The sequence below is a fragment of the Marinobacter alexandrii genome, assembly GCA_039984955.1.
Taxonomy (GTDB): Bacteria; Bacteroidota; Bacteroidia; order Cytophagales; family Cyclobacteriaceae; genus Ekhidna.
Window position 1 is genome coordinate 2,677,303 of sequence record JBDWTN010000007.1, and the last position, 57,671, is coordinate 2,734,973.

The 57,671-nt window shown below is 37.9% G+C and carries 60 protein-coding genes and 1 tRNA gene (2 of these 61 only partly in view); 42 read left to right on the top strand and 19 right to left on the bottom strand.

The genetic code is table 11. From position 1 onward, the window contains the following. The 4 genes from obgE to ABJQ32_18290 all read left to right on the top strand — a co-directional run. Nucleotides 1-57, top strand: the end of a protein-coding gene (gene obgE / locus ABJQ32_18275) for a GTPase ObgE (GenBank protein MEP5291609.1). It extends 927 nt beyond the left edge of the window; 57 of the gene's 984 nt are visible here — the last part of the coding sequence; the start codon falls outside the window, past its left edge; its stop codon occupies nucleotides 55-57. A gap of 74 nt (nucleotides 58-131) precedes the next feature. After that, entirely contained in the window at nucleotides 132-692 is a 561-nt protein-coding gene (locus tag ABJQ32_18280; protein ID MEP5291610.1) for a nucleotide exchange factor GrpE, read from the top strand. A gap of 1 nt (nucleotide 693) precedes the next feature. Beyond that, nucleotides 694-1,818 carry a molecular chaperone DnaJ gene (gene dnaJ, locus ABJQ32_18285; protein ID MEP5291611.1) on the top strand — a complete coding sequence of 375 codons (1,125 nt, stop codon included), beginning with the start codon at nucleotides 694-696 and terminating at the stop codon, nucleotides 1,816-1,818. A gap of 69 nt (nucleotides 1,819-1,887) precedes the next feature. Beyond that, nucleotides 1,888-2,751, top strand: coding sequence for a hypothetical protein (locus ABJQ32_18290; protein ID MEP5291612.1), 864 nt, complete (start codon nucleotides 1,888-1,890; stop codon nucleotides 2,749-2,751). 29 nt (nucleotides 2,752-2,780) lie between these two features. On the opposite strand, the gene ABJQ32_18295 is transcribed toward ABJQ32_18290, so the two are convergent. From ABJQ32_18295 to ABJQ32_18320, 6 genes are all read right to left on the bottom strand, one after another. Continuing rightward, complete coding sequence (locus ABJQ32_18295) at nucleotides 2,781-3,434, bottom strand: lysoplasmalogenase (protein MEP5291613.1); 654 nt, start codon at nucleotides 3,432-3,434, stop codon at nucleotides 2,781-2,783. A 1-nt stretch (nucleotide 3,435) separates the two neighbouring features. Then, the gene (locus ABJQ32_18300) at nucleotides 3,436-4,578 is read right to left on the bottom strand and encodes an MFS transporter (protein MEP5291614.1); all 1,143 of its coding nucleotides are present in this window, start codon (nucleotides 4,576-4,578) and stop codon (nucleotides 3,436-3,438) included. Nucleotides 4,579-4,598: 20 nt separating this feature from the next. Beyond that, nucleotides 4,599-5,679, bottom strand: a protein-coding gene (gene prfB / locus ABJQ32_18305) for a peptide chain release factor 2 (protein ID MEP5291615.1) whose coding sequence is annotated in 2 segments (ribosomal slippage) — nucleotides 4,599-5,618 and nucleotides 5,620-5,679 — 1,080 coding nt in all. Because the reading frame shifts where the segments join, the coding sequence is not laid out codon by codon here. A gap of 94 nt (nucleotides 5,680-5,773) precedes the next feature. Beyond that, nucleotides 5,774-6,841, bottom strand: coding sequence for a branched-chain amino acid aminotransferase (locus ABJQ32_18310; GenBank protein MEP5291616.1), 1,068 nt, complete (start codon nucleotides 6,839-6,841; stop codon nucleotides 5,774-5,776). Nucleotides 6,842-6,877: 36 nt separating this feature from the next. Then, entirely contained in the window at nucleotides 6,878-7,435 is a 558-nt protein-coding gene (locus tag ABJQ32_18315; GenBank protein ID MEP5291617.1) for a cob(I)yrinic acid a,c-diamide adenosyltransferase, read from the bottom strand. Next, nucleotides 7,432-8,145, bottom strand: a complete 714-nt coding sequence (locus ABJQ32_18320; GenBank protein ID MEP5291618.1) for an ABC transporter ATP-binding protein — start codon at nucleotides 8,143-8,145, stop codon at nucleotides 7,432-7,434. The genes ABJQ32_18315 and ABJQ32_18320 overlap by 4 nt, the downstream gene beginning before the upstream one ends. A 101-nt stretch (nucleotides 8,146-8,246) precedes the next feature. Between ABJQ32_18320 and ABJQ32_18325 the strand changes: the two genes are divergently transcribed. Both ABJQ32_18325 and ABJQ32_18330 read left to right on the top strand, forming a co-directional pair. After that, nucleotides 8,247-8,663 (top strand): hypothetical protein, encoded by a 417-nt coding sequence (locus tag ABJQ32_18325; protein ID MEP5291619.1) that lies wholly within the window; start codon nucleotides 8,247-8,249, stop codon nucleotides 8,661-8,663. Then, nucleotides 8,663-8,995, top strand: coding sequence for an MGMT family protein (locus ABJQ32_18330; GenBank protein MEP5291620.1), 333 nt, complete (start codon nucleotides 8,663-8,665; stop codon nucleotides 8,993-8,995). Before ABJQ32_18325 ends, ABJQ32_18330 begins: the two co-directional genes overlap by 1 nt. 107 nt (nucleotides 8,996-9,102) lie before the next feature. Here ABJQ32_18330 and ABJQ32_18335 read toward each other — a convergent pair whose 3' ends face one another. Both ABJQ32_18335 and ABJQ32_18340 read right to left on the bottom strand, forming a co-directional pair. Beyond that, on the bottom strand, nucleotides 9,103-9,489 hold the full coding sequence (locus ABJQ32_18335) for a group III truncated hemoglobin (protein MEP5291621.1): 387 nt from the start codon (nucleotides 9,487-9,489) through the stop codon (nucleotides 9,103-9,105). Between the two features lie 11 nt (nucleotides 9,490-9,500). Further along, nucleotides 9,501-10,952 (bottom strand): sodium:solute symporter, encoded by a 1,452-nt coding sequence (locus tag ABJQ32_18340; protein MEP5291622.1) that lies wholly within the window; start codon nucleotides 10,950-10,952, stop codon nucleotides 9,501-9,503. 86 nt (nucleotides 10,953-11,038) lie between these two features. On the opposite strand from ABJQ32_18340, the gene ABJQ32_18345 reads away from it, so the two are divergent. Both ABJQ32_18345 and recR read left to right on the top strand, forming a co-directional pair. After that, entirely contained in the window at nucleotides 11,039-11,320 is a 282-nt protein-coding gene (locus ABJQ32_18345) for an ATP-dependent Clp protease adaptor ClpS (protein ID MEP5291623.1), read from the top strand. Next, nucleotides 11,320-11,928, top strand: a complete 609-nt coding sequence (recR, locus tag ABJQ32_18350; GenBank protein MEP5291624.1) for a recombination mediator RecR — start codon at nucleotides 11,320-11,322, stop codon at nucleotides 11,926-11,928. Before ABJQ32_18345 ends, recR begins: the two co-directional genes overlap by 1 nt. Here the strand turns inward: recR and ABJQ32_18355 are convergent, their stop codons facing one another. Then, nucleotides 11,929-12,114, bottom strand: a complete 186-nt coding sequence (locus ABJQ32_18355; protein MEP5291625.1) for a hypothetical protein — start codon at nucleotides 12,112-12,114, stop codon at nucleotides 11,929-11,931. A 52-nt stretch (nucleotides 12,115-12,166) separates the two neighbouring features. Between ABJQ32_18355 and murF the strand changes: the two genes are divergently transcribed. From murF to ABJQ32_18370, 3 genes are all read left to right on the top strand, one after another. After that, a complete protein-coding gene (gene murF / locus ABJQ32_18360) occupies nucleotides 12,167-13,432 on the top strand; it encodes a UDP-N-acetylmuramoyl-tripeptide--D-alanyl-D-alanine ligase (GenBank protein ID MEP5291626.1) in 1,266 nt (421 codons plus the stop codon). Then, nucleotides 13,429-14,088 (top strand): DUF2461 domain-containing protein, encoded by a 660-nt coding sequence (locus ABJQ32_18365; GenBank protein MEP5291627.1) that lies wholly within the window; start codon nucleotides 13,429-13,431, stop codon nucleotides 14,086-14,088. The genes murF and ABJQ32_18365 overlap by 4 nt, the downstream gene beginning before the upstream one ends. A 98-nt stretch (nucleotides 14,089-14,186) precedes the next feature. After that, a tRNA-Val gene (locus ABJQ32_18370) sits at nucleotides 14,187-14,261 on the top strand. Between the two features lie 210 nt (nucleotides 14,262-14,471). Here ABJQ32_18370 and ABJQ32_18375 read toward each other — a convergent pair. Next, nucleotides 14,472-14,825 carry a hypothetical protein gene (locus ABJQ32_18375; GenBank protein ID MEP5291628.1) on the bottom strand — a complete coding sequence of 118 codons (354 nt, stop codon included), beginning with the start codon at nucleotides 14,823-14,825 and terminating at the stop codon, nucleotides 14,472-14,474. 149 nt (nucleotides 14,826-14,974) lie between these two features. On the opposite strand from ABJQ32_18375, the gene ABJQ32_18380 reads away from it, so the two are divergent. The 13 genes from ABJQ32_18380 (at nucleotide 14,975) to ABJQ32_18440 (ending at nucleotide 26,219) form a co-directional block, all read left to right on the top strand. Then, nucleotides 14,975-15,448 carry a YHS domain-containing (seleno)protein gene (locus ABJQ32_18380; protein MEP5291629.1) on the top strand — a complete coding sequence of 158 codons (474 nt, stop codon included), beginning with the start codon at nucleotides 14,975-14,977 and terminating at the stop codon, nucleotides 15,446-15,448. 108 nt (nucleotides 15,449-15,556) lie between these two features. Beyond that, the gene (locus ABJQ32_18385) at nucleotides 15,557-16,636 is read left to right on the top strand and encodes a metallophosphoesterase (GenBank protein ID MEP5291630.1); all 1,080 of its coding nucleotides are present in this window, start codon (nucleotides 15,557-15,559) and stop codon (nucleotides 16,634-16,636) included. Continuing rightward, the gene (locus ABJQ32_18390; protein MEP5291631.1) at nucleotides 16,633-16,968 is read left to right on the top strand and encodes a glycerophosphodiester phosphodiesterase family protein; all 336 of its coding nucleotides are present in this window, start codon (nucleotides 16,633-16,635) and stop codon (nucleotides 16,966-16,968) included. Before ABJQ32_18385 ends, ABJQ32_18390 begins: the two co-directional genes overlap by 4 nt. Next, nucleotides 16,956-17,516 carry a glycerophosphodiester phosphodiesterase family protein gene (locus ABJQ32_18395; GenBank protein ID MEP5291632.1) on the top strand — a complete coding sequence of 187 codons (561 nt, stop codon included), beginning with the start codon at nucleotides 16,956-16,958 and terminating at the stop codon, nucleotides 17,514-17,516. The genes ABJQ32_18390 and ABJQ32_18395 overlap by 13 nt, the downstream gene beginning before the upstream one ends. After that, nucleotides 17,513-18,511 (top strand): adenosine kinase, encoded by a 999-nt coding sequence (locus tag ABJQ32_18400; GenBank protein MEP5291633.1) that lies wholly within the window; start codon nucleotides 17,513-17,515, stop codon nucleotides 18,509-18,511. Before ABJQ32_18395 ends, ABJQ32_18400 begins: the two co-directional genes overlap by 4 nt. Nucleotides 18,512-18,574: 63 nt before the next feature. After that, on the top strand, nucleotides 18,575-19,921 hold the full coding sequence (locus ABJQ32_18405) for a pitrilysin family protein (protein ID MEP5291634.1): 1,347 nt from the start codon (nucleotides 18,575-18,577) through the stop codon (nucleotides 19,919-19,921). A gap of 20 nt (nucleotides 19,922-19,941) precedes the next feature. Further along, the gene (locus ABJQ32_18410; GenBank protein MEP5291635.1) at nucleotides 19,942-22,017 is read left to right on the top strand and encodes a pitrilysin family protein; all 2,076 of its coding nucleotides are present in this window, start codon (nucleotides 19,942-19,944) and stop codon (nucleotides 22,015-22,017) included. Between the two features lie 145 nt (nucleotides 22,018-22,162). Next, nucleotides 22,163-22,318 carry a 50S ribosomal protein L34 gene (gene rpmH / locus ABJQ32_18415; protein ID MEP5291636.1) on the top strand — a complete coding sequence of 52 codons (156 nt, stop codon included), beginning with the start codon at nucleotides 22,163-22,165 and terminating at the stop codon, nucleotides 22,316-22,318. Nucleotides 22,319-22,328: 10 nt separating this feature from the next. Next, nucleotides 22,329-22,706, top strand: coding sequence for a ribonuclease P protein component (gene rnpA, locus ABJQ32_18420; GenBank protein ID MEP5291637.1), 378 nt, complete (start codon nucleotides 22,329-22,331; stop codon nucleotides 22,704-22,706). Nucleotides 22,707-22,800: 94 nt separating this feature from the next. After that, nucleotides 22,801-24,459, top strand: a complete 1,659-nt coding sequence (locus ABJQ32_18425) for a S41 family peptidase (GenBank protein MEP5291638.1) — start codon at nucleotides 22,801-22,803, stop codon at nucleotides 24,457-24,459. After that, on the top strand, nucleotides 24,460-25,140 hold the full coding sequence (gene tsaB / locus ABJQ32_18430) for a tRNA (adenosine(37)-N6)-threonylcarbamoyltransferase complex dimerization subunit type 1 TsaB (protein ID MEP5291639.1): 681 nt from the start codon (nucleotides 24,460-24,462) through the stop codon (nucleotides 25,138-25,140). A 4-nt stretch (nucleotides 25,141-25,144) separates the two neighbouring features. Beyond that, nucleotides 25,145-25,654 (top strand): DUF2480 family protein, encoded by a 510-nt coding sequence (locus tag ABJQ32_18435; GenBank protein ID MEP5291640.1) that lies wholly within the window; start codon nucleotides 25,145-25,147, stop codon nucleotides 25,652-25,654. A 7-nt stretch (nucleotides 25,655-25,661) separates the two neighbouring features. After that, on the top strand, nucleotides 25,662-26,219 hold the full coding sequence (locus ABJQ32_18440; protein MEP5291641.1) for a YfiT family bacillithiol transferase: 558 nt from the start codon (nucleotides 25,662-25,664) through the stop codon (nucleotides 26,217-26,219). A gap of 46 nt (nucleotides 26,220-26,265) precedes the next feature. Here the strand turns inward: ABJQ32_18440 and floA are convergent, their stop codons facing one another. Genes floA through proS form a run of 3 tightly spaced genes read right to left on the bottom strand, consistent with a single transcriptional unit; the run spans nucleotide 26,266 to nucleotide 29,242 of the window. Then, nucleotides 26,266-27,291 carry a flotillin-like protein FloA gene (floA, locus tag ABJQ32_18445; GenBank protein ID MEP5291642.1) on the bottom strand — a complete coding sequence of 342 codons (1,026 nt, stop codon included), beginning with the start codon at nucleotides 27,289-27,291 and terminating at the stop codon, nucleotides 26,266-26,268. Nucleotides 27,292-27,295: 4 nt separating this feature from the next. Beyond that, nucleotides 27,296-27,766, bottom strand: a complete 471-nt coding sequence (locus tag ABJQ32_18450; protein MEP5291643.1) for a hypothetical protein — start codon at nucleotides 27,764-27,766, stop codon at nucleotides 27,296-27,298. A 6-nt stretch (nucleotides 27,767-27,772) separates the two neighbouring features. Further along, the gene (gene proS / locus ABJQ32_18455) at nucleotides 27,773-29,242 is read right to left on the bottom strand and encodes a proline--tRNA ligase (GenBank protein ID MEP5291644.1); all 1,470 of its coding nucleotides are present in this window, start codon (nucleotides 29,240-29,242) and stop codon (nucleotides 27,773-27,775) included. A gap of 129 nt (nucleotides 29,243-29,371) precedes the next feature. Here proS and ABJQ32_18460 point away from each other — a divergent pair, with 129 nt between their 5' ends. Beyond that, the gene (locus tag ABJQ32_18460) at nucleotides 29,372-30,598 is read left to right on the top strand and encodes a hypothetical protein (GenBank protein ID MEP5291645.1); all 1,227 of its coding nucleotides are present in this window, start codon (nucleotides 29,372-29,374) and stop codon (nucleotides 30,596-30,598) included. 11 nt (nucleotides 30,599-30,609) lie between these two features. Beyond that, on the top strand, nucleotides 30,610-32,151 hold the full coding sequence (locus tag ABJQ32_18465; protein MEP5291646.1) for an outer membrane protein transport protein: 1,542 nt from the start codon (nucleotides 30,610-30,612) through the stop codon (nucleotides 32,149-32,151). A gap of 1 nt (nucleotide 32,152) precedes the next feature. Here ABJQ32_18465 and ABJQ32_18470 read toward each other — a convergent pair whose 3' ends face one another. The 3 genes from ABJQ32_18470 to ABJQ32_18480 are packed head-to-tail and all read right to left on the bottom strand — an operon-like array spanning nucleotide 32,153 to nucleotide 34,250. Beyond that, nucleotides 32,153-32,620 carry a shikimate kinase gene (locus ABJQ32_18470; GenBank protein ID MEP5291647.1) on the bottom strand — a complete coding sequence of 156 codons (468 nt, stop codon included), beginning with the start codon at nucleotides 32,618-32,620 and terminating at the stop codon, nucleotides 32,153-32,155. After that, nucleotides 32,617-33,711 (bottom strand): BT_3928 family protein, encoded by a 1,095-nt coding sequence (locus ABJQ32_18475; protein MEP5291648.1) that lies wholly within the window; start codon nucleotides 33,709-33,711, stop codon nucleotides 32,617-32,619. Before ABJQ32_18475 ends, ABJQ32_18470 begins: the two co-directional genes overlap by 4 nt. Further along, entirely contained in the window at nucleotides 33,708-34,250 is a 543-nt protein-coding gene (locus ABJQ32_18480) for a DUF1599 domain-containing protein (protein ID MEP5291649.1), read from the bottom strand. Before ABJQ32_18480 ends, ABJQ32_18475 begins: the two co-directional genes overlap by 4 nt. A 97-nt stretch (nucleotides 34,251-34,347) precedes the next feature. Here ABJQ32_18480 and folP point away from each other — a divergent pair, with 97 nt between their 5' ends. Further along, entirely contained in the window at nucleotides 34,348-35,181 is an 834-nt protein-coding gene (gene folP, locus ABJQ32_18485) for a dihydropteroate synthase (GenBank protein ID MEP5291650.1), read from the top strand. Continuing rightward, complete coding sequence (cdaA, locus tag ABJQ32_18490; protein ID MEP5291651.1) at nucleotides 35,178-36,023, top strand: diadenylate cyclase CdaA; 846 nt, start codon at nucleotides 35,178-35,180, stop codon at nucleotides 36,021-36,023. Before folP ends, cdaA begins: the two co-directional genes overlap by 4 nt. A 53-nt stretch (nucleotides 36,024-36,076) precedes the next feature. On the opposite strand, the gene kbl is transcribed toward cdaA, so the two are convergent. Then, nucleotides 36,077-37,264, bottom strand: coding sequence for a glycine C-acetyltransferase (kbl, locus tag ABJQ32_18495; GenBank protein MEP5291652.1), 1,188 nt, complete (start codon nucleotides 37,262-37,264; stop codon nucleotides 36,077-36,079). 342 nt (nucleotides 37,265-37,606) lie between these two features. Here kbl and ABJQ32_18500 point away from each other — a divergent pair, with 342 nt between their 5' ends. The 12 genes from ABJQ32_18500 (at nucleotide 37,607) to ABJQ32_18555 (ending at nucleotide 52,115) form a co-directional block, all read left to right on the top strand. Beyond that, complete coding sequence (locus ABJQ32_18500; GenBank protein MEP5291653.1) at nucleotides 37,607-38,557, top strand: NAD-dependent epimerase/dehydratase family protein; 951 nt, start codon at nucleotides 37,607-37,609, stop codon at nucleotides 38,555-38,557. 45 nt (nucleotides 38,558-38,602) lie between these two features. Continuing rightward, complete coding sequence (locus ABJQ32_18505) at nucleotides 38,603-39,391, top strand: enoyl-CoA hydratase-related protein (protein MEP5291654.1); 789 nt, start codon at nucleotides 38,603-38,605, stop codon at nucleotides 39,389-39,391. Between the two features lie 3 nt (nucleotides 39,392-39,394). After that, nucleotides 39,395-40,867, top strand: coding sequence for an oligosaccharide flippase family protein (locus ABJQ32_18510; GenBank protein MEP5291655.1), 1,473 nt, complete (start codon nucleotides 39,395-39,397; stop codon nucleotides 40,865-40,867). A 16-nt stretch (nucleotides 40,868-40,883) separates the two neighbouring features. Then, nucleotides 40,884-41,882, top strand: a complete 999-nt coding sequence (locus tag ABJQ32_18515; GenBank protein ID MEP5291656.1) for a sugar phosphate nucleotidyltransferase — start codon at nucleotides 40,884-40,886, stop codon at nucleotides 41,880-41,882. 5 nt (nucleotides 41,883-41,887) lie between these two features. Next, nucleotides 41,888-43,591 carry a tetratricopeptide repeat protein gene (locus tag ABJQ32_18520; GenBank protein MEP5291657.1) on the top strand — a complete coding sequence of 568 codons (1,704 nt, stop codon included), beginning with the start codon at nucleotides 41,888-41,890 and terminating at the stop codon, nucleotides 43,589-43,591. Then, nucleotides 43,584-44,324 (top strand): DUF4292 domain-containing protein, encoded by a 741-nt coding sequence (locus ABJQ32_18525; GenBank protein MEP5291658.1) that lies wholly within the window; start codon nucleotides 43,584-43,586, stop codon nucleotides 44,322-44,324. The genes ABJQ32_18520 and ABJQ32_18525 overlap by 8 nt, the downstream gene beginning before the upstream one ends. Beyond that, nucleotides 44,311-45,507 carry a peptidoglycan DD-metalloendopeptidase family protein gene (locus ABJQ32_18530; protein MEP5291659.1) on the top strand — a complete coding sequence of 399 codons (1,197 nt, stop codon included), beginning with the start codon at nucleotides 44,311-44,313 and terminating at the stop codon, nucleotides 45,505-45,507. Before ABJQ32_18525 ends, ABJQ32_18530 begins: the two co-directional genes overlap by 14 nt. Nucleotides 45,508-45,573: 66 nt before the next feature. Continuing rightward, nucleotides 45,574-45,774, top strand: coding sequence for a twin-arginine translocase TatA/TatE family subunit (gene tatA / locus ABJQ32_18535; protein ID MEP5291660.1), 201 nt, complete (start codon nucleotides 45,574-45,576; stop codon nucleotides 45,772-45,774). A 2-nt stretch (nucleotides 45,775-45,776) separates the two neighbouring features. After that, entirely contained in the window at nucleotides 45,777-47,210 is a 1,434-nt protein-coding gene (gene gatA / locus ABJQ32_18540; protein MEP5291661.1) for an Asp-tRNA(Asn)/Glu-tRNA(Gln) amidotransferase subunit GatA, read from the top strand. 3 nt (nucleotides 47,211-47,213) lie between these two features. Then, nucleotides 47,214-48,578: a LysM peptidoglycan-binding domain-containing protein gene (locus ABJQ32_18545; protein MEP5291662.1), complete on the top strand. Its 1,365-nt coding sequence runs from the start codon at nucleotides 47,214-47,216 to the stop codon at nucleotides 48,576-48,578. 85 nt (nucleotides 48,579-48,663) lie between these two features. Continuing rightward, nucleotides 48,664-49,749, top strand: coding sequence for a DUF4837 family protein (locus tag ABJQ32_18550; GenBank protein ID MEP5291663.1), 1,086 nt, complete (start codon nucleotides 48,664-48,666; stop codon nucleotides 49,747-49,749). An 83-nt stretch (nucleotides 49,750-49,832) separates the two neighbouring features. Beyond that, nucleotides 49,833-52,115, top strand: coding sequence for an NADP-dependent malic enzyme (locus ABJQ32_18555; GenBank protein MEP5291664.1), 2,283 nt, complete (start codon nucleotides 49,833-49,835; stop codon nucleotides 52,113-52,115). Nucleotide 52,116: 1 nt separating this feature from the next. On the opposite strand, the gene ABJQ32_18560 is transcribed toward ABJQ32_18555, so the two are convergent. After that, a complete protein-coding gene (locus ABJQ32_18560; GenBank protein MEP5291665.1) occupies nucleotides 52,117-52,626 on the bottom strand; it encodes a hypothetical protein in 510 nt (169 codons plus the stop codon). A gap of 34 nt (nucleotides 52,627-52,660) precedes the next feature. After that, nucleotides 52,661-53,194: a carboxypeptidase-like regulatory domain-containing protein gene (locus ABJQ32_18565; GenBank protein MEP5291666.1), complete on the bottom strand. Its 534-nt coding sequence runs from the start codon at nucleotides 53,192-53,194 to the stop codon at nucleotides 52,661-52,663. Between the two features lie 92 nt (nucleotides 53,195-53,286). On the opposite strand from ABJQ32_18565, the gene ruvA reads away from it, so the two are divergent. Together ruvA and sprA are read left to right on the top strand one after the other, a co-directional pair. Continuing rightward, complete coding sequence (ruvA, locus tag ABJQ32_18570; GenBank protein ID MEP5291667.1) at nucleotides 53,287-53,880, top strand: Holliday junction branch migration protein RuvA; 594 nt, start codon at nucleotides 53,287-53,289, stop codon at nucleotides 53,878-53,880. A 26-nt stretch (nucleotides 53,881-53,906) separates the two neighbouring features. Beyond that, a protein-coding gene (gene sprA / locus ABJQ32_18575; GenBank protein ID MEP5291668.1) for a cell surface protein SprA crosses the window boundary here: on the top strand, nucleotides 53,907-57,671 show its 5' portion. The gene runs 3,336 nt beyond the window's last position; only the first 3,765 of its 7,101 coding nucleotides appear in the window; it begins with the start codon at nucleotides 53,907-53,909; its stop codon lies beyond the right edge, outside the window.

Genomic DNA, 57,671 nt, shown 5'->3' on the forward strand with positions numbered 1-57,671 from the left:
GTAACTGGATTTGGGATTCAGGAGTTGAAAGATAAAATCTGGCAAAAAATAATCTAACTGACATATTGACACATCCTGGATCATTGGCAAAGAAATTGTCAATCACAGATCATCTTTAAGCATGTTGGAGAATGAAGGAAACTAAAGAAAAAGTGAACAAAGAGCAGGAAGCACCTGAAGAACAAGAACCTCAAGTGAAAGAGGTTAAAAAAGAAGATGTTGATGCAAAAGAAGAATCTTCTGAACCTACTTTAGAAGAACAGGTAGGTGAAGCGAAAGACAAGTACTTACGTTTGTACTCTGAATTCGAAAATTTCAGAAGAAGAACATCTAAGGAAAAAATTGACTTGATCAGTACGGCTAATAAGGATTTAATGTCTGATTTAATTCCTGTTCTGGATGATTTTACACGAGCAATGACAGCATCGGAAGAAAGCGATGACATCAAAGCGCTTCGAGAAGGTATGATTCTTATTCAAAATAAGTTGAATAAGTCTCTTGAGAACAGAGGGCTTAAGAATATGGAAGTCAAGAAAGGAGATGCATTCGATGATGAAAAACACGAAGCAATAACACAAATTCCAGCAGAGAAAGGTCTAGAAGGAAAAATTGTTGATGTAGTAGAACCAGGTTATATACTTGGGGAAACTGTGGTGCGATTTGCTAAAGTTGTGGTTGGAGCAAAGCAATAATATGGCGAAAAGAGATTTTTACGAGATACTTGGGGTTGATAAGTCCTCTTCCAAAGAGGAACTAAAAAAAGCTTATCGCAAAATTGCAATCAAATACCATCCTGATAAAAATCCGGATGATAAAGAAGCTGAAGAAAAATTTAAGGAAGCTGCAGAAGCATATGAAATCCTTAGCAATGATGAAAAGCGTCAACAATATGATCGTTTTGGACATCAAGGGGTAGGCGGTGCTAGTGGAGGAGGCTTCAGTGGTGGAAGCATGAACATGGAGGATATCTTTTCTCAGTTTGGAGATATTTTCGGAGGTGGAGGAGGTAGTCCATTTGAAAGCTTCTTTGGTGGTGGAGGCGGTGGAGGTCGCCGAACTCGTAAGGGCACTAACCTTCGAATAAAATTGAAACTTACTCTTGAGGAGGTAGCTAATGGTGTTGAGAAAAAAATAAAGGTCAACAGACTAATAGTTGACCCTGACACAAAATTTCAGACTTGTTCCAGTTGTAACGGAGCAGGTCAGGTCCGAAAGGTGATGAATACCATGCTTGGACAGATGATGAGTACATCTACATGTCCATCATGTGGTGGAAGTGGTCAGACGGTTGAAAGTAGAGCATCAGGAGTCGATAGCTCCGGGTTGAAACGTCAAGAAGAAGTTATCCCTATTAAAATACCAGCAGGGGTTACCGATGGTATGCAACTTTCCATGTCTGGTAAAGGAAATGAAGTAGCGGGAGGAATTCCAGGAGACTTATTAATTCTAGTTGAAGAAGTCGAAGATGATACGCTGAAGCGAGATGGAAATAACGTGATCTTTGATTTATACATAAACTTCATAGATGCTGCATTAGGAACATCCATGGAGGTTCCGACAATTGATGGTAAAGTAAAAATCAAGATAGATGCGGGCACACAAAGTGGCAAAATCTTGAGGCTTAGAGGCAAGGGAATTAAGTCAATTGAAGGGTACGGTCAAGGAGATCAGCTTGTTCATGTAAACGTTTGGACACCAAGAAAACTGAGCAGTGATGAGAAAGATGCATTGGAGGCCTTACGTAGTTCTCCAAACTTTCAACCAGATCCTGGAAAGTCTGATAAGAGTTTCTTTGAGCGAATGAAGGAATTTTTCTAATTCCTTTGAGACAAACGTAACCTACTTATAACCATTGCGTATTAACAATCCATGTTGCGGTTGGTATTTATGGCAGGTACATCCTTGCTAATGAGTCTGAGTGCGTTAGCACAACTTTCAAAATTTTATACAATAAAGGAATCTTCGGAGTTCGATACCGTTGACTTTTATCTTAAAGCTACGGCTACTAACTGTCTGTTGAAACAAGCAGATAGTGACAACAACCCCTTGACGATATACGGTAATCCTGATTTGGATAAGATTAATCCAACTTTTGCGAGTAAAGTGAAAAATAATACCTGCTATGCTAAGTTGGCGCTAGATGAGTATAATTCTTCAGGTTTTGGTGACAGCTTTACGATGGCAGTTTCGAGAAGCGATAAAGACAATGATTTTTGGAAGGTTAATTTGAACGGAACGAATACGTATCGGCTCAATTTAATTTATGGTTTTGGGAATGCAGATGTAAATCTTTCTGGTACCTCCGTTAAGCAGATGAAAATTAAATCAGGAAGTGCAGATATTGTCGTTGGCTATGATGATGGAAATATGAATCCAATTCAAATGGATACATTCTATGTGAAGGCCGATTTCGGATCTATTATTGCCAAAAGAATGGATCTGTCGCGTGCTGAAAACGTAATTACCAAGATCGGTTTTGGAAATGTACTATTAGATTTCGCTAATGAGATGAAAGAAAGATGTAGTGTAAATGCATCTGTGGGAGCAGGAAACCTCGAAGTAATCTTACCAAAGGATGGAACTCCTGTAATCATTCATTTAAGAGACTCACCTCTATGTGCCGTTAAAATTGCCGATGGATTTGAAGAGGTTGAAAAGAATGTGTTTGTTAACATGAGCTATTCAGCAAATGCAGAAAACCTCTTATCATTTGATGTAGATGTAGCACTTGGTATGGTGCGATTCAAGTAGCCAACTAAAAATCTTTACTCTTCTCAAGCCTATTCTGCGTGCTTTAAAACCCCAAGTACTAATAGCAATTGTGCTCCGCAATATGTTAGCATGATAAATACTCCAGCATAAGGTATTGTTGACTGGAAGGAATTGAATGCTAGCAATGAATCTGAAAGTAGAAAGAGAATGCTTCCAATAAGTGTGTAGGTATAGCTTCCGTTAGAAGTGTTGCCATCCCTTAGTCTAGCGTAGATAGCCATTATCACGATAACTGATCCATAAACAATAATTGGTATTGAAAAGTGGCCAGCCGGAAGCAGAACATAAAATAGCAAGCCAGCATAAACCAAAAAAGGCAATGCTTTTTTGAAATTGAATAACGGATTTTGATAGGTAGATTTCCTTAGGGTAATAATGTAAAAGACCTGAGCGACTAAAAACAATCCAATACCGGCCATGAAATAGATTTCATTGGACTGATACATCAACACAACATCTCCAAACCAGGAAAACAAAAGAGCCACGCTAAGTAATAAAGTTTTTAAGGTAGTTTTCCCAATACTAGATCTATACACATAGAATATGAGCAAAGGCATCAAGAGAGGCTTAGTGTATTGGTTAAGTTCTTCAGAAGGAATCACTTTAGCAACTAGGTTAGCGATGGATACCGCTACATATATCCATAAAATGTATTTAGTCATTTTATTTGCCCTTAAACAATAGGTAAATAAAAGCTAAAAATGCTAAGCTTCCGCATCCCGTAAATACAATAGGGAAATTATCTGGGTTACCATTATAAATTTGACCGGCAAGCATAGCGCCCATTCCTATACCTATTTCCAATGCCATAAAAAGTGTGGAAAATCCACGACCTCTGAATTGATCAGGAGCAAGATCAGCTGCCCATGCAAATAGAGCTGGCGAGGAAAGCCCATATCCTGCTCCAAAGATCAGTGCTCCAGTGAAAAGTTGAAAAGCTGATGAAGAGAAGCCGATATATACTGATCCTGTAGAAACGATTAACATAGCTGCAATCAATACCTTTCTTCTACCAAATTCATCAGAAAGGCGACCGCCCACCACGCGAGAGACCAGAGATGTCATTGTAAAGTAGGAAAAAAATAGTCCTTTATTAGCAATGCCAAGAGAAACGCTCAAATCTGGTGCGAGCGTTAATGCAGCACCAAATGAAAATGTCACCAGCATCATCACCACCGAAGGAACAATAACCGTAGGTTCATAAATGTCTACAGCCTTTATTTTCAATAGCTGACCAGAAAATTTCTGTTTATTTTCTACTGTTTCCTTCATGCCAGCTATTACAATGACCGAGAGTAGAGCCACAGCTGCACTACTGTAGAATAGTACATTTATATCATTGTGTATAGCAATGACACCACCAACGTAATTGCCAATTCCCATTCCAGTCATCCCGAAAAAGCTTAGGATTCCCATTCCTTCACCACGCCTGTGAGCAGGAACGATATCAGCTACATAAGCTGCAGTACCAGTTGGCTTAAATCCAGTGGAAAACCCATGGAGGAAACGAATGAATAGAAAAGCATAGATGTTTAAAAAGAAAGGATAGAACAGGGAGACTATAGCAGTCACAGCAGCACCAAAAACCATGACTGGAATTCGACCCCAGGTATCTGTGAGCTTACCACTAAATGGTCTTGAGATAAGAGCTGTGATTGTAAAAAAAGTAATGTGAAGGCCTATGTAATCTTCTCCACCCAAGGTTCGCATGAAGTCTGGTAGTTCTGGCAAAACCATATTGAACGAACCAAAAAACAGGAAAGAACTTAAGGAGAGTAACCAAAAGTTCAGTGAGTATTTTTTCATGCAGTTAGGTTAGCGTTTAGCTACTCCTCATGGAGGAGAAAAGCTTTGATATAATCGTTCAAATCTCCATCAAGTACATTTTGCACATCTGTTCGTTCAAAGCCTGTTCTAGCGTCTTTGATGAGTTTGTATGGATGCAACACATAATTCCGTATTTGAGATCCAAAGTCAATGGCTTTTTTTCCAGCTTCAATGTTAGCTCTCTCTTTATTTCGTTTTTCAATCTCCATTTGGTAGAGCTGAGATTTTAGCATTTGCATCGCACGCTCTCTATTGGCCAATTGAGATCTTTCTACCTGACATACCACCACTATGCCTGTGGGCTTGTGAGTAAGCTGCACTTTAGTCTCAACTTTGTTGACATTCTGCCCACCTGCACCACCAGATCGTGAGGTATGTAATTCTACATCAGCTGGATTTATTTCTACGTCTATGGTATCATCAGCAACAGGATAAACATATACAGATGCAAATGAGGTGTGTCTTCGTCCACCACTATCAAAAGGAGAAATTCTTACCAATCTGTGAACTCCATTTTCAGATTTAAGATAGCCATATGCTAAAGGTCCATCAAACTCTAGAGTCACGGACTTAACTCCAGCCACGTCACCAGCTTGATAATCTACCTCACGAACTTTATATCCATTTGCCTCACCCCACATGATATACATCCTCATAAGTATACCTGCCCAGTCGTTACTTTCTGTACCTCCGGCACCAGGAGTGATTTGAAGCATAGCAGAAAGTTGATCTTCTTCTTCGCCCAGCATCTTTTTGAGTTCAAGCTCTTCAAGTTGCTTTAAAGCATTGTCATAAGCTTCTTGAACTTCAGCATCATCAGCTTCTCCTTCTTGATTAAACTCATGGAGAGTTTCTACATCACCGAGGGATGTCTCAATTTCTTCGAAACTATCCGTCCAGCCCTTAAGCCCACGGATTTTTTTCATGGTTTTCTCAGCGTCTTCCGGGTTATTCCAGAAATCCGGCTGAGCAGTGACAAGTTCTAATTCCTCCAGGTTTTTCTTTCGACCATCATAGTCAAAGATACCCCCTCAAGGCATTAACACGAGCCTTTAAATTTTTCAATTCTTCGTTTGTCATGGAATGTTAAAATTGAAGTGGCGAAGATAATAATACATTGATCTCTTCCAAGATTTCTCTTAAAATCAATGCTACTTAATAGTGAACAAAATTTTTAACCGACCTTATGCATCCATCCAAATCTATCCTCTTCCTGACCTAACTTAATTTTAGTCAATGAGTCTAGTATTTTGTTTGAAACAGCTCGTGTTTCAATGGCAGGAAGCTCATAATCAGTACCCTCATAGCCGACCACAGCAATGTGAGAAACAGTGGCAGCTGTACCAATTCCAAATGCTTCAGTCAATGAGCCGTTTTCAATAGCTTCAATTACCTCATCTACTTTGATGGGTCTTTCTTCAACATTAAGGCCCCAATCTTTGGCTAATGTCAATGCACTTTCTCTGGTAATTCCAGGTAAGATTGAATCGCTAGTAGGTGGAGTTATTAGTGTGTCATTAATCACAAACATGATGTTCATTGTACCTGATTCTTCTATGAATTCATGGGTGCTTCCATCGGTCCATACCAGCTGATGATAACCTTGTGCTTGTGCTTGCTTTGCTGGATAAAGGGATGCAGCATAGTTACCTGCGGTCTTTGCCGCGCCAACACCGCCTTTGGCTGCTCTGGTGAAATGTTTTTCAATCTTTACTCGTACAGGTTCAGAATAGTATCCTCCAACCGGTCCGGTAATAACCATAAACTTATAAGTTTCGGATGGTCTAACACCAATAAATGGATCATCTGCAAATTGAAAAGGTCTAATGTATAAGGAAGTTCCAGGTGCATTTGGAACCCAATCTTTATCCAGATTTATGAGACTTTCAATGGCCTCCATAAAAAGCTCTTCTGGAACAGGTGGCATGCACATCCTTTCTGCACTTCGAATTAATCTTTGAGCGTTGGCTTCAGGACGGAATATGAGGATTTCTCCGTTTTCGTTTTTGTGTGCTTTTAGACCCTCAAAAATACTTTGAGCATAATGGAGTGTCGCATTAGCGGGGCTCACTGAAAGATTTTGATAAGGGGTAATTCTTAGATTAGTCCATTCGCCGTTTTTATAATCAGCGACAAACATGTGATCAGAAAAAGTCTTTCCAAAAGCGAGGTTATCGAAATCGATTTCAGGAAGCTTCGATGTTTGCGTTTCTGTGATTTGAATGTCCAACGTCTCAGTCATTTTCTACAATCTATGGGTTGAAAAAAAGGATTTTAATCAGGGCTTTGGTGCCCAAGGAATCTCCTTCACACCCAGAATGTGCCCGATTGCGCGCGCAAAGATGAACAAATAATCAGACAATCTATTTATGAATTGTAATATTGACTCATCTACAAGCTCGTGATCATTTAACGAAATGATGCTTCTTTCGGTTCGCCTGCAAACGGTTCTACAGATGTGAGATAAAGAAACAGCCGGATGGCCTCCTGGTAATATGAAGTTCCTTAGTGGCGGTACTTCTTTATCAAACTTATCAATCCAAACCTCGAGTTGTTGAACCTCAGTTTGCGAAACTTTTGGCAATTCAAATCCTTTGAAATCTGATTCTGTGGCTAGAATACTTCCTATGGAGAACAGATGCTCTTGTATCCAGTAAAGTTGCTGTTTAAGTCTATTCTCTACACCTTCATGATCTTTTAGGTGGCCGATAAAAGAATTTAGCTCATCCACATTTCCATAAGCTTCTATCCTAAAATCTGCCTTGGAAACTTTCTTGCCTCCTAAGAGAGATGTTTTCCCTTTATCGCCAGTTTTTGTGTAGAGCTTAGCACTCATGCGTGCACTTTCGAAGTTCGAATATTTTTATTTACCTCATCAGTTTCAATGAGACCATCTCTCATTCTTACGATTCTGTGCGAATATTCAGCAATATCTTCTTCATGAGTCACCATGATGATAGTGTTACCCTTGTCATGAAGCTCTTGAAAAAGATCCATAATGTCGTAAGATGTTTTCGAGTCGAGGTTACCAGTAGGCTCATCAGCTAGAATAATACTCGGATCATTTACTAAAGCACGAGCAATAGCAACTCTTTGCCGTTGACCTCCTGAGAGCTCGTTGGGTTTGTGATATGCTCGATCATCTAAACCTACACCGGCTAAAGCAGCTAAAGCCTTCTCTTCTCTATCTGCTGAGTTATACCCTGCATAAACCAATGGTAGTGATACGTTTTCTAATGCGGAAGCTCTTGGTAGTAGATTAAATGTCTGGAATACAAATCCAATTTCCTTATTTCTAATTTCAGCAAGCTCATTCTCAGTCAAATCACTTACATCATTATCATTCAATACGTAGGTGCCATCCGTAGGTGTATCTAGGCACCCAATTATATTCATAAGGGTAGATTTACCAGAACCTGAAGGCCCCATAAAGGCTACATATTCACCTCGATCAATATTGATTGAGATAGATTTTAGGGCCATGATAATTTCACTGCCCATGACATATTTCTTTGAAACTTCTGAAGTGGTGATGATGCTGCTCATACTTATTTTATGTTCTGCTAAGGTAAAAAAATTATGCGCTTGCCTTTGCAAGACACTAACACGTTTTTTAGATAGTTTTGGTTCTAATAATGTTACACACTATGATGACAATTTTTCTAGCCCTTTTGTTTCACCCTCAATCTTCAGGATGGGAATTACTATCCTCAGTGGAGATTGTGATGGGTTATGATGACTTTATGGGAACCGAAATTGAACAACCTAAATTTTCTGAGCAACTAAAATTACGGGAAGGGAAGGAGTTGACCCTTGAGGGGTTTATAATACCACTTCAGCAGGAGAGCGATCAGGACTATTTTGTACTTTCTCGCTTTCCATACCAATCATGCTTCTTTTGTGGAGCGGCTGGCCCAGAGACAGTTGTTGAAGTGTATTCAGATAGAGAATTTAGGTTCACTGATGAGCGTGTTAAAGTCACTGGTACGCTCAGATTAAACGATGATAACCCCTTACATCTATTCTACATCCTTGAAAAATGTGAGGTTAAAAAACTTGACTAATGGATAAGGATAGTTTTTTTAAAGATGTATACGAAGTTGCTAAACTTATACCTGAAGGAAGAGTGACAAGTTATGGGGCAATTGCTGCATACCTAGGTGTAAAGAGATCGGCTAGAGTAGTGGGCTGGGCGATGAATGGAGCTATAACAGAACATGATGTTCCTGCTCATCGAGTTGTTAATAGAATTGGCGTTCTATCCGGTAAGAATCACTTTCAGAGCCCAACATTGATGGAAGAAATGCTAGCAGCAGAAGGTGTAAAGGTTAAAAATGATCAAATAGTGAACTTTGAAAAGCATTTTTGGGATCCAATGATTGAATTAGGATTGTAGCAACAATGTTGTTTGGTTAAGTGCCTAATCATCTCTCCCTCGAGGAGGGAGGTAGAGGGAGGACACAAGAAAAATACTTAACTAAACGAAATTGATTGTAGCAATTGTTAATTGCGTGCCTGATAGAGTCTAATAAACATAATATTTGCGATGTTGCTGGCTCGCTGCTTAGCCATCTCTGCCTTTTCCCCCTCAAACATTGATTCTATCGTTTGATGCCATAAGTTGACCCACTCATCAAAATGGTTTTGAGTTAAAGAGTACTCAATATTTTTATCTACATCCATGTGAATGGCCATTGGGTTGCCTTTGTATGAATTTGAAGAAAAAAGGGTGGACTCCCAGAAATTTGTAATGACCTGTATATGTGGATCCCAGTCAGTAATGAACTTCAGGAAAATAGGTGCGAGCATTTCATTCTCTTGAACTTTTTGATAAAAAGAGCGGACGAGAATTAAAACATCGTCTCTATTTTTTAGGTCACCTGATTTCATATGTTGTAAACTTATCTCAAACTAACACTTGATTTCCTGATAAAAATCAGCCCTAAAAACATGATCAACCCATTCAGGATCAAAATTTCAAAGCCAAACTTATAACCACCTAAAAGGGTCTCGGAATTAAGGTTGATGATGCAGCTCAAAAGAGGAGAAAGAATAGATACCAAAGGGACCAGATTGTCCCTCACGTCCCACTTAGTAAAAATACCAAAGGTGAATAGTCCTAGTAATGGGCCATATGTATAACCAGCAGCAATAAAAACAGAGTTGATGATGCTTTGGTCATTGATAGCTTGGAATAGTAGGATTACAAAAAACAGAATGATAGAAAACCCAAAGTGAACACCAATACGCAGTTTTTTTCTCCTCTCATAGTTTTCTTTTTTGAAACCAAGAAAGTCTATACAAAAGGATGTAGTAAGTGCCGTTAGGGCAGAATCTGCACTGGAATATGCTGCTGCCGTGATGCCTAATAAGAATGTAATGGAGCCAATAGTAGAAAAGTTATTGACAGCAAGCATTGGAAAAAGACTATCTGACTTTTCTGGTATTGCAATGTTTCCAATTTCTGCATACTGGTAGAGCAGTACACCAAGGCTTAAGAACAGGAAATTAACAATGACAAGTATTACGCAAAACCAAAAGATATTTTTTTGAGCATCCCCAATATTCTTACAGGTGAGATTTTTTTGCATCATATCCTGATCTAGCCCCGTCATAACGATGGCGATGAATGCACCACTGAAAAATTGCTTGAAAAAATTGCGGCCACTCTTCCAATCCCAATTAAAAACAGTAGATCTTTCATCTTGAAAAAGATTTGAAGTAAGCTCTGTCCAGGTCCACGAGAGTTCATTTTTGATAAACAGGATACTAACAACTACCGCAATCAACATGAAGGTTGTCTGGAGCGCATCTGTCCAAACAATTGTTTTTATCCCACCTCTAAAGGTGTAAAGCCAAATCAGCAGAATGGTCACTAATACAGATATCCAGAATGGAAGATCAAACGCATCAAAAAAGGCTATTTGTAATACGCCCGCTACAAGAAATAGACGAAAACTTGCACCAATTATTCGGCTGATCAAAAAGAAGAAGGCCCCCGACTTATAAGACCAGAATCCAAAGCGTTGTTCCAAGTAGGTGTAAATCGATACCAGATTCAGTCTGTAATAAAGAGGAAGTAAAACTTTAGCAATCACAAAATAACCGACCAAGTAACCCAACACAACCTGAAAGTAGTAGAAGTTGGAATTTGCAACTTCTCCCGGGACAGAAATAAATGTCACTCCTGAAAGTGATGCTCCGATCATTCCAAATGCCACTAAATACCATTTTGATTCTCTATTAGCGGTATAAAAATCTGTAGCTTTTGCATTTTTGGAGGTTAGCCATGAAATAGATATAAGCAAAATGAAATATCCGAGAATGATCGCTCCAACGAAAAGTGGATTCATGGTGTTTAATAATTAAATGATATTGCAAATTACAAATCAAGTTGGGTTGTTGAGCAATTATTAATTTTGCAATTAAATCGATAGTGATGAGTACTGATTTTGATATAGAAGAAGAAATCCAGGTTGGAGAAGACATTGGAAATGAAAATGTGCGAGATCTCATGGTATTCAATGATGATTTCAACACATTTGATCATGTGATTAATACACTAGTGAAAGTTTGTAAACATGATGTTCATCAAGCAGAGCAATGTACATTTCTAATTCACTACAAAGGCAAGTGTTCTGTTAAAAAAGGCGATTATGAAGAGTTGAAGCCGATGCGTGAGGGGATAACTTCAAAAGGTATAAAAGCCTCCATTATTTGATGGATTACCCCTCTCAATTAGTTGAAAGAGCAGTTGAAGAAATCTCTCGTTTACCAGGAATAGGAAAGAAAACCGCCTTAAGATTAGCACTTCACCTTCTGAAGCAGCCACAAAACACAACACTCGAACTATCATCCTCGCTTAAGGAACTTCGCGAAAATATCAAGTACTGCAAAACCTGCCATATTATAGCAGATACTGAAGATTGCACCTGTCAAAGTGCATATAGAGATACCTCAGTCATTTGTGTAGTGGAGGATACTCCGGATGTTCTTGCAATTAGAAACACGGGTCAATATAACGGGCTATTCCACGTTCTTGGAGGTCGTATTTCTCCAATGGATGGAATTGGACCAGAAAATGTAAAAATTGATTCATTAGTGAATCGTATTAAAAGTGATGATCAAATTAAAGAAGTGATTTTAGCCCTAAGCGCTACTATGGAGGGAGACACTACATCTTTCTACATAACTAAACTTTTGAAAGAGTTTGGCATCACTGTTACCACTATAGCCAGAGGAATACCCGTAGGGAGTGAACTTGAATTTGCAGATGAAGTAACTCTAGGAAGAAGTATTGCGACTAGAACGCTATTTAATCAAGATTAATCAATCCTTACGACGAGCACCACTCCTAAGATTCTGAGAAAGCAAAACAGCTATTCCTAAAGCCATGATTAGATATATCCATCTTGGATTACCTTCCTCATAAGTTTTCATTAAATACCATACACTTAAGAATAGAGCTAAGATGACCCCAGCGAAAGCAAGTACTCTAAGCGATTTTAAATTCATTGTGTAAATATACAGATCGCATTATTCCTTCCTAAGAGATACTTTTGTTCCAATGGGTGACTTTATTGAATTTTTATACGCTAGATTCCTTCTTAGCGATGGAGTTTCTATTGATACGAGAACCATCAAAAAGGATAATCTTTTTTTTGCTATTAGTGGACCTAATTTTAATGCCAATCAATTTGCTGAAGAAGCACTTGAGAAAGGGGCAGCTTACGCAGTTGTAGATGATGAAAGCTATACAACTAGTGAAAAGATCATCCTGGTTGATGATTGTTTAACGGCACTACAACAGTTAGCTGTTTTCCACAGAGATAGGTTTAAAAGACCTGTCATTGGAATTACAGGATCCAATGGAAAAACCACTACCAAGGAATTGATTTCAAAAGTTCTATCTGAGAAATATATCGTTCATGCCACCAAAGGAAACTACAATAATCATATAGGAGTCCCGCTAACCTTACTCCACATTCATCCACAGGTGGAAATTGCCATTATTGAGATGGGAGCAAATCATGTAGGGGAAATAGCTCAGCTATGCAGTTTTTCTAAACCAACGCATGGACTTATTACAAATATTGGACGCGCACATACCGAAACTTTTGGAGGGATTGAAGGCGTTATCAGAGGAAAGAGTGAATTATTTGATTATCTAAGAAAGACTGAGAGTGTTTCTTTTATCAATATGAACGACTCAGTTTTATCAAATATGTCGAAGAGATTTGAGGCACCCATTCAATACCCACAAAAAGACTTTAAACTATTGGCCTCAACACCACTGCTTAAGGTCGCCCTTAATGGCATAGAAAAAGTGACCAATGTTGTAGGGCGATATAATTATGTGAACATGGCGGCAGCTGTTGCTATCGGAAGGTTTTTTGAGGTTCCAGATGAAAATATCCTCAACGCTCTCACTTCCTATGAAGCGGATAATGCAAGATCTCAAATCATTAGAAAAGGCAGCATCACTATTATATTAGATGCTTACAATGCTAATCCTGACTCCATGAAAGCAGCTTTAGATAACCTAGCGGAACAAAATGATTCAAAATTGGCAATTTTGGGCGATATGAACGAATTAGAGAATTCAGATAATCAACATGCAGAAGTATTAGAGCATGCAAGAAAACTTGGTATTAATCGCGTTTTAACTGTGGGTGAAAAAATTGGAAAAGTAGCTAACCCAAACCAGCACTTTGAATCGAAGGATCAGCTTGTTGCGGAGCTAAAAAAAATGGATTTATCAAATTCAATTGTCCTTTTAAAAGCGTCTCGTTCGATCAAATTAGAAAGTATTTTAAATAGTATTTCAGAATGAATTTACAATTGGCATTAGACTTTCTCACTGATCTATCTAAACATAACAATAAAGCTTGGATGGATGATAATAAAAAAAGATACCTAGAAGCTAAATCTCAGGTAATTGAATTGGTTTCTGAAGTAATTAAAAAATCAATTATTTTCTCTCCTGGTTTATCAGGAATTGATCCTAAGAAAACACTGTTTAGAATCAATAGGGATATTAGATTTAGTAAAAATAAAGACCCCTATAAAACCAATTTTGGAGCTTCTATTGTTGAAGGAGGTAAGAAATCGGGGAACCCTGGCTTTTACCTACATCTAATGTCTGGGAATAGCTTTGTTGGAGGAGGCGTTTATCAACCTTCCTCTGAAATGCTCCAAAAGGTTCGTCAGGAAATTGATTACAACGGGAAAGATCTTTTGGCGATTATAGAAAACAAAGATTTTCAGAAGATATATAGTGAGCCATATGGGGAAGACAGATTAAAGACTGCACCAAAGGGTTACCCAAAAGATCATGAACATATTGAGCTTCTTCAATTAAAGCATTACGTATTTATGAGGAATGCAACTGACAAGGAGGTTACCTCAAATGACTTTGTGAATAAGATTGTAGAGTCTTTTCAAGCTTTACATCCATTCAATCAGTTTCTCTCGCGAGCATTAGACTAAAATAATTTCCCTAGTAATCTTGCATGGAAAGCAAAGCGTACTAAATTTGCACTCCTTTTGATCACCAAAGCTTTTGCAAAGGTGATTTTTTATTGAAAGGGCGCTTAGCTCAGTTGGTTCAGAGCATCTGGTTTACACCCAGAGGGTCGGGGGTTCGAATCCCTCAGCGCCCACATCGAAACCCTGATTCAGGAATGAGTCAGGGTTTTTTGATTTAGCACAAAACTATGTTGAGGGATGAGAACCTGGTTCGAAACCGTAGCACAGCGGAGGTTCACGAGGGGTTAGAGCGGTATGGTCGTGTGTATGAGTAATCCCTCAGCGCCCACATCGAAACCCTGATTCAGGAATGAGTCAGGGTTTTTGTTTTCTATTCGAAGGTCTTAACTGATTAAGTATTCTTTAGCAGTTTCTTCATCATCAAATGGCCGCATAGATCCGCCTAGGAGTCTATTGTATCCAGAAAGTAAAACTTTCTTAGCGCCGGTAATTCCAACCACTGCGCCTTTGACAGGGATATCCTTGATCTCTTTGCCCAGTTCACGAATATAGGCTGTGAACTTTCGTGTGGCAGGAGTGTCAGAAATATTGACCAAGCGTAGGTGTTCTTCAGGTGTTGAAAGAAGAAAATTCCGTAGAGATGCTGCTGTCTCTAGCATTTCATCTTCTGATTGCCCTCGATAATCAACATAAATAATTTGTTTGCCTTTATAGCTAATTTTTTCAATTCCTGGCATTTATGACAGTTGGGTAGGTGCGAATCACGAAAATAGTGAGAAACACAAAAATCTTAATGTCTTGGGTAAGACTAGGTTATTTTTTAGTGATTGTTTTTAGAAACAAAAACAATCTATGTTGTAAGCTTGCATAATAAATAACCAAGACTATGAGAAAATTTGCATTTTTTGCCATCCCAACACTCTTCTTGTTGGGAGCGTGTTCTTCAGAATCGCCAGAAGAAAAAGATCCAGTATTCAATGAGGAAGGCATAGCTCTAGCTGGTTATGATCCAGTCGCATATTTTGAACAATCTGAAGCAAAAAAAGGAACGGATCAAGAAGTTGTAAACTATGAAGGGCTGAAATATTACTTTTCGAGTACAAAAAATAAGTTACTATTTGAGGAAAATCCGGAAAAATATCTCCCTGAGTATGGTGGATGGTGTGCTTTTGCCATCGCTGAGTCATCCACTAAGATGGAACCAGATCCAACCATGTGGCAAATACAAGATGGTAAGCTTCAGCTATTTTATGATGATTGGATGACTAACCTAACAGGAAACCTTAAGGAAGCCTGGAATGAAGATTCTATAGCATCTAAGATTAAGGCAGACGAAAATTGGCAAAAATTCGGCAACTAAAAATTGGTCACGAAACCTGCAGTATTAATTTTTCTTCTTATTGAATAAAATAGGACTTAATATTTTGCATAATTTCTAACTTGGCTGCTAGGTTTTTGAAATATTTTGATGGCCAAAAAAAACCAAATCAATACCAAGACTCTTTATAGGAAACTTGATAAAATTTACGATTCAAGTCCTACTCTTGATCTTAACTCAAGAGGAAAATGGGTTATTTTCTCAGATCTCCATATGGGAGATGGAGGATCCACTGATGACTTCAAAAGGAATTCCAAACTCTTTCAGAATGCGTTGGAAGGTTATTATCTTAAAAATAGACACACATTAATTCTCAATGGTGATGTAGAGGAATTGCAGCGTTTTCAAGTTAGTAAGATCGCGAAACAATGGGCATCAGTTTATAAGTTGTTCAATGAATTCAATGAAAGGGATGCTTTTTTCAAAACAATTGGTAATCATGATCTAGAGTTACAATTGATGAAAAATCTGCCTTTTAGCTATAAACATTATGAGTCGCTAAAGTTAAAATTTGAGGATGATTTTCTTTTTGTTTTTCATGGACATCAAGCCAGTAAGAAGTATCAACAGCATAATGAATTAATTGGCTTTACACTGAAGTATTTCGCTAATCCTTTAGGCATAAAGAGCTATTCCGTTTCGCACAGTAGTAGAAAGCAGTACAAAATAGAAAAGAACGTTTACGGTTTTTCTGCCTTCAATAAAGTCGTTTCGATTATTGGACATACACATAGGCCATTATTTGAATCATTGCATAAGGTTGATAGGCTAAAGTATAAAATAGAGCAACTCTGCAGAGATTTTTCAGAAGCTGAAAAAGATGATTTGAGTGAAATCAAACAGGAAATTAAGACACATAAAAAAGAACTGAAAAGATATTACAAGGAGAATAAAGACCACAGCTTTCAGAATTATGTCTACAATACACTATTTCATATACCATGTGTTTTTAATTCTGGTTGTGTAGTCGGTAAGCGTGGGATGACATGTTTAGAAATCGAGGATGACAAAATCAGGCTGGTACATTGGTTTGATAAAAAAATTAGTAAGAAGTATTTAAAGCAAAGTGGATATAAAACAGAAAGACTTGGCGATACAGATTTCTACAGATTGATTATGAATGAAGAGTCACTGCACTACATTTTCACACGGATTAAATTTTTATCATGAGTAAATGGCTCTTAGCATTTATCATTCTTTCGTATTCCTGTTCACAAAAAAAGAACTTATTGAATATCGAAATTCAAGGACATAGAGGAGCAAGAGGATTGGCTCCAGAAAACAGTATTCCAGGTTTTATTCTTGCGGTTGATCTTGGTGTAAATACATTGGAATTAGATCTTGTAGTATCTAAAGATAAAAAGCTAATTGTAAGTCATGAATCGTTCTTTTCATCGGATTTTTGTCTTGATACAATGAGCCGCCCTATTGAAGAGGATTCAATCATTAATATTTATCAGTTATCCTACTGCGATATCAAAAAGTTTGATTGGGGTCAGTAAGAAATCCAAGGTTCCCTGAGCAAAGACAAATATCAGTTTACAAACCCCTCTTACTTGATGTCATTGATAGCATAGAATCTTTTATAAGAGAGAATAGCTTACAGCCGGTTAATTATAACATTGAACTAAAGACCAAAGCAAGTACAGATACTTTATTTCATCCCGTACCCGCAGAATTTTCAGAGTTAGTATATGATTTGATAAGCGAAAAACAACTTTGGAATCGGGTGACTATTCAATCTTTCGATTTTAGAACGCTCCAGTATTTTCATGCCAAACACCCGGAAGTGAAACTCGCCTTGCTGATAGAGAATGAATTGTCATGGCGAAGTAATATTGATTCTTTGGGTTTCATTCCAGACATATACTCATCATATTATAGGTTACTTTCGCAAAAAAAAGTAGAAGAAATCCAAGGCAGTGGTATGAAAGTCATACCATGGACGGTCAATGAAATCTCTGAAATAAACAAAGTGTTAGCTTGGGAAGTTGATGGGATCATAACAGACTATCCTGATAGAGCCTTAAATGCAACAAATAGGAAATGAGTAAAAAGTATGATGTATGTGCCATTGGTAATGCTTTGGTGGATTATGAAATTGAAGTAGAAGATCAATTTTTCACTGAAAATGAAGTTGAAAAGGGATTGATGACACTCGTAGATGAGGATAGACAAAGAGTTTTACTCGGTGAGGTTGAAGGAAAAATAAAGAAGAAGCAAGGAGGAGGGTCAGCTGCCAACACTATTTTTGGATTAGCCGAATTTGGTGGAAAAGGGTTTTATACGTGCAAAGTAGCTGATGATTCTGATGGTGAGCTTTACGTCAATGATTTAGAGAAGGCAGGCATAGACTCGAATTTAGATTCAGAAACCCTATACAAAGGAACAACAGGCAAGTGTTTGGTTATGATCACTCCTGACGCAGAAAGAACCATGAATACCTATTTAGGTATTACTACGGATTTCTCAACAAAAGAATTAAGTGAGGAAGCCATAAAAGATTCAGAATATTTATTTATTGAGGGATTTCTAGTTTCATCTCCAACAGGCTTGGAAGCGATGAAGAAGGCCAAAAATGTAGCTAAAGAAAACAATGTGAAGGTTAGTCTAACTTTTTCAGATCCTTCAATGGTCAAGTACTTTAACGACCAAATGAAGGAAGTTGTAGGAGAAGGTGTTGATTTACTTTTCTGCAATATTGAAGAAGCTGAATTGTTTGCAGGAGTTAAAGGAATGGAGGCTGCTAAAGATGCAATTGGAAAGATTGCAAAAGAGTTTGTGATCACAAAAGGTAAGGAGGGTGCTCTTGTCTTTGACGGCACAGCTTACCATGAAATTGAGCCGTTCCCAACAAAGGCCGTAGACGCTACAGGAGCCGGTGATATGTTTGCGGGCGCTTATTTATATGGAATAAATAATGGTTTGTCGCATGCTCAAGCTGGAAGGTTAGCCAGTGCAGCAAGCTCAGCAGTAGTAAGCAAGTTTGGACCTAGATTGAATAGCAATCATATAAAAGAAGTTCTATCAAAAGTTGATCTGTAATTTTTTGATACTCAAGCAACTAATACTTTGACCTTAATAATTGTAAAACCCTAATATTTAAATATGCGAAACATACTAGTTTTAATCTGCCTGTTCGCGACACTTGGTGTATTTGCCCAGGAAAAGCGGATTGAATTTGTAGAGTATGATCTGGATAATGGATTACATGTGATTCTTCATCAAGACAATTCTACACCAATTGCTAACGTCTCTGTTCTCTATCATGTCGGTTCTAAAAACGAGCCAGAAGGTAGAACAGGCTTTGCCCATTTTTTTGAGCACTTAATGTTTGAAGGATCTCCCAACATACCTCGAGGAGAATTTTTCAAGATCATAGAAAGTGCAGGAGGTCAATTGAACGCGAATACTTCAAATGATAGAACATTCTATTTTGAGACCCTTCCGTCACATCAGTTGGAGTTAGGTCTTTACATGGAGTCGGAAAGAATGCTTCATGCAACAATTGATTCAACAGGTGTGGCGACACAAAAAGAGGTTGTGAAAGAGGAGAAAAGATTGAGAGTAGATAATCAACCATATGGCTCTATACTGCAAGAGACATTTTCAAGAGTATTTGAAGGTACTGCGTATGAGTGGACTCCAATTGGGTCTTTCGATGACATTGATGCTGCTACTGATGCTGATTTTAAAGATTTCTTTGAAACATTCTATGTGCCAAACAATGCAACACTTTCAATAGCGGGAGATATTGACATAGAACGAACTAAGAAGTTGGTAGCAAAGTACTTTGCTGAAATTCCTAAGGGGACTAAAAGTATCCCACGTCCAAATGTGGAAATGAAAAAGCTTGGTGATGTTCAGGCTGAAGTATTTGATAACATTCAATTGCCAGCTGTTATTCAGGCTTATCAAATGGCTGAGCAAGGATCAGAAGATTACTATGCGATGCAGATGTTAACAACATTACTTTCAGGTGGCCAGAGTTCTAGATTTCAAAAGGAGATTGTTGACAACCAGCAGCTAGCAGTTGCAGCTGGATCATTCCCATTTGCTTTAGAAGATGCAGGTGTATTTATTTCATTTGGTATCTTAAATATGGGGAACACTCCAGAAGATCTTCAGGCTGCAATGGATAAAGAAATTGAAAGGGTAAAAAATGAACCAATAGATGATAAGGAATTCCAGAAACTTAGAAATCAGGTTGAAAATTCATTCGTGTCTTCAAACGGTACCGTAAGAGGCATAGCCGAAAGCTTAGCAGATTATCATGTGTATTTTGGAGATGCAAGCCTTATCAATAGTGAAATTGATCGGTTTATGGCTGTAACCAAAGAAGATCTGCAAAGAGTGGCAAAAAAATACCTTGATCCTAGCAATAGAGTTCAACTGGTGTATCTACCTAAGTCTGCTCAGCAGAAGCCAGAGGATGAGAAGTTGGAAGATCAATAACCTTTTAAAGAGTAATAATTATGAAATTAAGAAATATATTAACTCTCATTCTGACCATTGGGATGATAGGCGCTTTTGCACAGGTGGATAGGAGTAAGTTACCAGAGCCGTCAACTCCACGACCGATTAGCATAGGTGATTACGAATCATTTGAGCTTAAAAATGGACTTAAAGTCTTCATTATTGAAAACCATAAACTTCCAAGAGTAAGTTATAACCTCATTCTGGATAGAGAGCCTATCATGGAAGGCGATAAGGTTGGATACCTGTCAATGGTTGGACAAATGATGAGAAGAGGTACGGAGACAAGAACTAAGGAGCAAATCGATGAAGAAATTGACTTCATTGGAGCTTCATTGGGTGCAGGATCTACCAGTGTGTTTGCCTCCGGGTTATCGAAATATAATGAGAAGATTCTTGAACTAATGACCGATGTTGCTTTCAATCCTACTTTTCCTGAAGAAGAATTGGAGAAGATCAGAAAACAGACAATATCTAATCTGGCTTCTAACAAAGAAGATCCAGGCGCAATTGCTGCTAACTTAAATTCAGTTTTGCTCTACGGGAAAGATCATCCATATGGAGAAATTCAAACGGAAGAAACAACGAATAACATCTCTATTGACGATCTAAAAGCATATCATCAGAAATACTTCAGACCGAATATTGCTTATTTGGCAATTGTGGGAGATGTAAATCCGAAAGCGATCAAAAAATTAGTGAAGACTTATTTTGGTAGTTGGGAGAAAGGTGACGTTGATATGCCGAAATATGATATGCCTAAGGCACCAGAAAAGAATATGGTTGGAATTGTAAACAGATCCAACGCGGTTCAATCGAACATTAATGTTACCTATCCAGTAGCTCTAGGAATTGGGTCAGAAGATCAAATCAAAGCCCGTGTAATGAATCAAATCCTTGGCGGATCAGGTTCTGCGAAACTATTCATGAACTTGAGAGAAGATAAAGGATACACTTATGGTAGTTATTCTTCTCTTTCTGCCGATGAATTGGTAGGGAGGTTTAATGCTAGCGCTGAAGTAAGAAATGAAGTTACAGACAGCTCTGTGGTTCAAATTTTTTACGAAATGGATCAAGTAAAAAATGGAAGTATCACAGAAGAGGAGATGAATCTTGCTAAGAATTCTATTTCAGGAAGATTTTCTCGTTCATTAGAACAACCCCAGACAGTTGCCAACTTCGCTTTAAATACTGCCCGTTATAATCTTCCAGAAGATTATTATGCGACTTATCTTCAAAAGGTACAAGCAGTAAGCAAAGACGATATTCAAGCAATGGCGAATAAATATCTGAAGACAGGTAGTGCTTACATTAATGTCGTCGGAAAAGCTGGCGAAGTAGCCGAGAGTCTAAAGCAATTTGGAGAAGTTACTTACTATGATACCTATGGAAATGAGGTTGATCCATCATTGGCAAAACTTCCTGCTGGATTGACAGCAAAGAAAGTAATTGATAACTATATCGAGGCTATTGGAGGAAAGGAAAAACTCTCTCAAGTCAAAAATGTAAAGATGGCTATGGAAGGTTCTGTTATGGGACAGTCTATGAATATGAGTATCTCTAAAATGTCTCCGAATATGTCATACACTGAGGTATCAATGGGGGGTAACGTGATGCAAAAAGTGGTGTTCGATGGTGAGAAAGGTAAATCTTCTGGAATGCAAGGAAATCAAGAAATGACTGGAGATGTCGCTTTAGATATGGCTATTTCTAATGCGATTGTTCCAGAGCTTTTAATGATCGAGAAAGAGATAAAGATGGAGCTATCATCAGTTGAACAGATAAATGGTAAAGATGCTTACGGTGTTGAGATTACAATGCCTTCAGGAAAAAAAGCAGTTAGATACTATGATGCAGAATCAGGCCTTTTTCTAAAAGAATCGAATACAATTGAAACACCTCAAGGGGCGATGACACTTTCAACAGACGTGACTGAGTACGGCGAATTTGGAGGTATTAAATTTCCTACAGCAATAAAACAACCAATCAATGCCCAAATAAAAATGGATGTAAAGGTTAAAGATGTTATTGTAAATGGAGAAATGGATCAGGCAGTATTCAAAATAACAGACTAAGAACTAAATAAAATAGTTTATCAAAATTTGCAGAGGGCAAGGATTTATCTATCTTTGCCCTCCGTTTTTAATGACGAAAGATTAATAGCATGAAATGAGGCCTTTTGGCTGAATTCTATGTGACCGCTGAAAAATAACTATACACATGAAAAGGACGTTTCAACCTTCAGTTAGAAAGAAGAAAAACAAGCACGGATTCAGGAAGAGAATGGAGAGTGTGAATGGGCAATCTGTAATTGCTAGAAGAAGAGCAAAAGGACGTAAGAGACTCACCGTTTCTGACGAAATCCATAAGAAGTAAATAGCGGCCTATGGGCCTTTCAAAATATAGTTTTCCCAAAAAGGAAAAACTTACCGGTAAGAAAAAAATTGAGGAACTATTTAAGAACGGTTCCTCTTTTTATTTAAATGACTTTCAAGTTCGCCATCTCCGTTCCGATCAAGAAGGACTGAATCAAATTCTTATTTCCGTTCCCAAAAGAAATTTTAAAAGAGCGGTTGATAGAAATCTTCTAAAAAGAAGAATCAGAGAAGCTTATCGTTTAAATAAAGATTTGGCAATCCGTAAGCATTCTCAAAGATCGTATTATATCGGTTTCATTTATCTTTCAAAAGAAATATTGACCTTTCATGATATTCAGACCCAACTAATAAAGTGTCTGGAACGTTTGGGTACTATCAACAAATGATTATTGTGTCAACAACTTAAGCAACAGAGAGCTTAAATTAGCGTTATTGACATCTTTGTGTCCTGATTAAGAAAGGGCTTTAACCCTGAATGATATGAGTAGAAAAATAAAGATTATCCTTCCCTCACTGGCAGTCTTAGTTTTATTGACAGCAGCTATAAAACCACCTACAGATAGATACTTCGAGATACTTAAAAATCTAGATATTTTCGCCACCCTTTTCAAAGAGGTAAATACACATTATGTAGATGAAATTAATCCAACAACTCTGATAAAGTCTGGAATAGATGAAATGTTGGAAACACTAGACCCTTACACAAACTATATAGCGGCAGATGATATTGAAACATATCGTATGATGACTACAGGGGAATATTCTGGTATTGGTGCGGTAGTAGAGCGTAAAAACGGGATAAGTACAGTCATTATGCCATACGAAGGATTTGCTGCATATGATGCAGGATTGAGAGGTGGGGATGAAATTCATGCAATAAACGGCATTTCGCTCGAAGGAAAATCTCAGGAAGAAGTTCGATTTCTAATGAAAGGACAGTCAAACTCAGAGATTACACTAACAGTCAAACGATTTGGGCAGACTAAAATGTTTGAAGTTCAAGTAAAACGAGAAAAAATTGCAGTGGATAGTGTTCCTTATGCCGGAATGGTCACTGACGATATTGGATACGTTCGCTTGACAAGTTTTACACAAAATGTTGGACGCTCGATTGGCATTAAAACCCTTGATTTAATAGAAGAAGGAGCACAAAGTATCATACTTGATCTTAGAGGAAATCCAGGTGGATTGCTTCATGAGGCGGTTAATGTATCTAATGTTTTTGTAGAGAAAGGCCGAAAGATTGTAACGCAAAAAGGAAAGGTCAGAGCCAATGATTGGACTTATAACACATTAAACGATCCTGTCGATCCCAATATCCCAGTTATTGTTCTTACAGATAATGGAAGTGCGTCTGCATCTGAAATAGTATCTGGACTTATGCAAGATTATGATCGTGGTGTTTTGATAGGAAGAAAAACATTTGGTAAAGGTCTTGTTCAAATTGAACGCCCCCTTTCATATGATGCCGTGGTGAAAATAACAACCGCTAAATATTATACACCAACCGGTAGGTGTATTCAGGCTATTGATTATAGTAATAGGAACGAGGATGGGAGCGTTGGAAAAATTCCAGACTCGTTGAAAACTGAATTTTATACACTTAATGGAAGAAGAGTTTTTGATGGAGGAGGGATAGACCCAGACGTAGAAGTGGAGAAACTTGAATTTGCCCCAATTACTAAAAGTCTTCTAAGGAGTGATCATATTTTCTATTACGCCACGGAATACTACTATCAAAATGAAGAATTAAATCCTACTAGTCCAAATGATGTGAGATTGAGTGATTCAGAATATACTGGTTTTGTAAAGTGGATGTCTGGAAGAGATTTTGATTACGTTACCAAGGTTGAGCAAGAAACGAAAAACCTGATCGAAATTGCGAAGCAAGAAAAGAAGTACAAACAGCTTAAAAGCTATTTTGATAACCTTGAAAAAGCTACAAAGCATAATAAAGATCAAGATCTAATCACTTTTAAAGAGGAGATTATAATGCTCTTGGAGCAAGAGATCGCTGGTCGCTACTTCTTTGAACGTGGTATTATAGAGTCTACTTTCGGCAAAGATCCAGATGTCCAGGCAGCAATTACTGTTCTCAATGATCCTCAGAGATATCAATCTATTTTAAACCCTAATTAATTGGCATTAATCCTAAGCATCGAAACATCGACAAAGGTGTGCTCGGTCGCTTTGCACCGTGACGGAGAGCTGCTCGCTAATCAGACTCACCAGATTGAGAAATCACATTCTTCTCTCCTGCCTGGGATTGGACTGAATATTTGCCAAGAAGTAGATATTAAATTCGCTGACCTAGATGCTGTGGCTATCTCATCAGGGCCTGGGTCATATACAGGCCTGAGAATCGGAGTTTCAACAGCCAAAGGGATTTGCTATTCACTCAATAAGAAACTCATTTCAGTCCCGTCTCTGAGCATCATGAGGGAGGCACTTCGAGGAAAGTTTGCAGGAGACCATCTACTTTGCCCAATGATGGATGCAAGACGAATGGAAGTCTATACGCAATTAGAGGATCAAAATGGTGAAATTGTGTGGGGTCTTCAACCAAAGATTTTGGAAGAATCGTCATTTGAAAAATTCACCCTACCTCTTTATATGTTTGGTGATGGGATGCCTAAGTTCAGAGAAATTGCTAGGCAGGATAACTTGATTTTCATTGATGATATTTTTCCAGATGCTATGAATATGGGACGGTTAGCATTGGATAAGTTTTTAAATAATGATTTTGAAGATGTGGCTTACTTTGAGCCGAATTACTTGAAAGAATGGCGAACTACAACACCAAAAAAGCAGTTGCTCTAGTTCAATGGATGAAATAATAAATAGAGTTGCTAAAAGCCCTTTGATCTCTTTAGATTTAGAAGAATATCTCCACAAAGGGGAATACGCGATTTTTGATATGAAAGAGACTTTGTATGAAGGCCTTGTTCTTCGAGAAAAAGATTTTCGCGCCTTCCTAAAAGAAAAAGATTGGGTTGGATATCAAGGTAAAAATGTTGGTTTGATCTGTTCAGCAGAAGCAATTGTGCCAACATGGGCATATATGCTTCTAGTTACTAAAATTAAAGAATTTGCTAATTCAGTAACCTATGGCGATAATGATTCAATCGAAAGAGCTTTGATTGATAATGCTATTGAGAAATGCGTATCAGAGAATGATTTTCGCGATAAAAAGGTAGTAATCAAAGGGTGTGGAAATGTGCGAAATGTAGAATACGCTTATACCGCAATCACTGAAAATTTATTTCCGCTAGTTAGTAGCCTTATGTATGGTGAACCATGTAGTACTGTGCCTATCTTTAAGCGAAAAAAATAATCACCCAGTGGATTTAGAATTGTTAAAATACCCTGTTGGAAAATATGAAGCTCCATCAGAAATCTCTGAAGATATATTCAATGAATGGATTGAGGTATTAGAGAGGCTACCCGAAAAAGTAAAAAAGCTTGTCGGGAATCTTTCATATGAAGACCTTGAACTTCAGTATCGGCCAGGAAGCTGGAATATCAAACAGGTAGTTCATCATTTGGCTGATAGTCATATAAATAGCTTTATCCGATTTAAATGGATTCTTACGGAAGAGAACCCAACCATAAAGACTTACAACGAATCAGAATGGGCAAAAACTCCTGATGCTGATAATGAAGAGATCATGGAGTCAATTAATATCCTCGAAGGCCTGCACAATCGAATGGTGATGATGCTGAAATCTTTAAAAGAAGAGCAAAAAAAGCGTACGTTCATTCACCCTGAATACAATAAACAATTTACGCTGGAGTGGATGCTTGGTTTATATGCTTGGCATAGTAACCATCACGTTGCTCATATAAAGCAGGCGATTGAAATGGAAGGTGAATTCACGCCTGAAAAAGTAAACGAATAAAAAAAGCCCTGAGAGATCAGGGCTTTCCTTTTAGGTTAGTTATAGTTTAGTCTTTTTTCTTGCCTGCTCCTTTTTTACTTCCAGATCCGGCAATAGAGCTTCTCATATCTGTATCAGCTTCAATATTCTGGAACTTATAGTAATCCATAATTCCTAAATTACCGCTTCGAAATGCTTCCGCGATTGCTTTAGGTACTTCTGCTTCTGCTAGAATTACTTTAGCCCTTGCTTCTTGTGCTTTTGCTAGCATCTCCTGTTCTTCTGCTACCGCCATTGCTCTTCTTTCCTCAGCTTTCGCTTCAGCTACTTTAAGGTCAGCAGAAGCTTGATCTGTTTGAAGTTTTGCTCCAATATTTGCTCCAACATCCACATCAGCAATATCGATCGAAAGAATCTCAAATGCAGTTCCCGCATCCAATCCTCTTTGCAGAACTAGTTTTGATATTTTATCAGGATTTTCAAGTACTTCTTTGTGTGAGGCAGCAGAACCTACGGAAGTAACAATACCTTCACCAACTCGGGCAAGGATCGTTTCCTCACCTGCACCTCCAACCAATTGTTTAATATTTGCTCGAATAGTCACTCTTGCTTTAGCAACTAGTTGAATACCATCGGCAGCAACAGCAGCTACTGATGGCGTGTTAATCACTTTTGGATTTACAGAAACCTGAACAGCTTCAAATACATCTCGTCCGGCAAGGTCAATAGCAGTTGCTTGCTTAAAGGTTAGGTCGATATTTGCCTTATCAGCTGAAATTAATGCTCGAATAACCTGAGGGACATTACCACCTGCTAGGTAGTGAGCTTCCAATTCTTGAGTTTTTAGTTGTCTTTTAGTTCCACCTTCATCATCCTGAGTCATTAGACCAGCTTTGGTTGCAGTAATAAGTGAGTTTACTACAATAGAAGGAGGTACTTTTCGGATTCGCATGAAAACCAACTCAAGTAGACCTACGCGTACACCTGAGAAGATGGCCGTAATCCAGAGGTTGACCGGAACAAAGTAGAGGAAAATAAAAAAGAGGATGATACATCCAACAACGATTAAGACTAGCATTACACTGCCACCCATGATTTTAATTTTTTACAGGTTGTACAAAGATTTTTGATGACTCAATTCTTAAAACTTGAATTTCCACATTTTCACCGACAAAACCACCATTGGATCGCACTTCTATTTCATGGTCATCAAACATTGCTTTGCCTACTGGCTTAAGCGAAGAAATAGTCATGCCTTTATCATTAACTTTTACATCAACTTTAAAGTCGTCATTATACTTTCCAGAAACAGATCCTTTAAGAGAAAATCGCTCCCAAGACTTACCTTTAAAAGCGATGACCAATGCAATTACGTTAACAATTAAGACAGCTAGGAGGATAATCGTTCCAGTCGCTGCACCATAGGATTCATATCCAAGATAGATGCCATAGCCGGAAAAAATAAATCCAAGTATTCCGACAACTGTGGTGCCGGGCACAAAAATTACTTCAGCAATAATTAAAAAGGTGCCAAGTAAAATAAGTCCAGTAATTGTCATCCACTCCATAATCTTCTAGTAGGCTTTAGCAAATAAAACTCGACCACTCGATGGTTTACCTGTAAAGATACAAGTTCCTTCTTCCTTTTGCTGATCAAGAGGAATGCATCTGATAGTAGCCTTCGTTTCTTCCTTGATTTTATCCTCAGTCTCAGAAGTACCATCCCAATGAGCATAAACAAACCCCTCATCTACTAGCTTTTTGAATTCATCATAGGTGTTAGCTTCCTTAGAATTCTTCTCTCTAAAAGTTTTAGCCTTATCGTAAATGCTTGTTTGAATATCCTCTAGTAAATCCATCACCTGATCCACAACATTATCAATGGGATGGAAAGATTTTTCTTTCGTATCTCTTCGAGCTATTTCAACAGTACCTTTTTCAAGATCTTTTGGCCCAATTGCTAATCGAACAGGAACTCCCTTCAATTCATATTCAGCAAACTTCCATCCTGGTTTATGAGTATCTCTGGTGTCGAACTTTACTGCAACACCCTTATTTTTCAATTCTATTACAATAGGAGCAACTACCTTTTCTATTTCTTCTAATTGCTCATCTTTGAAATAAATAGGTACAATAACTACCTGTATTGGGGCAAGTTTTGGAGGCAATACCAATCCATCATCATCTGAATGAGCCATAATTAATGCACCCATTAATCGAGTGCTTACACCCCAGGATGTCCCCCAAACTAATTCTTCTTTACCCTCTTTGGTTGCAAATTTTACATCAAACGCCTTCGCAAAATTTTGTCCAAGAAAGTGAGACGTTCCTGCTTGCAATGCTTTTCCATCTTGCATCATAGCCTCAATACAGTAAGTGTCTACAGCACCAGCAAAACGTTCGCTCTCTGTTTTTACTCCCTTAATAACAGGCATTGCCATAAAATCTTCAGCAAAAGTTGCATAGACATTCAGCATTTGATTGGTCTCGTCTACAGCTTCTTGTTTAGTAGCGTGAGCAGTATGTCCTTCCTGCCAAAGAAACTCAGCAGTTCGAAGAAATAATCGGGTACGCATCTCCCAGCGCATCACATTTGCCCATTGATTAATTAAAAGTGGTAAGTCTCTATATGACTGAATCCAATTTTTATACGAATCCCAAATTACAGTTTCAGAGGTAGGTCTGATAATTAGTTCTTCTTCAAGCTTAGCTTCTGGGTCTACTACGACTCCCTTGCCGTCTTCATCGTTTTTCAATCGATAATGGGTAACTACAGCGCATTCCTTAGCAAACCCTTCGACATGATCCGCCTCTTTACTGAGAAATGATTTGGGAATAAGCAGAGGGAAATAAGCATTTTCGTGACCTGTGTCTTTGAACATTTGATCAAGGGTCTGCTGCATTTTTTCCCAAATAGCAAAACCATAAGGTTTAATCACCATGCACCCTCTGACGGGTGAATTTTCTGCTAATCCTGCCTTTTTTACAAGTTCATTATACCATAATGAATAATCTTCCGAACGAGATGGAATTGCTTTAGCCATTTACTATTAGTTCTTTTGGTATGGAGTTTGCTATTTACAGACTATAAATTCTGTAAGGATCGCAAATATAGCGGAGCAATCGAACAGACACCCTTAGAGAATCGTTTAATTAAAAAAAGGAGGATCGTCATGAAACATTATCTTAAAAATTTTCTAGTTCTAGTACTCGGATTCATTGCGTTAGGAGCTTTTGGTCAAGAGTATGATGATTTATACTTCACCAAAGAGGATCGAGTAAAAGAGAAAAAGAAGCAGGGTGAAGTGACTAATCAAAGCTTCTCTAAAGTAGCGAAGAAGAGCAATGATGAAGAGTTGAGCTTTTTAGGGAGACAATATCAATATGATGCTGAAGGTGATGTAACTGAGGAATCTCTAGATTACTATGCGCCTGATAAGACTCAGGAAGATTACATATCTGACACGCAAAGTGCTTATATAAATGGAACGGAGCGAAATCCAAATTTCAGTAATCCTCAAACAACTGTTTATGATAATCCAAATGACCAACCTGTTGTCATAAATAACTATTACAATAATGGTGGGAATAACTTTGATAGATGGAATCAGCCAAGATGGCGATTCGGTTTAGGGTGGAATAATTGGGGAGGAAATTTCTGGTCTGTTTCTTACGGAAACAACTTTGGCAACCCGTGGTATGATCCTTTTTGGGACCCTTGGGCTAATCAATGGGGCACAGGATGGGGAGCAGGATTCGGTTGGAATAATTGGGGTTGGAATTCTTGGGGTCGAAATGCTTGGGGATGGGGAGGTGGTTTTTATTGCCCACCAGTCTATAATGGAAATTATTATGGAAGACCAGGATATATAGCTAGAAATAGAGAAGTTAGAGGAAGAAACGTAATAAGAGGATCAAGATCATCTAGGGGATCAGTTTCTTCTCGTGAAAGCAGATCTTCTTCGGGAAGAAGGTCTGGAGTGGCGAATGAAGTAAGCTCTAGAAGTAGTAGACGAGCAGATGCAAACAGACAACAAGCAAGTTACTTGAATAGATCGCGTAGCAGTAGATACAATTCTGGAACTTCTTCCAGAGGATCAAGTACGGTGAATTCCAGATCTAGAAATAGTAATGGTAATTCAGGTACAATCAATAATTCTGGGAGACGATCAAGTTCGAACTCAAACTTTAATAGATCTAGTAATAGTTCAAATAGATCTAGATCATATTCGCCACCTGCGTCAAGTAGGAGTAGAAGTTCTTCGGTTAGGTCTTCAGGTTCTTCCAGAAGCTCAGGTTCGGTTAGATCAAGGAGTTCATCTAGTAGGTCTTCAGGTAGTAGATCTTCGGGTTCAAGGTCGTCTTCAGGGAGATCCAGTTCAGGAAGAAGAGGTAACTAATCTGATGTTGAATGAAAATTAAACTAAGAATATTTCTACTTTCTTTTCTAGGCTATTCGGTTATATCCAGTGCGCAATACTTCCAGGATGCATACAGATTTAGCCAAACGAACTACGGTATCGGAAGTACGGCTAGAATGCAGGGGATAGGGGGTGCTCAGATCGCTCTTGGAGGAGACATCAGTTCCGCGATTTCAAACCCAGCGGGTTTAGGGTTTTTTAATAAGAGTGTTTTTGTCGTAACTCCCTCGATAGATTTTATTGATGCGAATACAGAATACGATATCTTTTCGTCTGATGATATTCTTAATCAAGGTTCTGAAGAAACGTTTAAGAATAACTTCAACTTTGCTAATATCGGTACAGTTATAAATTTTGGTAAAGGCCGTTTTACAAATGATAAATTCAAAGGCGGCTCTTTAGCGCTTTCGCTTAGCAGAAATAACACTTATCATCTTACCAGAAGTTATGAAGGTCCAAATGGATTCAATTCCATAGTAGATAATATTTTATTGGAAGCAGGTTCTCAGAATTCAGATGACTTAAGTGAGCTTGGATTTGCGGCTTTTGATCAATTTATTGTCACGCCAATAACCGACGGGAATGGAAATGTTCAATCTTACGATGCTTTTGTAGGTGGTTTTCCTGTTCAAAGTGAGACAATAAAAGAAACAGGCTCTCACTACCAGTTTAATCTGGCTTGGGGTGGCAACTATGATGATAAGCTCTATTTCGGAGGAGGAATGGGCGTACAAGTCTTAAATTATAAACAACAAAGAAATTATCGAGAATTCGACTTTTTGTTGGATGGTAATGATGTGGATTCTCTTAATGCAATTAACATCGACGATCAAGTTAGTGTAAGAGGGACAGGAGTTAATTTCAATTTTGGCGCTATTTACAGACCTGTAAGTTTTCTAACTATTGGCGCTAGCTATACTTCACCTTCATTTTTATCGCTAGACGAAGAAAGCTTCATTGATTTAGAGGCAGATTGGGATGCAGGAAGTACATATACAGAAACTGTGGATGGAGAAACTGTAACGTACGATTTAGCGAATATTGATCCATATCAAAGTAATCTATTTGTTAATAATTATAAATTAAAAACTCCTGCCAAAATTGGAGTAGGAGCTGCTTTATTTATTGGGAAAAGTGGCTTTTTAACTGGCGATCTTGAATTTATTGATTATGGAAGTGCAAATCTTAATTCTGATGATTTCTCTACGACTGAAGACAATGATGTGATTAATGATACCTATGAATCTGTCATGAATTTAAGATTCGGGGGTGAATATCGCTTTGATAGCTTTAGACTTAGAGCTGGCTATGCTTTTTTCCCTGATCCAATAAAGGACTCAAACCTTCAAGATAGAACAAGTATAAGTTTTGGGTTTGGTTACAGAACTTTCGATTATTTCTTAGATTTTGCAATAGCTTCTAGCACTACTCAACAACAGGCTGTTCCTTATTTTATTCTAAACGATCAGCCAGTAGCAACTACAGATATTAGAAACACATCCGTGTCGATAACATTCGGACTAAACTTCTAATCTAAAAAAGCTTAATAATTTCTTTGTATTCCTGGATGGTATGATCTGCCTGATTGTACCATCCTTTCCTTCTTTGAAGTAGATCGGAGAGTGTGATAGACTTCATCAATGGTCGTGAAGTATCAAGTTTAACGCGGCTTTCAATTTGTTCAATTGGAGTATTTATGAAAATCGTGACTCCTGCCTTTTGCATTGATTCTAAGTTGTTAAAAAAGCAAGGAGTACCACCTCCTGTTGCCATCACAAACGAATCCAATCCCGCTATGATTTTTTCTAAATTTAACTTCTCAAGCTGTCTAAAATAAGCTTCGCCCTTTTGCTCAAAGATCTCATTGATAGATTGCTTAGTATCCTTTTCAATGTCCTGATCAAGATCAACAAATTGAAGTCCTAAATGAACCGCAAGATCCAATCCCATAGTGGTTTTTCCTGCGCCTGGTAAACCTATTAAAAAGACTTTTTGACTCACTGACGGTTCAATATTTCTATAACATCATCGGCTAAAGGAGTGTCATTATAATGCCACTTAGCTAAAACAACTCCATCTTTTAAAAGTAAAACGCCAGGATTCGATCGTACCATGGTTTTGAGGACGGTCGCATCAGCAAAAAAGTAAGGAGCGGCTAGCTGATTGGCATGTCTAAATGCTTCAAACTTCTCGTAACCTGAAGATGTCAAAATCCAGGGATCAAATCTTGGATTGTTATAGGTGAGGTTTCTTAACCGGTCTATTTCGTCCAGCGATGTTTTTTCAATTTGATGAATAATGATAACCAATTTTATTCCGGAAAGGAGTTGATCGGTATAATCATCATCTCCTTGCCATACATTCAGGTCCGTAATCTTTGCTGCTGCATCAGGATTAACCAACCTAGCGTCAACATACTCATATCCTTCCTCTGATGGGTAGACTTCAAATTCAAATTTTTCACCATCCTTCTTCATGATGTAGATGTACTTCAGTGGCTCTGAATTCTGCATCAATGTAGGTAAGTGATTACCAATTTTATAAGCTCTGAAATCAATGAAAGGTAAGTGTTGAATAGCGTAGATAGCCAACACAATCATAACTATTGTAGTACCTGCTACTTTGATTTCACTCATCTTGGTACTTAGCAATAACTTGTAATCACCCCTCTTCCAGAAAATCACAGCTATTAGAACTAGTAGAATAATATCTTTATAAAATGATTGCCATGGTGTTAGCTTGATAGCATCACCAAAGCACCCACAGTCTGTTACTTTATTGAAGTAAGCCGAATAAAAAGTAAGAAACGTGAAGAACACGATCATGGCTAGAAGCACCCATGCTGTTAGCCTCATTCTATAGCCAATTATTAGAGCTACCCCAAGAACAACTTCCAAAACACTAAGAACAACACTTAAGAAAAGCGCAGCTGGTACAAACCATTCAAAGAATGGAGCAATATCTGACGCGAAAACTTGAAAATATTCTTCAAGCTTAATTGCTGTACCTACAGGGTCATTTACTTTGATGATACCTGAAAAAATGAAAAGAGCACCTACTATATAGCGCGCAAATTCCTTGATTATCTTCATTGTTCGTTTAGTTTTATTAAACAAAAAACCGAATAGTTGATCATATCCTGATAATTAGCATCAATGCCCTCCGAAATCAACGTTTTACCTGAGTTGTCCTCTATCTGTTTCACTCTCATCAGTTTCATCAGAATAATGTCTGTCATTGAACTTACTCGCATTTCTCTCCATGCCTCACCATAGTCATGATTTTTGGCGGATAGCAAATGCATAGTATCACTTGCAACCTTATCATATTTTGGTTCCAGTTTATTGAATGGAATTTCCATCTCCTCTGTTTCATCCAGATCTATTTGAATGATGGCGATGATGCAATAGTTAATGATTCCGATAAACTCATTACCAATATCTTCGCCTACTTTGTTTTCACCTTTTTCTTGTATGGATCGAATTCGCTGTGCTTTGATAAAGATTTGATCAGTAATGGAAGGCAGTCTTAATATTCTCCATGCGGTACCATAATCTTTTGTCTTTTTAGCAAAAATCTCTTTGCATTCAGAAATGATTTCCTTGTATTGCTGCTCAGTTTCAATTTTCATAGTCAACAGTCGTCAGTACTAAGTCCACAGCTTAGATTTGTATTGACAGTCGGCTATCGACTGTCAACCATGGACTTGAAATGACAAAACTAATCCATTGAACATCAAACATACTATCAACGTAAGAGGAGAAATTATTGACCTTTCATCACCCAAGGTGATGGGTATCATCAACCTGACACCAGATTCATTCTTTTCCGGAAGTAGGAAAATGAAAATGGACGAGATTTTGAAAAGTGCTGAGAAGATGCAGAACGATGGGGCCACTTTCTTGGACATAGGAGGATATTCATCAAGACCTGGCGCTGAAGATATCTCAATAGAAGAGGAGGTGAAACGAGTCACTGGACCAATTGAGGAAATCATGAAAAGATTTCCAAAGGCCATTATTTCCATAGATACTTTTCGTTCTGAAGTAGCTAGAAAAGCTGTTGATGCTGGAGCGATTATTGTAAATGATATTTCAGCCGGATATTTAGACAAGAAAATGTTAGCATCTGTGGCAGAGATGAAGGTTTCATTCATTGCCATGCATATGCGAGGAACAGCTCAGACTATGAAGGATTTAACTGATTATAATGACTTGTTGAAGGAAGTGATGAAATATTTTTCATTGTTGATTAAGAATTGCAACCAGTTGGGGATAAAGGATGTCATAATAGATCCAGGGTTTGGATTTGCAAAAACCGCCGAACAGAGTTTTGACCTGCTGAATAAGTTGGATCAGTTTCACCGCCTCAATCGGCCGATTCTTGTTGGTGTTTCACGTAAGTCCATGATCTACCGAACACTTAATTCGACCGCTGAAGAAGCTTTGAATGGAACTTCGGTGTTAAATACCGTAGCTTTGATTAAAGGTGCTGGTATTCTTCGAGTACATGATGTAAAAGAGGCCGTAGAAGCCATAAAACTTGTAAGTCGACTAAATTGATTTTAGGATTTCAAATAGGATTTTTAGATATAAGCTGGAAGGATGCCTTAGATATTCTTTTGGTCACTATTCTTTTGAGTCAGGTCTACAAGTTGATGAAAGGGAGTGTAGCTATTAAGGTATTTATGGGCTTCCTTTCTATCTATCTTATCTACCTTGTAGTAAATGCTCTTCAAATGGAACTTCTTAGTACAATACTAGGACAATTCATGGGGGTAGGAGTTCTTGCTGTGATTATCTTGTTTCAGCAGGAAATAAGAAAGTTTTTATTGCTTGTCGGCAGAACCAATATTTTTGAAGAGGGTAAGTTTTTCAAGAATGTACGTTTCTGGTCTCAGAATGGGAACGCAAAACGAGCAAACATCACACCTATAGTAGAGGCAGTTAAATCGCTTGCTGGATCTAATACAGGAGCGTTAATAGTTATATCATCAGACTCACCACTAAAGTTTTATGCAGAATCCGGAGATGCGATGGATTCATTGTTGTCCAAAAGGTTACTGCTGGCGATTTTTAATAAATATAGCCCTCTTCATGATGGGGCAGTTATTGTACACAAGGACAGAATAGTAGCAGCTAGATGTATATTACCAGTCACTGAACAAGATGTTCCTGCACAATATGGATTGAGACACAGAGCTGGACTTGGAATGTCGGAGAATACGGAAACTTTTATCATTGCAGTTTCGGAAGAAACTGGACAGATTTCAGCCATGCAGAATGGTGAAATAACACACAACATCTCTGCTCAGGAGCTAAGACGCCAAATCAATAAATACCTTAACGAGCCGAAGGAACTGAAGAAAGAAAAAGAGAAGAAAGACCTTGAGGAGGTAGCTTAAAAAATGTACATTTCTCACCAATTTGATGAGAAATGTACCTGGTATCGAGGAAACTAAATAACCCCTAATTCCTTACCCACTTCAGTAAACGCCTTGATCGCTTTATCCAGGTGTTCACGATCGTGAACCGCAGAAATTTGTACGCGAATCCTTGCTTGATCTTTTGGAACTACAGGGAAGTAGAAGCCAATCACATATATACCTTTTTCAAGAAGTTTAGCCGCCATTTCTTGAGAAAGTTTAGCATCATATAGCATGATTGGTACGATAGGATGCTCTCCTGGTTTGATATCAAACCCAGCTTCTGTCATTTGCTCTCTGAAATACTTAGTATTGGCTTCCAGTTTGTCTCTAAGCTCTGTGGTCTCGCTTAGCATATCAATCACAGCAATTGATGCTCCGGTGATAGATGGTGCCAAGGTATTGGAAAACAAATAGGGTCTGGATCGTTGACGAAGGATGTCTACAATTTCTTTTTTCGCAGAGGTAAAACCTCCAGAGGCTCCCCCAAGAGCTTTACCCAGTGTTCCTGTAATGATATCCACTCGATCCATACAATTTCGATATTCATGTACCCCACGTCCTGTTTTTCCTATAAACCCAGTGGAATGACACTCGTCAGTCATAACTAAGGCATCATATTTATCAGCCAGATCACAGATTTTATCTAGCTGTGCTATTGTGCCATCCATGGAGAAGACACCATCTGTGACAATGATTTTCACTTTCGCTCCTGAAGCGGCTTTTAATTGTTCCTCTAGGTCAGCCATATCATTATTTTTATATCGGTAACGTTGTGCCTTACACAATCTTACACCATCAATGATTGATGCATGATTCAATGAATCAGAGATAATTGCATCCTCGGGACCCAAAAGAGGCTCAAATACACCGCCGTTTGCGTCAAAAGCTGCAGCATATAAAATGGTATCTTCCATTCCAAGAAATTCCGAAATTTTTTGCTCAAGCTCTTTATGAATATCCTGCGTTCCACAGATAAAGCGAACTGACGACATTCCAAAACCATGGGAGTCTATAGATGTCTTTGCAGATTCAATCACTTTAGGATGTGAAGATAGACCTAGGTAGTTATTCGCACAGAAATTGATTACTTCAGATCCATTCTGAAGCACAATATCCGCAGATTGAGGTGATGCAATTACTCGTTCTTGCTTATAGAGACCAGCCTCTTTTATTTCTTCAATTTCTTTCTCTAGTCTTGGCTTTAATGATTTGTACATATCAGCTTGTTTTCGGTTTTAAGGGTTTTACTTTAGGTCGCATCGCTTTAGGTGCAGTAGCGGGTTTTTTAGTTTCTGCTTTCACCTCGAGCTTATAAGCTCTGCGTATTTTATTGATCAAAAAAAGTTTTTGTTGTGTGAAGCTTTCCGGGTGCATTTGATCAAAAATTTTCTGAAACTCCAAATATTGAGCGGGTTCAGCTTGTTGAAATTTTTTAGGATCAATTTTTTTTTCGGTTAGGTATTCATTAAACATCATTGCAACAAATTTAATGGAAGCTAGTTTTCCATTGACGTGTAAATTTGCAATCCTAAAACCTGAATAAACAACTTTATACCCCAATGGATAAAATCCTGATAATAGGTGCTTGTGGACAGCTTGGAACCGAACTTACATTGAAGCTCAGAGAGCTAAAGGGAACTGAGAGTATTATTGCTTCAGATCTTTTGGATGATCCAATCGATTTGTTGAGTGATGGTCCGTATGAAAAGCTCAATATTATGAACAAGGAGTCATTTCATATTATTCTAGAAAAACACAACATAACCCAAGTATACCATTTAGCGGCAGTGCTTTCAGCTAAAGGAGAGCAAAATCCACATTTTGCCTGGCAATTAAATATGGAAAGCCTTTTGACGGTTCTCGAGGCTGGAAAGGACAAGTTGAAAAAGATTTATTGGCCAAGCTCCATTGCTGTATTTGGACCGGATACCCCAAAGGAAAATACACCACAGAATACAGTCATGGCTCCAAATACGGTTTACGGAATTTCCAAGTTGGCTGGCGAGCGATGGTGCGAATATTATTTTGAAAACTATGGAGTCGATGTTAGGAGCTTAAGATACCCAGGACTTATAGGGTATAAAGCTTTGCCTGGTGGAGGTACTACAGACTATGCAGTAGATATTTTTCATAAAGCAATAGTTGGAGAAAAATATGAGTGCTTCTTGTCTGAAGATACTATACTTCCTATGATGTATATGGATGATGCAGTGAAAGCCACTATTGATCTTATGGAGACAGATGCTGAGAATGTAAAGATTCGAAGCTCACATAATCTTGGAGCGATGAGTTTTAGTCCAAAAGAAATCACAATAGAAATCCAGAAGCATTATCCTGATTTTGAGGTTACTTACAATCCTGATTTTCGTCAAAAAATAGCTGATAGCTGGCCTGGAAGTATAGATGATAGTGCGGCAAGAAATGACTGGAACTGGCAACATTCCTTTGGGTTGAAAGAGCTAACAGAGACGATGATCACCAACCTCAAAGACACAATTGTTTTTGATTAAGATATTTTTCCTTTTTCTTTCAAGCTTGAAAAAATCAATCAACCAATGGAATCGTACGAAAATTTGGCATTAGACTTAGTTGATGGCATTCTTACCATTACCATCAACAGAGAAAGTAAAATGAATGCACTTAATCGAGCAACAATGCTCGAAATTCGTGATGCATTTCAATATATACAGGATAACCCAAAAGATATTAGAGGGGTAGTGCTAACGGGTGCAGGAGAAAAGGCTTTCGTAGCAGGTGCGGATATCAGTGAATTTGCAGGTCTAAGTGAAATGCATGCTAGAAAATTTGCAGAAGAAGGGCAGGAAATTTTTCAATCCATAGAAAACTGCCATACCCCAGTGGTTGCTGTAGTCAATGGATTTGCTCTGGGCGGTGGTTGTGAGCTTGCAATGTCTGCTCACATGCGAATTGCGGTGAGCACTGCAAAGTTCGGTCAACCCGAAGTGAACCTGGGACTGATTCCAGGCTATGGAGGAACCCAAAGATTGACTCAACTTATAGGAAAGGCTAGAGCTTTTGAATTCTTAATGAGCGCAGATATGATCTTAGCAGAAAGAGCAGAACAACTCGGACTTGCTAATTATGTGGAGTCAGACAAAGCGGCAGCTCATAGTAAAGCAGTTGAGCTTCTGGGAAAGATTACCTCGAAAGCCCCTATAGCAATAGGGTTAGTGATAGATTCAGTTAATGCATATTATGAGACTGGAGTGAATGGTTATCAAACAGAAGCGAATGCGTTTGCGGGATGCTTTGGTACTGAAGATTTCAAAGAAGGCGTGGCAGCTTTTTCAGAAAAACGAAAAGCTGATTTTAAAGGCGAATAATCCTTGTCGATACTTAAAAAATTAGCAAGCCAAACTGCTATTTACGGTTTGAGTAGTGTATTGGGGCGGATGCTCAATTACTTACTTGTCCCACTTTACACCTCTGTTTTTGTTCCTTCAGAATATGGCATAGTTACTGAATTATATGCCTATGTAGCTTTTTTGAATATCCTCTATATCTACGGGCTGGAGACTGCTTATTTTCGATTTTCGACAAAGGAAAAGGGAAATCATTACTTCAATTTAGCTTTTAGTAGCATCTTAATTTCATCATTGCTCTTTTCTGGAAGTATTTGGGTTTTCTCAGGGACTATTGCTGCTCTTTTAGAGTATCCCGATAAAGCCTATCTTATCCAATGGTTAGGGATGATTCTAGCTATTGATGCAATTGTCGCTATTCCTTTTGCAAGATTGAGACAAGCAGGAAAAGCGAGTCGTTTTGCGATTTTCAAGCTGACTAATATTTGCGTCAATATTTTTTTGAATGTCTTTTTTATCATAATCTGTCCACAGATTCTTGCGGCTGACCTGAACAGTACAGTGAGAAACATATACAACCCTGAATTAGGAGTTGGGTATGTGTTTCTATCTAATCTTATCGCCAACGCTTTGTATTTGCTATTTTTTATTCCGGATTGGCTAAAAATTAAACTTTCATTTAATTCAAAAGAATGGAAAAGCATGATGAAATATGCTTGGCCTGTATTGATTATTGGTTTTGCTGGTGTAATCAACGAAATGCTCAGCAGAGCTATATTAAAATATAGACTTCCATCAGAGTTTTACGAAGGCTATTCAAACCTAGAAATTTTAGGAATATTTGGAGCTTGTTATAAGCTATCTGTCTTCATGGCACTTGCTGTTCAGGCATTTCGCTATTCTTTTGAGCCATTCTTCTTTACTCAAGCGAAAGAGAAAAACTCTCCACAAGTATTTAGTCAAGTAATGACCTATTTTGTTTTATTTGGAGCATTTTCCTGGTTGGTTCTCTGCACATTCATGCCATACTATGCTCCGCTATTTCTAAGGCAAGAAAGCTACCTGATGGCTTTGGATGCAGTGCCATGGTTGCTAGGGGGTGGATTGTTTCTTGGCATATTCTACAATCTGTCACTTTGGTATAAGCTGACAGATAAAACACTTTATGGAGCTTATATTGGAATGATTGGAGCTTTTACGACCTTTATACTTAACTGGCTCTTAATTCCAATTATTGGGTATCTAGGTAGTGCAATAGCAACTTTTGCATCTTACCTTTTAATGGTGATAGTGTCATACACTTGGGGTATGAAACATTACCCAATTCCTTATCAGACAATTAAGGTCGTTGGGTACATTATTTTAGCTGGATTGGGAATAGTCATCGATCAATTCACACAAAAATCAATTTGGAAGTCCGTTCTCATCGTCTTAATCTTTCTAACTTTGTCAATCATACTAGAAAGAAAATCTTTCACGAGACTCAGAAATAGCTAAAAATCAGTAAGATTTTATGAACCTAATCATTCCAATGGCCGGAAAAGGAAAAAGACTTAGGCCGCACACATTAACTATTCCTAAACCTCTCATTCCTATAGCAGGTAAGCCAATAGTACAGCGATTAGTAGAAGACATTGCTGATGTCACCCCAGAACAAATTGAAAAAATTGGATTTGTTATAGGAGGTTTTGATGAAGAAATTAAGGAAAAGCTTATTGCAATAGCAAAAGAAGTAGGCGCAGAAGCGCATTTTTATGTTCAAGAGACTGCTGAAGGAACGGCTCACGCTATTGCATGCGCAAATGAAATTTTAGAAGGAAAAGTCACAGTGGCATTTTCTGACACCCTTTTCAGAGCCGATTTTGAGTTAAATCCAGAGGATGATGGAATTATTTGGACAAAGCAAATTGAGGACCCTAGTTCTTTTGGAGTAGTGAAAACAAATGATCAAGGTGTAATTACCGATTTTGTAGAGAAGCCAAAAGAATTCATTTCTGATCAAGCAATTATAGGAATATATTATTTCAAACAAGGAGAAGATTTAAGAGAGGAGATCAATTATCTAATCAAAAATAATATTCGAGGTGGGGGTGAATTTCAATTGACAATGGCCCTAGAAAACTTGAAAAATAAAGGGACTAACTTCACTATTGGTACGGTAAATGAGTGGTTAGATTGTGGAAACAAAGCAATTACAGTAGAGTCTAATTCTAGATATTTAGGTTTTATAAAGGATCAGAATTTAATCTCATCAGAAGCGAAGATTGAAAATTGTGAAATCATCGAGCCAGTCCTTATTGGTTCGGGGAGTAAGATTTTGAACTGCACAATTGGACCAAATGTTTCTATAGGAATGAATTGCAAGATTAGCAATTCACAACTCTCTGAGTCGTTGATTCAAAATGATACAACTTTAGATGACATTGATTTAACTAACTCTATGATTGGAAACTTCGTTAATTTGAAAGGTTCCCCAAAATCGGTGAGTTTGGGGGACTACAGTGAATGGTAAAACCGATGAGAATAATTCTTTTTTCAATAACCTTATTGATTTGCTTCATTTCTTTTTCTCAAAAGAAAAAAAGAGATGTGGCGATTCCTCAAACACAGGAAGATTCACTGAAGTTAGAAGGCATTCTTGTAGAAGCTGAAAAACAACTAATTCTTGAGAATTATGCGAAGGCACTTGAGAATTTTCATGTAGCTCTTGAAATGAATACTGAAAGTGCCGCGACTCATTTTAAGATTGCACAAGTTCTTTCAAAGAGTGATGAAGGTCAAAAAGGACTACCCTATGGTTTGAAAGCAATCCAGCTGGATCCGAATAATAAGTACTACAGATTGGGATTGGCGAGAATTTACCAGTCAGTTGGTTTTTATATAGATGCAGCGAAGACATATGAAGAAATGTTGGAACTTTTTCCATCCGATGAGAATGCTCTTTACGAATTAGCAGAACTGTACCAATTGACCGGGAGAAGAGATGATATGTTTAAGGTCTTTGATCAGATTGAAGCCCAGCTAGGAGTTAAGGAAGAAATCGTTCGCGAAAAGCAACGTATTTACATGAAAGAAGGTAAGATTGATGAGGTGATAGTTGAGTATGGAAAGCTGATTGATACATATCCAAATGAGCCTTCTTATAAAGTTGAGTTAATCAATTTTTTGATTCAGAATAAGAAATTGGATAAAGCCGAACAAGCTATTGCTGAATATGAAGCAACAGAATCCGCCTCTTCCAGAATGACATTAATGAAAAGTGAATTGGCATGGATGAAAGGAGATCGTGACAAATCATTAGAACTTATTAGCAAAGCTTTTGAAACCAATTCAATCGATTTTGAATCAAAATTCCAGATAGTTTCTAACTACTTGATCATGTCTCCAAAGCAAGAAGATAGAAAAAAATTGACAACAGTTGTAGTTCAATTAGCAGAGCAATACCCTGATGAATTTAAGGCTCAAGCTTTCGTGGGAGATATGCTATATCAGGATGGAGATAGTGAAGAAGCTGTAAAATATTATCTAAAAGCTGTAACTCTAAGCCCTGCCAATTACTCTGTATGGCAAAATATCCTGAATGTAGAATCTGACCTGAATCAATATGACAGTGTAGTTGTACACGCTGAAAGAGCACTTGAGTACTTTCCTAATCAAGCTTTGCTATACTATTTTGCCGGGGCAGGATACCTAATACAGAATAATTATAAGAAATCAGTGAGAATGCTAGAACAAGGAAGAAAATATACAGTAGACCCCAATCTATTAACGATTTTCTACGGCCAACTTGGAGACGCTTATAATGGACTAAAGGAGCAAGAAAAGTCATTTATCGCTTATGATAAGGCATTGGAAAATAGTCCAAATAATGATCATGTTCTTAATAATTACAGTTACTTTTTATCACTAGCAAATAAAGACTTAGAAAAAGCCTTAGAAATGTCCGCTAAACTTGTCGAACTTCATCCTGAAAATCCTACATATCTTGACACACACGGTTGGGTACTCTATACAAATGGAAAATTCAAAGAATCGAAGAGATTTCTCGAAAAAGCAGTTTCACTTGAAGAAGATGGCACAGTGATTGAACATTATGGTGATGTACTATTCCAATTGGGAGATGTCCAGGGAGCAATCTTACAGTGGGAAAAAGCCCGTGATGTAGGAGGAGCTTCAGAGTTAATAGAAAAGAAAATTGCAGATCGTAAGCTTTATGAATAAGCTAGTTTTTGTTTGTTTGATATTAATGATTGCACTTTCATCTTGCAATAGAAAAGTGGGAGCAATCTTTGGGAAGAAAACGAATAATCTAGAAGTAGTTGACCCGCAATTTGAATATATGTCTGCAAAGGCAAAATTCAAATTTAACCATGATGGAAAAAAAATTTCTGCAACAGCTAACTTTCGAATTAAGAAAGACAGTGTAATATGGATTTCCATTTCTGGTTTTGGATTAGAAGGAGCAAGAGTCTTGATCAATACTGAGAATGTTCGAATTCTTGATAAACTGAAAAAACAATACTACGAATACACTTTTGAAGAACTCTCTAACGTATATGATTTTGATTTCAATTTTCAGATGATACAATCTGTAATCCTTGGAAACCTCATCGAACCTTATAAAAAACAGAGAGTAGAAAAAAGAGATAATTATTTTACTTACACAGCATCCAAAGGAGTTTATCTTTTTGAGAACTACATTGGAGCTAAAAGTATGAAGCTTGAGAAAGTTCAAGTATTTGATGAAGATACAAAAAATTCAATTTCAGTAAATTACAGCGACTTTATCTTAGTAGATAGCCAGGTATTTCCGAATGAAATTTTGGCAATTATAGACTATGAAGCTGCAAAAAAACCGAATACGGAGATCAGCATTTCCTACAATAAAATGGCTATCGAAAATGGCCCAATCAGCTTTCCATTCTCTGTTCCAAACAAGTATGAAAGGAAATAATCTCAATTTTTCACTATTTGTGATTTTCCTTTCATGTCTAGTCTTCACAGGTTTTTGCCAGCAGACTAAAAATCAGCTTGAACAAGAAAAGAAAGAAAATCTTCGAAAAATCGCTGAAGCGGAGAGGATACTCAATGAAACAGCAGATGAAAAGAAAGTCACTCTTGGACAGTTGCAGGCTCTTAATCAGCAGATTAATGCAAGAGAATCTTTAATAAGATCGATCGGGTCTGAAATTAGAATCTTAGACAATGAAATTTCTGACTTAAAAACTGTCGCATCCTCGCTGCAAAATGATCTTAAGGATTTAAAAGAAGAATATGCTGAGCAGATTTATTCTTCATATAAAGCGAATAGAGGGAATAGTAAATTAATGTTTCTTTTCTCTGCCAGTAGTTTTAATCAACTTTTGCAGCGCTTAAAGTATTTGGAGCAGTATGCGGATGCAAGGCGTTTACAAGCAGAGCAGATCGAAGTAGTCACAAAAGAACTAAATGAACAAAGAAGTAAGGTTGAGACAAAACGGGTTCAGCAGCAAACTCTGCTCAATCAGCAAGTACGAGAGAGCCGGAAGTTGGCTCGCTCAAAAAAGAAGCAGTCTGAGTTAGTAGCTCAATTAACAAAAAAAGAGAGGCAACTGCGTAAAGAAGTTGAAGCTCGAAAAACGGCGAATAGAAGGTTGAACACCTTAATCGCAAAGACTATTGAGGATGAGGCTAGAAAGTCTTCAGTTGCTTCAACTGCCGAAGCAGCGAGTACAGCAGAGCTGACACGTCTATTCGAATCTAAGAAAAACAACCTTACATGGCCAGTGGGATCTGGCTTCATAGCCTCTAAGTTTGGGAAACAACCTCACCCTGTTTTGAAACGGATTACCATTATTAATGATGGTGTAGGAATTCAGACAGAAAAAGGCTCGTCTGTAAAAGCAGTTTTTGATGGGGAGGTGACTTTAATTGGAACCATCCAAGGTAAAAATAATATTGTAGTTATAAGGCATGGAAATTACCTAACTGTTTATGCTCGCTTAAAAACTATCAATGTGAAAAAAGGTCAACGAGTACGCGCAAACGATATTATAGGTGAAGTGTATACTGATAGAGATGGAATTTCTGAAATAGAATTTCAGGTTTATAAAGGAACTACCAAGCTAAATCCCGAAAATTGGTTAGCGTATAAGTAATTTGTCAGGTATCCATAAATACTCCATTTGTAAATACATATCTTTGTAATCTAAAATTTTAAAGCAATGCATACATCATTATTATTTGCAATGCCAGGATGGACTGAGATGATTATCATCGCTCTTTTCATTATTATTTTTTTCGGAGCGAAAAAAATACCTGAGATAGCAAGAGGCATGGGAAAAGGCATCAGAGAATTCAAGGATGCAACCAAGGAAATTAAGAACGAAATTAACGAAGGAGCAAGCGACGATAAAAAGGCGTAACCTTGAAAAATTTCCAATCACTCTCTGAAATTAAATCAGAGATTAGTGCTGGTAAACTCACCGTTTGCCAACTTGTTAAGCACTATTTGCAGAATATAGAAAAGAAAAACGGAAGGCTTAATGCCTTTCTTTCTATTTACAGTAGTGAAGTGCTAACCCAGGCACAAATCATTGACAAAAAAATAGAGAAAGGAACTGTCGGAAAGTTAGGAGGAATGGTTGTAGGCATCAAAGATGTTTTTGCATATGAAAATCATCGACTCCAATGTGCTAGCAATATCCTGGAAGGGTTTGAATCTCAGTACACTGCCACATGTATTCAGAGACTTATTGATGAAGATGCAATTGTAATTGGTCATCAAAATTGTGATGAATTTGCTATGGGGTCTTCCAATGAAAACTCTGGATTTGGAGTTTCACGCAACCCGGTAGATGAGGAAAGGGTGCCTGGAGGTTCCTCTGGGGGGTCAGCAGTTGCTGTTGCATCAGATATGTGTCAAGTCTCAATTGGATCAGATACCGGTGGTTCGGTTCGCCAACCCGCTGCATTTTGTGGTGTCATTGGTCTAAAACCTACTTATTCAAGAGTCTCAAGATATGGGCTTGCTGCATATGCGAGCTCATTTGATACCGTTGGCATTATCTCAAAGAGCCTTGAAGATGCAGCACTGGTTCTGGAAGTTATGGCTGGAGCAGATGAATTTGATAGTACAATATCCAATGAAAAAGTACCACCGTTCTCAGCATTTATGTCCGGTAAGGAATATAAAATTGCATACCTGAAAGATTCAATAGATCATAAAGGCCTAAATGAAGTTGTACGAGCAGAAACATATAGAGTAATTGAATCGCTCAAAGAAGAAGGTCACCAGGTTGATGAGGTTAATATTTCACTACAAGAGTATACACTTCCAGTATATTACGTCTTGACTGCTGCAGAAGCTAGCTCAAACTTATCGCGTTATGATGGAGTAAGGTTTGGGATACGAGCTGAAAATCAAAACTTGGAAGAAATGTACAAGGTTACACGTTCGGAAGGTCTAGGAGTGGAGGTTAAGCGAAGAATTATGACCGGAACCTTCGTATTAAGTGCCAGTTATTACGATGCATATTATACAAAGGCTCAAAAGGTGAGAAGACTTATTAGAGATGAAACTAATAGACTTTTAGAAGAATATGATTTTATTGTTTCCCCAACAACCCCAACAACAGCATTCAAGATTGGAGAAATGAGTGACGACCCAATGAAAATGTATTTAGAGGATTTGTACACTGTGCAAGCCAATGTAGCAGGTATACCTGCAATTTCTATTCCAGTTGGAGTCGACAACAAAGGGTTACCCATCGGCGTTCAATTGATGTCAAAATGCTTTAATGAGTTAGAATTGCTTGATATTTCAAATCAAATCATTACTTTCAAAGATCAAAATAGATAGGATATGACACGAAAATGGTTCCTTTTAGGAATTATGTTCATTTCATTGGCAGGGGAAAGTCAGGAATTTCACCTCACTGAAGTGATGCCTGATAATTCGTATGATGAGATTGCTGATCGGATGAGCTGCATTGAAAATGAAGTTCCCTTAGTCTTCAATGAACGAGTAAAAGCTTTTGTTGACTATTTCTCTATAAAAGACCGGGAATACACCAAAAACATTATTCAAAAGAAAGAGCTTTACTTTCCTCTGTTTTCCGAAACACTAGCTCTACATGGCATGCCGGATGAGTTAAAATATCTTGCAATAGTTGAGTCTGGGCTAAGGCCAAATGCAATTTCCAGAGCCAATGCAGTCGGTTTATGGCAATTCATTTCCTCAACTGGTAGGTCATACGGACTTCATAGTAATTGGTATGTTGATGATCGAATGGATCCGGTAGAAGCAACTGATGCCGCAGCTAGATATTTGAAAGATCTTTATCGGATGTTTGGTCGATGGGATCTGGCACTTGCAGCATACAATTGTGGACCAGGCAATGTGAGAAAAGCAATTAGGAGAAGTGGGTACAAAAAAGACTTTTGGGAGGTCTACCGCTACCTACCTAGAGAAACAAGATCATATGTTCCGCAATTTGTAGCTATTACCTACCTATTCAATCATTTAGGAGAACATGGTTTCAGGGAAGAGCCAGAATACTTTAATCCTGAGCTGGATACAATCATGATTTCACAATATTTTCACTTGGAAACATTCTGTAACCAAATTGGCCAGTGCGTTGATGATGTGTTGAAATGGAACCCACAAATAAAGCGAGGTGCTTTACCAGAGGGAACCAAAAATTTCGCTTTAAAAATACCATCTGATTGGAAAGAGTCCATTGTCACAAATAGGGTAACACTTTACGATACCGCATCGAAAGTCGGTCAGAAACACTTAGATTATTTAGCTCGCAATACTCCTGGAAGTACATATGGAAGAGAGAGACTTTATTACAGGGTGAGAAGCGGTGATGTATTAGGTACAATCGCTCGTCAATATGGAGTTAGAGTGTCAGATATTAGATCATGGAATAGATTGAGAGGAAATTTGATAAGGGTAGGCCAAAGGCTAAGCATTTGGGTTTTACCAACATATAGTGCCAGTACTAAAAAATTATATGTGTCATCTTCAACGTCTGCTAAGAAAACTCCGTCCCCGATCAAGCCATTAAACACGGATTCAGGAAAGCTGTACACGGTAAAGTCAGGAGATTCTCTTTGGAGTATTAGCAGGAGTCAAAATACAAGTATTGAGAAGTTAAAGAAAGTAAATCAACTGCGATCCAATACAATCAAACCTGGTCAATCGCTTGTCATTCCTAACTAAGTAGCAAACTTTCCTTACAAAGTTCTAAGTTTGAGTTGATCGGAATAGTTTTTGCTTAATTCGATTCAATAGAATTAGAAATCTTATGTATAAATATGTACTTCTTTTTATAGCCATATGCTTTGGATGTAGCGAAGCAGCCAAAGAGAGTAGAAGAAAGGATATGCTACCTACAGCAAGAGGAGAGGCCGATGAAATCATTTTAGTGGTTGACTCCACTTTATGGGCTGACACAGTAGGTCTAAGTGTGGAATTAAGAAAGACCTTCATGGCACCAATGTTAGGATTGCCCCAAGATGAGTCATTGTTTAATGTAAGCAAAGTCAACCCTCGACGTTTGAATTCAGTTCTTAAGTCCGCAAAAAATATGGTTTTTGTAATGACATTGGATAGTAAGACTTCCGATAGTCGCGTATTACAACAGTTTTTCACCGATCAATCTCTTAATCAGATTAAAAGAGATACTTCCATTTTCATGAGAACACAAAGAGACCTATTTGCCAAAGGTCAAACTGTGATGTTTCTTTTTTCTTCCTCGGAAGATTTACTAGCTCAAAAAATCAATTACAATAGATCAAAAATTCGTGAATTTTTTGAATCATCTGCACGTGAGACGATAAAAGGACAACTATTTAATAGCGCCCAAAAACAACTTTCGCAACGCATGAAAGAAAATCATAATGTATCCCTTACTATACCATATGGATGGGAGAAAGCAAGAGATTTGAAAAATTTTGTCTGGTTAAGGAAGATGGATGCAGAAACAGAGCAAAGCATATTTATCTATTACGAACCATATACTGATCAAGGTATTTTCAATGAGATTGGAAAATTCCGAGATAAAATAACACGTAGAAACTTATACGATGGAGAAAATTCGGATGTGTATATCAAAAGACAAGAAATAATTCCAGTATTTACAGAACGTGTAAACTTTGACGGTCACTTTGCTGTGGAGGCGAGAGGCCTTTGGAAGATCAGTGATAATTCTAGAGGCGGTCCTTTTGTTAGTTACACCATGGTTGATGAAGATACTGGGTTAGTTTACTATATCGAAGGGTATGTAGATTCTCCCGGAACTAGGAAGAAGAAATTCGTAAGGGAATTAGAAACCATCCTTTCTACTTTTAAGACCAAAGGAGGTCTAGTTGAATCGAAGGACCCATCTTAATCCTTTCGAATAATTGCTTATTCCTTTTTAGTTGGTGACCTTTGACGGTCGGTTATTTACCGATCCAACTTTAACCAATAAGGATGAGCACAACGAAGATTAGACCCAAGGAAGCATTAGAATACCACTCAAACAAACCAGCAGGAAAAATCGAAGTGAATTCTACCAAATCGGTGAGTTCACAGCATGATTTAGCATTGGCTTATTCACCAGGGGTTGCAGAGCCTTGTAAGGAGATCGCAGAAAATCCTGAGGATGTTTATAAGTATACAGCGAAAGGAAATCTGGTAGGAGTAATATCTAATGGAACAGCGGTTCTTGGGCTTGGAAATATTGGCCCTGCAGCTTCTAAGCCTGTAATGGAAGGAAAAGGCGTGCTCTTCAAGAAATTCGCAGGTATAGACGTTTTTGATATTGAGGTCAATGAAGAAGATCCGGATAAGTTTATCGAAATTGTCAAATCCTTAGAACCAACTTTTGGCGGAATAAATCTTGAAGACATCAAAGCCCCAGAGAGCTTCAAGATAGAGCAAACACTTCGCGAACAAATGAATATTCCGATCATGCATGACGATCAGCATGGGACGGCAATCATTTCTAGTGCTGCACTACTAAACGCACTTGAGGTGGTCAATAAGAAAATTGAAAATTTGAAGATCGTTGTGAGCGGAGCTGGAGCGGCAGCTATCGCCTGTACAGACCTTTATGTATCACTAGGGGCAAAGAAGGAAAACATCCTTATGTCGGATAGTAAAGGAATCTTGAATGAGAGTAGAAAAGGACTGGACGAAATAAAATCTAAGTATGCTACAAAGCAGAAAATAGATACTCTGGAAGAGGCATTTAAAGGAGCAGATATGTTTCTAGGTCTATCCATTGCAGATGTAGTTACACCGGATATGCTGAAGTCAATGGCAGATGATCCAATAGTTTTTGCATTGGCTAATCCCGATCCTGAGATTCCTTATGACTTAGCGATGAATACTAGAAAAGATGTATTGATGGCGACAGGGCGCTCAGATCATCCTAATCAAGTGAATAACGTGCTTGGGTTTCCGTATATTTTTAGAGGAGCTTTAGATGTGAGATCCACCGCTATAAACGAGGAAATGAAGCTTGCAGCTGTAAAGGCAATTGCAGAATTGGCTAAAGATCAAGTTCCAGATATTGTACTTAAAGCTTATGGAAAATCAAGTATCAAATTCGGAAGTGAATACTTGATTCCAAAGCCAATGGATCCAAGATTGATTACGACCATTTCTCCCGCAGTGGCAAAGGCAGCAATTGATTCTGGTGTCGCAAGAATCGAAATTAAGGATTGGAAAAAATATGAAGATGAATTGCTCGAAAGGGTAGGTCTTGATCAGCGATTGATCTCAAGATTTATCTATAGAGCTCGTCAGAATCCAAAGAAAGTAGTTTTTGCAGAAGCAGATCATATCAATATTCTGAAAGCTGCTCAAATGACGTTAGACTCAGGTATTGGAACCCCCATTCTGATAGGTAAGCAAAAGATCATTAAGGATCTTATCGAGGAGCATGAGTTAGAAGCGATCAAGGACTGTGATATAATCGATCCAAACGAGCATCCCAATAAAGTAGAAGAATTCGCTACCGAATATATGAAGATGCGTCAAAGAAAAGGGATGACAATGCATTTGGCAAGAAAAGCCATGACTAGTCGAACCTACTTTGGAATGATGATGGTAAGGAGAGGAGAAGCTGACGTGTTGATTTCAGGATTGTCAAATGACTATCCAAAAACAGTTCTCCCGGCACTTCAAATAGTTGGGATGGAAGAAGGAGTGAGTCGCGTAGCTGGGATGTATATCTTAAATACCCCACGCGGTAATTACTTCTTTGCTGATACCACCGTTAATATGGATCCAACTGCTGAGGAACTAGTGGAGATTATAGGTTTAACGCATAGAGCAGTACGCTTTTTTGATTACGAACCTAAGATTGCAGGTCTATCATTTTCAAATTTTGGTTCGGCAAAAGGAGAAGTTCCGGAAAAAATGTCCAAGGCGATAAGATTAGCTAAGGAAAAATGGCCTGATATGATTATTGATGGTGAATTACAAGCTAATGTAGCATTGAACAGGAATCTGTTGGAAGAATTGTATCCTTTTAGTGACCTAAATGGTCATAACGTGAATACACTTGTTTTTCCCGATCTTCAGTCGGGAAATATTGCTTACAAGACCATGATGGAAATTGGAGGAGCCGAAGTAATAGGTCCAATTCTAATGGGTATGAAAAAATCTGTTCAGGTACTTCAGCTAGGTAGTTCAGTAAAAGAAATTTATAATATGGTGGCTATAGCTGTTGTTGATGCGAGTGTAGCAAATAGGGAAGGATTATAAGTTAGTTTGAAGGTGATTTTGTCCACCAAGATTCTAATTTGATATAACTATAATTTTCCCAAAAAGCATCATCCCAATCTTCTATTCGATGTTCTGCTTTTTGTACAATGCGATATTCCATTGAGGTAAAATCCAGTTTTTTGCTATCTAGTATGCTTAAAACTATCGTTTGATTGATGAAGGATTCATTAGGATTTTTATACAAACCTCGCGCATGTTTGTAGAAGGATTTAAGATGCCATTTATCATTGTATAACTGATATTCTACATCGTATTCCCATGTGCCATACTCGTGGCATTTTACTATTGCATAGTTATCTAAGTCTACAAAATATGTGAGTTGATCTTTATCTTTTTTTAATCCCTTTTCATTTGGTAAGGCGTTGATCACCTGAACAACACGGTCATTTAAAATTGTTATAGAGTCGAGGGCATATGTATATAATTTCAAATGAGACTTTTTTAATGACCATCTTTCTTGTTGCTCAACTAATTGCCACTTATGAGCCATTATCCATGTGGTTCTAGCTTCATTAAACTGCTTATTAAATTCCTTTGAAGCTGGTTTCCCTCTTAATTTTGTCTACCTTAAGCCTATCTCTGTACATTTCTGCTATAGACTCCATTATATAAGCTGGGCTGTCATTTATGAAATGTTTATTTGAGGTATATATGGTATATGTCGTGGGATTAAACTCATAATTGTCCTCAATTCTATCAATAGCAATTTCGATCATACCTTTTGCATTGAGAGTTGTTACGCGCACTTCTTGTAATTGGACAATAGCTTCTTTTAAAACAATGTTTTTTAATCCTTTAAAATCATCCAATCCTATTAGTCTTGATTCGTAACCTAAATGAGAAATAACAATAGGCTTTGTTATTTCCCCTTTTAGAACTAATTCAAAATTTCCCTCAGCGTTACAAATAGTTCCAATAGGAGTATTTTCAATTCCAACCGAAGCAAAAGCGATAGGATTTCTGTTTTCATCAGTGACTTGACCATTGATTTTTAGTTGGGCAGACCCATTGAAAGAAATGGTAAGCAATACAGAAACTAGATAGAGTCCTTTTTGCATGGTTGAAAATTTTATTTTTAGATATTTAGAGGCAAAAATTGAACCAACTGTAAAATCTAAATTCAAGTATTAATCTAACTATTTTTGCCGCCATGATAACCTACCTAAAAGGAAGACTTGCTTTTAAAGATCCTACGCATCTTGTTGTAGATGTTGGAGGAGTAGGGTATGAGATAAAGATTAGCTTAATCACATACTCACAAGTAAAAGACAAAGAAGATATTTTAATTCAAACATATCTTCACGTTAAAGAAGATTCTCATACACTTTTTGGTTTTTATGAAGCTTCAGAGAAGAAACGTTTTCTCGACTTACTTTCCATAAATGGAGTAGGACCGAGCACAGGCCTTATGATACTTTCTTCCTTAGATGCAAAAGAACTCCAAGCTGCAATTATTCAGGAAGATGTAAAGACAATCCAGTCAGTCAAGGGAATAGGGGGGAAAACAGCACAGCGAATCATCCTGGAATTGAAGGATAAAATGAAAAAAGAAGGTTTGCTTGATAAATCTGTTGAAATTCAACCAAGATTTGATAATACACTGCGTTCTGAGGCGTTATCTGCTTTGACTACTTTGGGAATTAATAAATCAGTAGCTGAAAAAACTGTAGATAAGATTTTGAAAGAATACGGTACTGAGATTAAACTTGAAGAATTGATTAAATACGCCCTCAAGAGATCTTAACCAAACCGAACGCCTAAGCACTTTTTTTGAGAGAGAATTTTTACATACGATTATTTTTCGCATGCATCATTTATGGATGTGGTACGTTGGCGAATGCTTCTGTTTTTCAGGAGCAGGATACAATTAAAAGCGATACTATTGGTCCTTACGAACCCAGTAAGAAGCCAACATTTCAACCTAGTTATCGTTTTGGTGATCCCTTCTCCTTTAGAAGCTCTAGATCGCCACTCTTTTTAAGAGATCCATCTCAAGTGGATATGCAGGTTCAGTTTAATCCAGATACAACTTCGGAAGATGCTGGAGTTACTTATTCAGTCTATGAAAACATAGGAAACTTGGATTTCCGTCCAGCCTCTTTCATGACTTTCAATGAATTCAATCGTTACAATAACTCACAACTAAATCGTGAATATTTTAAGGAGAGATCAGCGGGCTTAGATGGGGAGAGTGCTGTAAGTGGCAGAAGTCTAATTCCAAGATTGTACATCAGTCCTGTGTTCGATCGAATTTTTGGTGGTAGTTATGTCGATATTCAACCAAATGGATTTGTAAACCTTGATTTTGGTGCTCGTTTTCAAAGGACAGACAACCCAGCTATACCTCTCCGGCAGCAAAGAAATGGAGCCTTTAACTTCGATCAGCAGATAAGTATGAACGTTGTGGGCAAGGTTGGAGAAAAACTTGCTATTACTGCCAATTTCGATAATAACAACACATTTGATTTTCAAAACAACCTTAAGGTTGAGTATACGGGATACGAGGAGGATATTATTAAGAGAATTGAAATTGGTAATGTAAGTATGCCTGTTACTAATTCTCTGATGAGTGGCGCTCAGTCTTTATTTGGGCTTAAGACAGAGCTCCAATTTGGAAAATTATATGTAACAACGGTGCTGTCGCAACAGCGAGGACGTAATGAAACTTTAACCATTGAAAGTGGATTTCAAGGAAGAGAATTTGAGGTTCAGGCATCTGAATATGAAGAAAATAGACACTTTTTCTTAGGACACTTTTTTAGAGATAATTATGAAAGTTGGTTAGCTACTTTACCTCAGGTGACTTCTGGGGTTAACATTACACGATTGGAAGTATATGTTCTTAATCGAAATAATGACACAGAGACGACTAGAAATATTGTAGGTTTTATGGACTTAGGCGAAGGAGCAGTAATCCATCGTCCAGAAGATGTTGGTAATGGTAATGGCGGGCCAACGAGAAACGGAGCGAATACTCTTTTTGGAAACCTGAATGTACAATCTGCTGATGATGTTGATGGTTTCATTGAGAGCACTTTTCCAAATTTTGAAAATTCAACTGACTATGTAAAAGTCACTACTGCAAGAAAACTTGATGATGCAGAATATTCTGTCAATAGTGAGCTTGGCTATATCACGCTCAACAGGAGTTTGCAAAGTGATGAGATTTTAGCTGTTTCATTTGAATACACATTTAATGGGACAGGCTATAAAGTAGGAGAGCTTACCGAGGACTATCAAGGTCGAGAAGATGACAAGATCATTTATTTAAAGCTACTTAGGCCAAATAGAATCAATACAGAAGTTCCCACATGGGATTTGATGATGAAAAACATCTACAGTCTCAATGCAGCTCAAGTAAGCCAGGAAGGATTCCAGCTTAGAGTGATTTACAGAGATGATGATACCGGCCAAGATAATCCTTCTTTGCACGAGGGGCGACTATTAAAAGATAGGTTACTTCTTGAAATTTTTGGATTGGATAGATTAAACCCAAATGGAGATCGTCAGCCAGATGGAAATTTCGATTTCATTGACGGTTTTACAATCGACACACGAAATGGAAATATTATTTTCCCAGTTTTAGAGCCCTTTGGAAAAACGCTGGAGGATCAGTTTGAGGATGATGAAGGAAGATTGATTGAAAAATATGTTTATGATGATTTATATACAGATCCTAAAGCTACCGCTGAGCTTAACGCAACTCAAAACAAATTTGTAATTTCAGGACGACTCACTGCTGGGTCATCTAGTGAAATTGCTCTGCCAGGAGTTAATATAGCGGAAGGTTCCGTGATTGTTACTGCTGGTAATACTCCGCTCACACTAGGCTTAGATTATACAGTAGACTACAATCTAGGTAGAGTGAGAATTTTGAATGAAGGAATCCTTAACTCAGGAAAGACCATTAATATCTCATACGAAAAAGCAGATCTATTCAATTTCCAAACACGAACATTAACAGGTGCTAGATTTGATTATCGCTTCAATGATAATTTTAATATCGGAGCTACAGTTCTGCACTTGAATGAACGTCCAGGAGGAATTTCAAGATATGCAATTGGAAATGAGCCTACTAGTAACACGAAGTATGGTTTTGATATAAATTATCAGAATGAATCACGCTTTTTAACTAAGCTAGTAGATAAACTACCACTTGTAAGTACCAAAGAAGTATCTACTATTACGATCAATGCTGAGTTTGCGCAGCTTGTTCCAGGGACGAGTAATGTTGTAAATGGTGAAGGAACCTCCTATATCGATGATTTTGAAAATGCCATTACGCCAGTAAACATCATGGGTTGGCCAGCCTGGAAGCTGGCAGCAACACCTCGCGGTGACTTTCCCAATACGTATAATAGTTCAGGGTTAGAAAATCGTTTTGAGGCAGCAAAAATAGCTTGGTACACTGTAGATAACAGTATTTTCTATGCAGCGGGATCAAACCAACTACCTTCCAATATTGGCGATGATGATTTGAATAATCACTATGAAAGATCTGTATCTCCACAAGAAATATTTCCTCAAAGAGACCAAGCATTTGTCAATTTTAACGAACAGATTTTTGATATAGCTTACTTTCCTACTGAGAGAGGCCAGTTTAACTATAATGGATCTTTTGAAACCGAGAATGCAGATGTTGATGCAGTTGAAAGAAGATGGGGAGGAATAACTCGCGCCATCACAAATGAGACCAATTTTGTTGACACAAATATCGAATACATTGAATTTTGGCTCATGGATCCATTTATCTCTGATACGGAAAATGGTCGGATTAAAGATGGGGTAGTCAACGGGTTTGCAAGTGACGACCCAAATGGAGGGGAGCTTATTTTCAACTTAGGAATTGTTTCTGAAGATATAGCTCCAGACAACAAATTTGCTTTTGAAAGCGGTCTTCCAACTGATGGCCTGCCCGTAGATCCAGCTAGTGTAAGTACATGGGGGCAAATTTCCGCAGATCAATTTTTAATCAATGCGTTTGAAAATTCTCCAGGAGCTAGGGATAATCAAGATATAGGTTTAGATGGACTGAAAGATGATGATGAAGCGATATTTTTCCCAAGTAGAGCCGGTGATGATGATCCTTCGGCAGATAACTTCCGATATGTTTTAGACCCATCATTTGACGCTCTGCCAGATGCGACTATCATTCAGCGGTATAAAGACTGGAACGGAATGGAGAGCAATTCGAGGATTGCTTCAGGAAATCAAAATGTAATTTCTGCATCAACGATAATACCGGATAGCGAAGATCTTAATCAAAATTCGACGATTGATAATGCAGAAGACTATTTTGAATATAGGGTTCCTTTAAGACCAGGAACTAATCCGGAAGGAGGCAACCTGGTGCTTAATGATTTTATTACCGATCAGATTGCAAGTGGCAATGGGGAATCCAACTGGTACCAATTCAGAATCCCAGTAGGTGAAGGAGTATCTAGGGGAAGGCCGGGTCTAACAGATATAAAGTATGTAAGGATGTATTTAACTGGGTGGCGTAATCCTGTGGTTTTACGTCTCGCACAAATGAGA

Bases quoted from the DNA above. Each gene is read 5' to 3' on its own strand.
- ABJQ32_18280 (MEP5291610.1), top strand. From the start codon at position 132: ATGAAGGAAACTAAAGAAAAAGTGAACAAAGAGCAGGAAGCACCTGAA.
- dnaJ (MEP5291611.1), top strand. From the start codon at position 694: ATGGCGAAAAGAGATTTTTACGAGATACTTGGGGTTGATAAGTCCTCT.
- ABJQ32_18290 (MEP5291612.1), top strand. From the start codon at position 1,888: ATGGCAGGTACATCCTTGCTAATGAGTCTGAGTGCGTTAGCACAACTT.
- ABJQ32_18295 (MEP5291613.1), bottom strand. From the start codon at position 3,434: ATGACTAAATACATTTTATGGATATATGTAGCGGTATCCATCGCTAAC.
- ABJQ32_18300 (MEP5291614.1), bottom strand. From the start codon at position 4,578: ATGAAAAAATACTCACTGAACTTTTGGTTACTCTCCTTAAGTTCTTTC.
- ABJQ32_18310 (MEP5291616.1), bottom strand. From the start codon at position 6,841: ATGACTGAGACGTTGGACATTCAAATCACAGAAACGCAAACATCGAAG.
- ABJQ32_18315 (MEP5291617.1), bottom strand. From the start codon at position 7,435: ATGAGTGCTAAGCTCTACACAAAAACTGGCGATAAAGGGAAAACATCT.
- ABJQ32_18320 (MEP5291618.1), bottom strand. From the start codon at position 8,145: ATGAGCAGCATCATCACCACTTCAGAAGTTTCAAAGAAATATGTCATG.
- ABJQ32_18325 (MEP5291619.1), top strand. From the start codon at position 8,247: ATGATGACAATTTTTCTAGCCCTTTTGTTTCACCCTCAATCTTCAGGA.
- ABJQ32_18330 (MEP5291620.1), top strand. From the start codon at position 8,663: ATGGATAAGGATAGTTTTTTTAAAGATGTATACGAAGTTGCTAAACTT.
- ABJQ32_18335 (MEP5291621.1), bottom strand. From the start codon at position 9,489: ATGAAATCAGGTGACCTAAAAAATAGAGACGATGTTTTAATTCTCGTC.
- ABJQ32_18340 (MEP5291622.1), bottom strand. From the start codon at position 10,952: ATGAATCCACTTTTCGTTGGAGCGATCATTCTCGGATATTTCATTTTG.
- ABJQ32_18345 (MEP5291623.1), top strand. From the start codon at position 11,039: ATGAGTACTGATTTTGATATAGAAGAAGAAATCCAGGTTGGAGAAGAC.
- recR (MEP5291624.1), top strand. From the start codon at position 11,320: ATGGATTACCCCTCTCAATTAGTTGAAAGAGCAGTTGAAGAAATCTCT.
- ABJQ32_18355 (MEP5291625.1), bottom strand. From the start codon at position 12,114: ATGAATTTAAAATCGCTTAGAGTACTTGCTTTCGCTGGGGTCATCTTA.
- murF (MEP5291626.1), top strand. From the start codon at position 12,167: ATGGGTGACTTTATTGAATTTTTATACGCTAGATTCCTTCTTAGCGAT.
- ABJQ32_18365 (MEP5291627.1), top strand. From the start codon at position 13,429: ATGAATTTACAATTGGCATTAGACTTTCTCACTGATCTATCTAAACAT.
- ABJQ32_18375 (MEP5291628.1), bottom strand. From the start codon at position 14,825: ATGCCAGGAATTGAAAAAATTAGCTATAAAGGCAAACAAATTATTTAT.
- ABJQ32_18380 (MEP5291629.1), top strand. From the start codon at position 14,975: ATGAGAAAATTTGCATTTTTTGCCATCCCAACACTCTTCTTGTTGGGA.
- ABJQ32_18385 (MEP5291630.1), top strand. From the start codon at position 15,557: ATGGCCAAAAAAAACCAAATCAATACCAAGACTCTTTATAGGAAACTT.
- ABJQ32_18390 (MEP5291631.1), top strand. From the start codon at position 16,633: ATGAGTAAATGGCTCTTAGCATTTATCATTCTTTCGTATTCCTGTTCA.
- ABJQ32_18400 (MEP5291633.1), top strand. From the start codon at position 17,513: ATGAGTAAAAAGTATGATGTATGTGCCATTGGTAATGCTTTGGTGGAT.
- ABJQ32_18405 (MEP5291634.1), top strand. From the start codon at position 18,575: ATGCGAAACATACTAGTTTTAATCTGCCTGTTCGCGACACTTGGTGTA.
- ABJQ32_18410 (MEP5291635.1), top strand. From the start codon at position 19,942: ATGAAATTAAGAAATATATTAACTCTCATTCTGACCATTGGGATGATA.
- rpmH (MEP5291636.1), top strand. From the start codon at position 22,163: ATGAAAAGGACGTTTCAACCTTCAGTTAGAAAGAAGAAAAACAAGCAC.
- rnpA (MEP5291637.1), top strand. From the start codon at position 22,329: ATGGGCCTTTCAAAATATAGTTTTCCCAAAAAGGAAAAACTTACCGGT.
- ABJQ32_18425 (MEP5291638.1), top strand. From the start codon at position 22,801: ATGAGTAGAAAAATAAAGATTATCCTTCCCTCACTGGCAGTCTTAGTT.
- ABJQ32_18435 (MEP5291640.1), top strand. From the start codon at position 25,145: ATGGATGAAATAATAAATAGAGTTGCTAAAAGCCCTTTGATCTCTTTA.
- floA (MEP5291642.1), bottom strand. From the start codon at position 27,291: ATGGGTGGCAGTGTAATGCTAGTCTTAATCGTTGTTGGATGTATCATC.
- ABJQ32_18450 (MEP5291643.1), bottom strand. From the start codon at position 27,766: ATGGAGTGGATGACAATTACTGGACTTATTTTACTTGGCACCTTTTTA.
- proS (MEP5291644.1), bottom strand. From the start codon at position 29,242: ATGGCTAAAGCAATTCCATCTCGTTCGGAAGATTATTCATTATGGTAT.
- ABJQ32_18460 (MEP5291645.1), top strand. From the start codon at position 29,372: ATGAAACATTATCTTAAAAATTTTCTAGTTCTAGTACTCGGATTCATT.
- ABJQ32_18465 (MEP5291646.1), top strand. From the start codon at position 30,610: ATGAAAATTAAACTAAGAATATTTCTACTTTCTTTTCTAGGCTATTCG.
- ABJQ32_18475 (MEP5291648.1), bottom strand. From the start codon at position 33,711: ATGAAGATAATCAAGGAATTTGCGCGCTATATAGTAGGTGCTCTTTTC.
- ABJQ32_18480 (MEP5291649.1), bottom strand. From the start codon at position 34,250: ATGAAAATTGAAACTGAGCAGCAATACAAGGAAATCATTTCTGAATGC.
- kbl (MEP5291652.1), bottom strand. From the start codon at position 37,264: ATGTACAAATCATTAAAGCCAAGACTAGAGAAAGAAATTGAAGAAATA.
- ABJQ32_18500 (MEP5291653.1), top strand. From the start codon at position 37,607: ATGGATAAAATCCTGATAATAGGTGCTTGTGGACAGCTTGGAACCGAA.
- ABJQ32_18505 (MEP5291654.1), top strand. From the start codon at position 38,603: ATGGAATCGTACGAAAATTTGGCATTAGACTTAGTTGATGGCATTCTT.
- ABJQ32_18515 (MEP5291656.1), top strand. From the start codon at position 40,884: ATGAACCTAATCATTCCAATGGCCGGAAAAGGAAAAAGACTTAGGCCG.
- ABJQ32_18520 (MEP5291657.1), top strand. From the start codon at position 41,888: ATGAGAATAATTCTTTTTTCAATAACCTTATTGATTTGCTTCATTTCT.
- ABJQ32_18525 (MEP5291658.1), top strand. From the start codon at position 43,584: ATGAATAAGCTAGTTTTTGTTTGTTTGATATTAATGATTGCACTTTCA.
- ABJQ32_18530 (MEP5291659.1), top strand. From the start codon at position 44,311: ATGAAAGGAAATAATCTCAATTTTTCACTATTTGTGATTTTCCTTTCA.
- tatA (MEP5291660.1), top strand. From the start codon at position 45,574: ATGCATACATCATTATTATTTGCAATGCCAGGATGGACTGAGATGATT.
- ABJQ32_18545 (MEP5291662.1), top strand. From the start codon at position 47,214: ATGACACGAAAATGGTTCCTTTTAGGAATTATGTTCATTTCATTGGCA.
- ABJQ32_18550 (MEP5291663.1), top strand. From the start codon at position 48,664: ATGTATAAATATGTACTTCTTTTTATAGCCATATGCTTTGGATGTAGC.
- ABJQ32_18555 (MEP5291664.1), top strand. From the start codon at position 49,833: ATGAGCACAACGAAGATTAGACCCAAGGAAGCATTAGAATACCACTCA.
- ABJQ32_18560 (MEP5291665.1), bottom strand. From the start codon at position 52,626: ATGGCTCATAAGTGGCAATTAGTTGAGCAACAAGAAAGATGGTCATTA.
- ABJQ32_18565 (MEP5291666.1), bottom strand. From the start codon at position 53,194: ATGCAAAAAGGACTCTATCTAGTTTCTGTATTGCTTACCATTTCTTTC.
- ruvA (MEP5291667.1), top strand. From the start codon at position 53,287: ATGATAACCTACCTAAAAGGAAGACTTGCTTTTAAAGATCCTACGCAT.